General features: G+C 56.5%; 52 protein-coding genes and 2 pseudogenes (2 of these 54 cut by a window edge). 28 read left to right on the top strand and 26 right to left on the bottom strand.

Features of this window, described 5'->3' with window-relative positions; all coding sequences use genetic code 11:
* Both KB892_RS05495 and KB892_RS05500 read left to right on the top strand, forming a co-directional pair.
* On the top strand, positions 1-1,418 hold the 3' portion of the coding sequence (locus tag KB892_RS05495) for a hypothetical protein (RefSeq protein ID WP_094923800.1). The gene continues 1,057 nt to the left of window position 1, outside the view; only the last 1,418 of its 2,475 coding nucleotides appear in the window; its start codon lies off the left edge, out of view; it ends in the stop codon at positions 1,416-1,418.
* 195 nt (positions 1,419-1,613) lie between these two features.
* Positions 1,614-1,910, top strand: coding sequence for a hypothetical protein (locus KB892_RS05500; RefSeq protein ID WP_032457415.1), 297 nt, complete (start codon positions 1,614-1,616; stop codon positions 1,908-1,910).
* Positions 1,911-1,953: 43 nt separating this feature from the next.
* Here KB892_RS05500 and KB892_RS05505 read toward each other — a convergent pair whose 3' ends face one another.
* The 5 genes from KB892_RS05505 to ltrA form a co-directional block, all read right to left on the bottom strand.
* Positions 1,954-2,151: a type II toxin-antitoxin system HicA family toxin gene (locus KB892_RS05505; RefSeq protein ID WP_074195329.1), complete on the bottom strand. Its 198-nt coding sequence runs from the start codon at positions 2,149-2,151 to the stop codon at positions 1,954-1,956.
* 3 nt (positions 2,152-2,154) lie between these two features.
* On the bottom strand, positions 2,155-2,412 hold the full coding sequence (locus KB892_RS05510) for a DUF1902 domain-containing protein (protein ID WP_064189924.1): 258 nt from the start codon (positions 2,410-2,412) through the stop codon (positions 2,155-2,157).
* A 92-nt stretch (positions 2,413-2,504) separates the two neighbouring features.
* Positions 2,505-3,194 (bottom strand): BRO-N domain-containing protein, encoded by a 690-nt coding sequence (locus tag KB892_RS05515; RefSeq protein WP_064152944.1) that lies wholly within the window; start codon positions 3,192-3,194, stop codon positions 2,505-2,507.
* A 314-nt stretch (positions 3,195-3,508) separates the two neighbouring features.
* Positions 3,509-3,769: a hypothetical protein gene (locus KB892_RS05520; protein WP_085320215.1), complete on the bottom strand. Its 261-nt coding sequence runs from the start codon at positions 3,767-3,769 to the stop codon at positions 3,509-3,511.
* Positions 3,770-3,846: 77 nt separating this feature from the next.
* Positions 3,847-5,334 carry a group II intron reverse transcriptase/maturase gene (gene ltrA / locus KB892_RS05525; RefSeq protein ID WP_004178082.1) on the bottom strand — a complete coding sequence of 496 codons (1,488 nt, stop codon included), beginning with the start codon at positions 5,332-5,334 and terminating at the stop codon, positions 3,847-3,849.
* A 538-nt stretch (positions 5,335-5,872) separates the two neighbouring features.
* On the opposite strand from ltrA, the gene KB892_RS31075 reads away from it, so the two are divergent.
* The 6 genes from KB892_RS31075 (at position 5,873) to KB892_RS05555 (ending at position 10,805) form a co-directional block, all read left to right on the top strand.
* The gene (locus tag KB892_RS31075; protein WP_223174993.1) at positions 5,873-8,593 is read left to right on the top strand and encodes a hypothetical protein; all 2,721 of its coding nucleotides are present in this window, start codon (positions 5,873-5,875) and stop codon (positions 8,591-8,593) included.
* 12 nt (positions 8,594-8,605) lie between these two features.
* Positions 8,606-8,800, top strand: a complete 195-nt coding sequence (locus KB892_RS05535) for a hypothetical protein (protein ID WP_094923797.1) — start codon at positions 8,606-8,608, stop codon at positions 8,798-8,800.
* A 192-nt stretch (positions 8,801-8,992) separates the two neighbouring features.
* Positions 8,993-9,397 (top strand): putative holin, encoded by a 405-nt coding sequence (locus tag KB892_RS05540; protein WP_004146394.1) that lies wholly within the window; start codon positions 8,993-8,995, stop codon positions 9,395-9,397.
* The gene (locus KB892_RS05545; RefSeq protein WP_023339240.1) at positions 9,384-9,689 is read left to right on the top strand and encodes a phage holin family protein; all 306 of its coding nucleotides are present in this window, start codon (positions 9,384-9,386) and stop codon (positions 9,687-9,689) included. Before KB892_RS05540 ends, KB892_RS05545 begins: the two co-directional genes overlap by 14 nt.
* Entirely contained in the window at positions 9,679-10,308 is a 630-nt protein-coding gene (locus KB892_RS05550; RefSeq protein WP_071182157.1) for a glycoside hydrolase family 19 protein, read from the top strand. Before KB892_RS05545 ends, KB892_RS05550 begins: the two co-directional genes overlap by 11 nt.
* Entirely contained in the window at positions 10,305-10,805 is a 501-nt protein-coding gene (locus KB892_RS05555) for a DUF2514 domain-containing protein (RefSeq protein WP_071182156.1), read from the top strand. Before KB892_RS05550 ends, KB892_RS05555 begins: the two co-directional genes overlap by 4 nt.
* 186 nt (positions 10,806-10,991) lie before the next feature.
* On the opposite strand, the gene KB892_RS05560 is transcribed toward KB892_RS05555, so the two are convergent.
* The 3 genes from KB892_RS05560 to KB892_RS05570 form a co-directional block, all read right to left on the bottom strand.
* Positions 10,992-12,860, bottom strand: a complete 1,869-nt coding sequence (locus KB892_RS05560; RefSeq protein WP_004152009.1) for a sulfatase-like hydrolase/transferase — start codon at positions 12,858-12,860, stop codon at positions 10,992-10,994.
* Positions 12,844-14,022 (bottom strand): anaerobic sulfatase maturase, encoded by a 1,179-nt coding sequence (locus KB892_RS05565; RefSeq protein ID WP_004162150.1) that lies wholly within the window; start codon positions 14,020-14,022, stop codon positions 12,844-12,846. Before KB892_RS05565 ends, KB892_RS05560 begins: the two co-directional genes overlap by 17 nt.
* A gap of 293 nt (positions 14,023-14,315) precedes the next feature.
* Positions 14,316-15,548: an MFS transporter gene (locus tag KB892_RS05570; protein WP_002913847.1), complete on the bottom strand. Its 1,233-nt coding sequence runs from the start codon at positions 15,546-15,548 to the stop codon at positions 14,316-14,318.
* 73 nt (positions 15,549-15,621) lie between these two features.
* Here KB892_RS05570 and KB892_RS05575 point away from each other — a divergent pair, with 73 nt between their 5' ends.
* The gene (locus KB892_RS05575) at positions 15,622-16,533 is read left to right on the top strand and encodes a LysR family transcriptional regulator (protein WP_004221278.1); all 912 of its coding nucleotides are present in this window, start codon (positions 15,622-15,624) and stop codon (positions 16,531-16,533) included.
* A 96-nt stretch (positions 16,534-16,629) separates the two neighbouring features.
* Here KB892_RS05575 and KB892_RS05580 read toward each other — a convergent pair.
* The 3 genes and pseudogenes from KB892_RS05580 to KB892_RS05590 all read right to left on the bottom strand — a co-directional run.
* A pseudogene (locus KB892_RS05580) lies at positions 16,630-16,752 on the bottom strand (YfgG family protein); the annotation flags it as partial.
* A 14-nt stretch (positions 16,753-16,766) separates the two neighbouring features.
* Positions 16,767-17,464, bottom strand: a protein-coding gene (locus KB892_RS05585) for an IS1 family transposase (protein WP_223174630.1) whose coding sequence is annotated in 2 segments (ribosomal slippage) — positions 16,767-17,215 and positions 17,215-17,464 — 699 coding nt in all. Because the reading frame shifts where the segments join, the coding sequence is not laid out codon by codon here.
* A gap of 56 nt (positions 17,465-17,520) precedes the next feature.
* Positions 17,521-17,598: pseudogene (locus KB892_RS05590) on the bottom strand (DUF2633 family protein); the annotation flags it as partial.
* Between the two features lie 352 nt (positions 17,599-17,950).
* Between KB892_RS05590 and KB892_RS05595 the strand changes: the two are divergent.
* Positions 17,951-20,179, top strand: coding sequence for a sensor domain-containing phosphodiesterase (locus KB892_RS05595; protein ID WP_002913841.1), 2,229 nt, complete (start codon positions 17,951-17,953; stop codon positions 20,177-20,179).
* Positions 20,180-20,232: 53 nt separating this feature from the next.
* On the opposite strand, the gene ppx is transcribed toward KB892_RS05595, so the two are convergent.
* The 4 genes from ppx to purM form a co-directional block, all read right to left on the bottom strand.
* Complete coding sequence (ppx, locus tag KB892_RS05600; protein ID WP_002913839.1) at positions 20,233-21,765, bottom strand: exopolyphosphatase; 1,533 nt, start codon at positions 21,763-21,765, stop codon at positions 20,233-20,235.
* Positions 21,766-21,768: 3 nt separating this feature from the next.
* Complete coding sequence (gene ppk1, locus KB892_RS05605) at positions 21,769-23,829, bottom strand: polyphosphate kinase 1 (protein ID WP_002913838.1); 2,061 nt, start codon at positions 23,827-23,829, stop codon at positions 21,769-21,771.
* A 180-nt stretch (positions 23,830-24,009) separates the two neighbouring features.
* Positions 24,010-24,651, bottom strand: a complete 642-nt coding sequence (purN, locus tag KB892_RS05610; RefSeq protein ID WP_004152007.1) for a phosphoribosylglycinamide formyltransferase — start codon at positions 24,649-24,651, stop codon at positions 24,010-24,012.
* Entirely contained in the window at positions 24,648-25,685 is a 1,038-nt protein-coding gene (purM, locus tag KB892_RS05615; protein ID WP_002913836.1) for a phosphoribosylformylglycinamidine cyclo-ligase, read from the bottom strand. Before purM ends, purN begins: the two co-directional genes overlap by 4 nt.
* A 263-nt stretch (positions 25,686-25,948) precedes the next feature.
* Between purM and bglK the strand changes: the two genes are divergently transcribed.
* From bglK to KB892_RS05640, 5 genes are all read left to right on the top strand, one after another.
* Positions 25,949-26,842, top strand: coding sequence for a beta-glucoside kinase BglK (bglK, locus tag KB892_RS05620; protein WP_002913833.1), 894 nt, complete (start codon positions 25,949-25,951; stop codon positions 26,840-26,842).
* 9 nt (positions 26,843-26,851) lie between these two features.
* Entirely contained in the window at positions 26,852-28,285 is a 1,434-nt protein-coding gene (locus KB892_RS05625) for a 6-phospho-beta-glucosidase (protein ID WP_002913829.1), read from the top strand.
* Between the two features lie 217 nt (positions 28,286-28,502).
* The gene (gene upp / locus KB892_RS05630; protein ID WP_002913827.1) at positions 28,503-29,129 is read left to right on the top strand and encodes a uracil phosphoribosyltransferase; all 627 of its coding nucleotides are present in this window, start codon (positions 28,503-28,505) and stop codon (positions 29,127-29,129) included.
* Positions 29,130-29,224: 95 nt separating this feature from the next.
* Positions 29,225-30,511 (top strand): uracil permease, encoded by a 1,287-nt coding sequence (uraA, locus tag KB892_RS05635; RefSeq protein WP_002913824.1) that lies wholly within the window; start codon positions 29,225-29,227, stop codon positions 30,509-30,511.
* Positions 30,512-30,609: 98 nt separating this feature from the next.
* Complete coding sequence (locus tag KB892_RS05640) at positions 30,610-31,311, top strand: DnaA inactivator Hda (RefSeq protein ID WP_020947395.1); 702 nt, start codon at positions 30,610-30,612, stop codon at positions 31,309-31,311.
* Here KB892_RS05640 and KB892_RS05645 read toward each other — a convergent pair.
* The 3 genes from KB892_RS05645 to bepA all read right to left on the bottom strand — a co-directional run bounded on the left by KB892_RS05645 (position 31,308) and on the right by bepA (position 34,179).
* Positions 31,308-32,219 (bottom strand): Rpn family recombination-promoting nuclease/putative transposase, encoded by a 912-nt coding sequence (locus KB892_RS05645; RefSeq protein ID WP_002913812.1) that lies wholly within the window; start codon positions 32,217-32,219, stop codon positions 31,308-31,310. The genes KB892_RS05640 and KB892_RS05645 overlap by 4 nt on opposite strands.
* A 127-nt stretch (positions 32,220-32,346) precedes the next feature.
* The gene (gene arsC, locus KB892_RS05650; protein ID WP_002913810.1) at positions 32,347-32,706 is read right to left on the bottom strand and encodes an arsenate reductase (glutaredoxin); all 360 of its coding nucleotides are present in this window, start codon (positions 32,704-32,706) and stop codon (positions 32,347-32,349) included.
* Positions 32,707-32,715: 9 nt separating this feature from the next.
* Entirely contained in the window at positions 32,716-34,179 is a 1,464-nt protein-coding gene (gene bepA / locus KB892_RS05655) for a beta-barrel assembly-enhancing protease (RefSeq protein ID WP_002913807.1), read from the bottom strand.
* Positions 34,180-34,230: 51 nt separating this feature from the next.
* On the opposite strand from bepA, the gene KB892_RS05660 reads away from it, so the two are divergent.
* Together KB892_RS05660 and KB892_RS05665 are read left to right on the top strand one after the other, a co-directional pair.
* Positions 34,231-34,347 carry a hypothetical protein gene (locus KB892_RS05660; RefSeq protein ID WP_004221267.1) on the top strand — a complete coding sequence of 39 codons (117 nt, stop codon included), beginning with the start codon at positions 34,231-34,233 and terminating at the stop codon, positions 34,345-34,347.
* 54 nt (positions 34,348-34,401) lie between these two features.
* The gene (locus tag KB892_RS05665) at positions 34,402-35,463 is read left to right on the top strand and encodes an AI-2E family transporter (protein WP_002913806.1); all 1,062 of its coding nucleotides are present in this window, start codon (positions 34,402-34,404) and stop codon (positions 35,461-35,463) included.
* A 61-nt stretch (positions 35,464-35,524) separates the two neighbouring features.
* Here the strand turns inward: KB892_RS05665 and bcp are convergent, their stop codons facing one another.
* Both bcp and KB892_RS05675 read right to left on the bottom strand, forming a co-directional pair.
* Positions 35,525-35,995, bottom strand: a complete 471-nt coding sequence (gene bcp / locus KB892_RS05670; RefSeq protein WP_002913805.1) for a thioredoxin-dependent thiol peroxidase — start codon at positions 35,993-35,995, stop codon at positions 35,525-35,527.
* Between the two features lie 3 nt (positions 35,996-35,998).
* Positions 35,999-36,565, bottom strand: coding sequence for a glycine cleavage system transcriptional repressor (locus tag KB892_RS05675; protein WP_002913804.1), 567 nt, complete (start codon positions 36,563-36,565; stop codon positions 35,999-36,001).
* A gap of 153 nt (positions 36,566-36,718) precedes the next feature.
* Here KB892_RS05675 and dapA point away from each other — a divergent pair, with 153 nt between their 5' ends.
* The 6 genes from dapA to ypfH all read left to right on the top strand — a co-directional run bounded on the left by dapA (position 36,719) and on the right by ypfH (position 43,357).
* Positions 36,719-37,597, top strand: coding sequence for a 4-hydroxy-tetrahydrodipicolinate synthase (gene dapA, locus KB892_RS05680; protein WP_002913803.1), 879 nt, complete (start codon positions 36,719-36,721; stop codon positions 37,595-37,597).
* Between the two features lie 16 nt (positions 37,598-37,613).
* Positions 37,614-38,648 (top strand): outer membrane protein assembly factor BamC, encoded by a 1,035-nt coding sequence (gene bamC / locus KB892_RS05685; RefSeq protein WP_002913802.1) that lies wholly within the window; start codon positions 37,614-37,616, stop codon positions 38,646-38,648.
* Between the two features lie 215 nt (positions 38,649-38,863).
* Complete coding sequence (gene purC / locus KB892_RS05690; RefSeq protein ID WP_002913801.1) at positions 38,864-39,577, top strand: phosphoribosylaminoimidazolesuccinocarboxamide synthase; 714 nt, start codon at positions 38,864-38,866, stop codon at positions 39,575-39,577.
* 119 nt (positions 39,578-39,696) lie between these two features.
* Positions 39,697-40,572: a KPN_02809 family neutral zinc metallopeptidase gene (locus KB892_RS05695; protein WP_002913800.1), complete on the top strand. Its 876-nt coding sequence runs from the start codon at positions 39,697-39,699 to the stop codon at positions 40,570-40,572.
* A 9-nt stretch (positions 40,573-40,581) separates the two neighbouring features.
* Positions 40,582-42,585, top strand: a complete 2,004-nt coding sequence (locus tag KB892_RS05700) for a tRNA(Met) cytidine acetyltransferase TmcA (protein WP_004152006.1) — start codon at positions 40,582-40,584, stop codon at positions 42,583-42,585.
* Between the two features lie 76 nt (positions 42,586-42,661).
* Complete coding sequence (ypfH, locus tag KB892_RS05705) at positions 42,662-43,357, top strand: esterase (RefSeq protein WP_002913770.1); 696 nt, start codon at positions 42,662-42,664, stop codon at positions 43,355-43,357.
* A gap of 48 nt (positions 43,358-43,405) precedes the next feature.
* On the opposite strand, the gene KB892_RS05710 is transcribed toward ypfH, so the two are convergent.
* The 3 genes from KB892_RS05710 to KB892_RS05720 are packed head-to-tail and all read right to left on the bottom strand — an operon-like array spanning position 43,406 to position 45,120.
* On the bottom strand, positions 43,406-43,609 hold the full coding sequence (locus KB892_RS05710) for a YpfN family protein (RefSeq protein ID WP_002913768.1): 204 nt from the start codon (positions 43,607-43,609) through the stop codon (positions 43,406-43,408).
* A gap of 26 nt (positions 43,610-43,635) precedes the next feature.
* A complete protein-coding gene (dapE, locus tag KB892_RS05715) occupies positions 43,636-44,763 on the bottom strand; it encodes a succinyl-diaminopimelate desuccinylase (RefSeq protein ID WP_002913766.1) in 1,128 nt (375 codons plus the stop codon).
* A 3-nt stretch (positions 44,764-44,766) separates the two neighbouring features.
* Positions 44,767-45,120: an ArsC family reductase gene (locus tag KB892_RS05720; RefSeq protein ID WP_002913764.1), complete on the bottom strand. Its 354-nt coding sequence runs from the start codon at positions 45,118-45,120 to the stop codon at positions 44,767-44,769.
* A 365-nt stretch (positions 45,121-45,485) separates the two neighbouring features.
* On the opposite strand from KB892_RS05720, the gene ypfM reads away from it, so the two are divergent.
* Positions 45,486-45,545, top strand: coding sequence for a protein YpfM (gene ypfM, locus KB892_RS05725; RefSeq protein WP_100181659.1), 60 nt, complete (start codon positions 45,486-45,488; stop codon positions 45,543-45,545).
* A gap of 127 nt (positions 45,546-45,672) precedes the next feature.
* On the opposite strand, the gene acrD is transcribed toward ypfM, so the two are convergent.
* The gene (acrD, locus tag KB892_RS05730; protein WP_002913761.1) at positions 45,673-48,786 is read right to left on the bottom strand and encodes a multidrug efflux RND transporter permease AcrD; all 3,114 of its coding nucleotides are present in this window, start codon (positions 48,784-48,786) and stop codon (positions 45,673-45,675) included.
* Between the two features lie 372 nt (positions 48,787-49,158).
* Here acrD and aegA point away from each other — a divergent pair, with 372 nt between their 5' ends.
* From aegA to KB892_RS05745, 3 genes are all read left to right on the top strand, one after another.
* The gene (aegA, locus tag KB892_RS05735) at positions 49,159-51,141 is read left to right on the top strand and encodes a formate-dependent uric acid utilization protein AegA (RefSeq protein WP_004152005.1); all 1,983 of its coding nucleotides are present in this window, start codon (positions 49,159-49,161) and stop codon (positions 51,139-51,141) included.
* Between the two features lie 58 nt (positions 51,142-51,199).
* Positions 51,200-51,796, top strand: a complete 597-nt coding sequence (gene nudK / locus KB892_RS05740; RefSeq protein ID WP_002913754.1) for a GDP-mannose pyrophosphatase NudK — start codon at positions 51,200-51,202, stop codon at positions 51,794-51,796.
* 63 nt (positions 51,797-51,859) lie between these two features.
* The gene (locus KB892_RS05745; RefSeq protein ID WP_004152004.1) at positions 51,860-52,906 is read left to right on the top strand and encodes a DUF1176 domain-containing protein; all 1,047 of its coding nucleotides are present in this window, start codon (positions 51,860-51,862) and stop codon (positions 52,904-52,906) included.
* Here the strand turns inward: KB892_RS05745 and tkt are convergent.
* Together tkt and tal are read right to left on the bottom strand one after the other, a co-directional pair.
* Positions 52,896-54,890: a transketolase gene (gene tkt, locus KB892_RS05750; protein ID WP_002913734.1), complete on the bottom strand. Its 1,995-nt coding sequence runs from the start codon at positions 54,888-54,890 to the stop codon at positions 52,896-52,898. The two genes, KB892_RS05745 and tkt, sit on opposite strands and share 11 nt — an antisense overlap.
* A gap of 16 nt (positions 54,891-54,906) precedes the next feature.
* Entirely contained in the window at positions 54,907-55,863 is a 957-nt protein-coding gene (gene tal / locus KB892_RS05755) for a transaldolase (protein WP_002913732.1), read from the bottom strand.
* Between the two features lie 294 nt (positions 55,864-56,157).
* Here tal and maeB point away from each other — a divergent pair, with 294 nt between their 5' ends.
* On the top strand, positions 56,158-57,671 hold the 5' portion of the coding sequence (gene maeB / locus KB892_RS05760) for an NADP-dependent oxaloacetate-decarboxylating malate dehydrogenase (RefSeq protein ID WP_002913731.1). The gene runs 766 nt beyond the window's last position; only the first 1,514 of its 2,280 coding nucleotides appear in the window; its start codon is at positions 56,158-56,160; its stop codon lies off the right edge, out of view.

The following is a 57,671-nucleotide window of genomic DNA, read 5'->3' on the forward strand; positions in this document are numbered from 1 at the left end:
CGAGTAAAACCGGAAGCGTGGAGCGCCAGGCGAACAGCACAGAGAACCTTTACAACTTCATCTCTGGGAAAACTCAGCCGGTAGCTAACCCGCATATTGCGAGATGGTCGGATAACATTCGCAACTGGATGGTGGCCAGCCGCCTTGGTTCAGCGTTGCTCGCTTCTTTCTCTGACCTTGGCACCATGTACTTATCGGCTAAGGTTACCAACCTGCCAATGAACCAGCTATTTCGTAACCAGTTAGAGGCAATGAACCCAGCTAACCGCACGGAGCTTGCCAGGGCTCGCCGCGCCGGGCTGGCAATGGAGTCTCTGCTGGGTAGTGTTAACCGCTGGGCGATGGATAATATGGGCCCGTCGGTATCCAGATGGGCAGCTACAGCTGTTATGCGCGCCAGCGGACTTACGGCCTGGTCAGATGCGCATAAGCGCGCTTATGGCGTAACTATGATGGGTAGTCTTGGTGATGTCGTCACCAGAACGCCTGATCTGCGCAGCCTCGATGATGCTGATTTTCGCATTCTGAAAAGCAAAGGGATCACCGAGACCGACTGGAGCGTGTGGAAACTGGCACAGCAGGAGGACTGGGGTAAAGGCAATAATACGATGCTGACCCCGGAAAGTATCATGCGCATTCCTGATTCCGCCGTACAGCACCTTGGATCGCCAGAGCGTGTAAAATTCGAGGCTATGCGTAAGCTGCTTGGGGCTGTCACCGAAGAAGTTGATATGGCAGTTATAACTCCTGGTGCACGCGAACAGATGCTGACCGGCTCTGGTATTCAGCGCGGAACATGGAAAGGGGAATTAACCCGCAGCGTATTCCTCTTCAAGTCATTCCCGATATCAGTCGTCATGCGCCACTGGTCACGAGCTATGGGAATGCCATCAGCTGGGGGGCGAGCAGCTTACATTGCGACATTTATTGCCAGCACGACAATCCTTGGCGCGCTATCTCAGCAACTCAACGATATGGCTTCAGGTCGTAACCCGAGAGATATGGCTGGTAAAGATGCCGCTAAATTTTGGCTTGGCGCATTGCTGAAAGGCGGTGGTCTTGGCCTGTACGGTGATTTCCTGTTGTCTGATCACACGCGTTACGGAAGCGGTGCGCTGGCGTCAATGCTCGGACCGGTAGCTGGTCTTGTTGATGATGTCATTAAGATCGGACAGGGTATACCCCTCAATGCTGTGGAAGGAAAAAATGAGCAAACTGGAGGTGATCTGGTTAAGCTTGGCAAAGGCCTGACGCCTGGTGCTAATATCTGGTATCTGAAAGCGGCTGTAGACCATATGATTTTCAACCAGATGCAGGAGTATTTTTCACCCGGCTATCTGCGTAAGATGGAGCAGCGGTCAAAGAAAGAATTCAATCAAACATACTGGTGGCGACCGCAGGACGTAACGCCGGAATAAGGGGGATCCTTGTTTTTAATTATTTTGTCTGTGATAGTTTCTGGTGGGTTGTTATTCGCTGACCGGTACAAATATTTTCTTAGTCCCCCAGCGCAGGCTATCTGCTGGTTTATTTTTGTTGTGCAGGGAATAATTCTTGTGGCGAGCCTTATTCAAGGTAAACCTCTAATTTTTTCTGAATAAATAGGTGACTACATGCAAGCTATTGGTTTTATCGTTTACATCGTGGTGGGGCTTTTCCAGTTGGCGGCTATCATGGCTGGACTAGAATCGTGGTGGGGGTTGCACTGGATAATAGCTGCGCCAATAGCATTCATCATTAGCTATATACCACTAGTTGGGTCTATCGTGGGAATGGTAGGAGCTATGGATGTTTGGCGGTGGGAGTGGTGGCAGGCTGGCCTTCTTTTCTTTGGCGGCCTGGTTTTTGCTATTGCCTGCGGAGGGATGTCTTCGTTCTTCGAATGGCTATCCTTCAGGAAAAGAGCGTGACATGTCACAACGCCACCCATCAAATAGCCCGCTATGCGGGCTATTAAAAATACTTATCTAAACCAGCGTCTTTCAATATGTTATTTGCGGTGTGTTTCGATTTCACAGTAAACGGAACAGAAAAATTTCTTGATGACAATGGACTATACCATATCTCATGACTGCCTTTTCCTTGCCTTACAAAATAACATTTCGCAGACTTAAGGATATCAACGAGCTTGGGGTATAGTCCTGTTCCCATACACTACAGTGCCATTCTGTCAGTGAAGTTCTGTTCCTGAATGAAGGATAAATGCAGCCGTTTGAGGTTGCCTTTGTATCCGTTCATTTCATATAGCTCAGGAGCTATCTCCCACACTCTTTCGGTCAGATCTTCGTAAGAGTCAGCTTCAGTGGAGAGCCCAAGATCTTCACAGTATGCCACCCATACATTCTCTTCTGTATCGTGACACACGTTTACTTTGAAAAGGCTCGAGAATTTCAACACATCATCAGTTCTCATAGTCGCCTCCTGTTTTACCTTATTGGTAATACTAAGCCACTCATGCAATCCGTCAAGAATTATTTTAAAGGCGCTTCACTGCGCCAGCAGCCTCAGTAACCCTTGGCCTTAGCCATCACGTACTGAGCATGCGTCTCTATGTCGCGCAGTACGGCGCCGATACCAACAATGTAGCTGAGCATGGCCGTGACCTCCGCCGCCGCGCCGGATACGTCATGCCCGTCAGCATCGAGTTCGCGGAGCAGTTTCATCACCATTGAGCTTTTCGCCAGTTCACGCAGGCCATCAGGTGAATGGATGTGATCCTGATAGCGTCGGTTAAGAGGAAAGGTGTAGTGCTTCTGCTCGACCTGCAATGCATCCATGATCGCCGGCAACATGCTGCTGGTCATCTCCTGTGCCAGCATGCGGGCTTTATCAGCCTGGGAGAGTTCTTCCCGAACGTAGCGGCCAGTCTTGCGGATCTGCGGCAGCACCTCGCTGGTTACCCATTTGCGGAAGCGGTAGGGGATGGTGCCCGGCGTCACCGCATCGCGGCAGCGGAGGATAAGAGTGTAGAGGCCAGACTCGGAGATGATAACTGATTCTTGCTCACCACCAAGGGTGTCGGTTGAGCCGACGCCCTTCTCGTCATCATCAAGTTTGCGAACTGCATCACGATGGTTTGCGATGCCAATCGCGCGGCAAACATCGGATGCAAAAAACCAAGGATTGCCATCGATCATAATGGCGCGAATAGCTGAGTCTGATTCGAAATTGAAAATAGAAGGTTTGGTGTTCATTGTGATACCCCGCTTAGTAGAGTTATCACCACCGCAACGCCAATTACTGGTGGTGAACTGAACGGAGTTGGCGTACCGGCCTAAACGGATACCGGCGTCCTTTCGGACCCCCGCCCAGCCCACCATTGGAAAGGTGCGTCAGAGCGCGTGCACAAAAAAACACGCAGTGCGCGTGTTGTGCGCCGTTTAGTTATCCGGGACGCCAATCCCGGCACCGGATTTTGCCGATGCCCGATCACTATGGCACAAGGAAAATGGGTTGTAAATTTACCATTTTGGTAATAATAAACCCATCGTTATTTTGATTTCAATCACTATCTGAGTTGCTGTCTGATCTGCATTGCGCAGAAGTCCAGGTGTGTTTGCAGCTCCCGCATTGACAACTGCGAGCTTGTCACATAGTTAACCAGTGCCACCAGTTCCGCCGCCGCACCGCTGACATCGTGGCCGTCTCGCTCCATCTCCCTGAGCAACTCCATCAGCTGTGATTTTACAACCAGGGATCTGACCCCTTCCGGGGTGTGAATACGATCCGCAAAACCTTCGTCGACAGGATACTGGTACCGCTCTGGCATTAGGAATACTCCCATAAATGTCGCGGTAGGGATACCCGTTACCGGATACCCCCCGCACAGATCCCGGCGTGCGCGATTTACGCACCGGGCTCCTGCCTCGGGTGTCTGGCGGTGAACCGCTCCACAGGCCATGGATGAAGAACCCGAACCCTTGGTAGCCATGCGGCTGCCAGTTTGTTTGCTTTCGTCCAGGTCGTATCATCCTTCTGGCTCCTGCGCCTGAGCGCCCGGCGCCAGAGGTTTGTTACGTGTGTCCTGAACTTCTGCATGGTGGGGAAGTTGCCCGGTACCGAGTGATAGTTCAGGTATCCCTGAACCACTCTCCTGAGCCATTTTCCCTGTTCGGGGATTGAGTAATGCCAGCGCCTTCGCAGACCGTCTTTGATGGCTTTCAGAGTTGCCGTCATCCGATCCCGGCGGGTCTTTCGTATCAGCATGAACCTGCCGTTGCGATCTTTCCCGCTGATGTGCGTGAACCCGAGGAAGTTGAACGTTTCTGGTTTGCCTTTTCCCCTGATGGCACGGTTTTCGGCAGCGAAGCGGCCGAACTCCATCAGACGGGTTTTCTCCGGGTGAACCGTGAGTCCGAACTCCCTCAGTCTGCGCTGCATGGCTATACGGAAGCGCCGGGCATCGTATCGTTTGTCGAACCCGATGACGATGTCATCGGCGTATCTGACCATTACCACATTGCCTGTGGCATAGCGACGTCGCCACTGATGCGCCCACAGATCGAAGACGTAGTGGAGGTATATGTTTGCCAGCAGCGGTGAGATGACCGCACCCTGTGGGGTGCCTTCCTCCGTTGCTCGCCATTGACCCTCCTCCGACGTCCCGGCTGTGAGCCACTTACGTATGAGCCTGATTACCCTCCGGTCGCCGATCCGATGCTCTGTGAACCTGATCAGCCATTCGTGGCTCACCCTGTCGAAGAACTGACTGATGTCGGCATCCAGTACCCAGTTTACGTTAGTGCGTACCAGCCCTGTGGCCAGTGCGTCCAGTGCATCGTGCTGGCTTCGCCCGGGTCTGAACCCGTATGAGAACCCCATAAAGTCGTTTTCATAGACTGCGTTCAGGATTTTCACCAGCGCATACTGGACGATCTTGTCCTCCAGCGAGGCGATGCCGAGCGGGCGTTGTTTTCCATCCGCTTTTGGGATGTAGTGACGCCTGCCGGGCTGCGCCCTGTAGCTGCCCTGATGTAGCCTCCGGTGCAGATCTGTTATGTTGTTCTTCATGTTTCCGGCGTAGTCCATCCACCTGATGCCATCCACTCCGGCGGCCGCTTTCCTGCTCAGGGAGAGGAATGCGGCTTCCAGTGCTTCGACTGTCAGCAGGTGGAACAATGCTGTAAACCGTTCTTTCTTCCGCTGCTTCGCAGCTTCCCGCACGCGTGACAGCCTCTGTGACATGCTTTCCCGGCTCTGTGTCCGGCGCATGTGTGGCTGTTCCGCGTTCCCCTTGGCCCCGCTCCTTCGCTCCACTGACTCCGCTCCTTTCGGGTTGTTCGCCTGCTTCGCCGCTACTATGAGCGAGTCCGACTTCTCCTCTCCGTACATCACCGGCTATGACTCCTCGTCTTCCCGGTGCGGGCCATCTCCGACACTGGCAGATGGTCAGAGGGGAGATCTCCCGGTTCCCGCGTAGAGATCGTATTGACATGCCAGGGTCTCAGACCCCGCCGGGTCCATGTGGCACTCGCAGTATCGCACCCTATGATGTTGCCTTCCGTTAACAGTACAACGTCGGCACCCGGTAATTTAATATACATTTCGTGGCTCAATGGCTGGCCTGTCAACACCCCTGTCAACGCTTCGCCCCATACCTCGCGGTATGCAACGCATGACTCGGGGACCTTGTGGATTGCTGGTCCTTCAATGGTCGGGGACTTTCACCCCTTGATCTCTAACCGGTCTCCCGGCGCACACTGTATATATATACATATATCAAAAGGTAACAAAGTTTTCCAGAGCTCTTTTGTTTACCTTAATGGTAATGTTTTTGCTCGTTTCGATCTGTTTTATTCATATGTGGTTCGATGGGTAATAGAATGATCTGCAGTGTGGCGCGCCGGGCGCTGCGACATCCGGAGATTTCTATATGACGGTCTCAACCGAAGTCGATCATAACGACTACACAGGGAACGGCGTTACCACATCTTTCCCGTACACGTTCCGCATCTTCAAGAAGTCAGATCTCACCGTCCAGCTTGCTGACCTTAACGAAAATATTACGGTGCTGACGCTGGATACCGATTACACAGTGACAGGTGCAGGCACCTATTCTGGCGGGAATGTCGTGCTGATGTCTCCCCTGGCCAGCGGATGGCAAATATCTATCTCGCGAGATCTTCCTGTTACCCAGGAGACTGATCTGCGTAACCAGGGGAAATTTTTCGCAGAGGTGCATGAGGATGCGTTCGACAAGCTGACCATGCTTATCCAGCAGTGCTTCAGCTTTCTCCGACTGGCGCTGCGCAAGCCGTCGTTCATCGCTAACTATTACGATGCACTCAACAACCGTATTCGTAACCTTCGTGATCCGTCACAGGCGCAGGATGCTGCCACGAAGAATTATGTTGATGGGCAGATCGTTGACAACACCAATGCCTGGAAAGCTGGTGATGCTGTTTTAGATAATAAAATTGATGCGAATTTTGCCAGAACTTTGCGCGTTCCAGACGTTAGTGTTGATATGCTGCCTTCGGCTATGTACAGGAAGGGAAAGGTACATACCTATGATGCAGCTACCGGTCAGCCTTTACTTATCGATGCTGGTCAATTATCAGTCGGTGATATATTAAATCTATCAAGTAGCGATGGATTTAAATATATAGGTAAATGTAAGAGCGTTGCATCTCTAAGGACTATTGAGCCAACGATTTCAGGGCAAAGTATTATTCTGGAGCGCGCTGTTATCGGTGGTCCATTATTAAACGAAATCATTACGCATAACCCGGCTGCATCGGATGCAGTCGACGATGGCTATAGTCGTTTCGTTACCGCTGGCGGTGCCGTATGGGATGCGGATATTTCATTTGGCCATAACGTGTTTCTGGCAGGGTATTCTGACGAGCTAAATAATCTTGCTGACTGCCTGAATATGATTATTCAGGATAAGGTGAATAAAGTTATTTCCCGTGGCTACGTTGCAGGCGGCGTGGATGCTGAGATAAGAATTCCACCAAACCCCAATGCTGAAGGCATGACGGATTTTTACATGAATAAAAAATCCGTCAAAATCCCGTCGTTTTTGAGGGTTTATTCCGCGCCGGCGGCAATTTATGATTACAGCGACTTCACCACGGGGGTCGGCATTATTGGCAGTAATGAGTTTGACGGTCTCACCAATGACATGATGTACCGGAATAACGGTGGTGGATGGGGGGCCGGAGCCGGTGCCTCTAACAGCCATAATTCGGGCGGATTTATTGGGAATGGCTGTTTAATAAAAGGCCCGAACACAACCTCAAACCCCAACGCGACCACCTATCCTGGCGTGCGCTGGGGTAACGTCACGTACCCCGGCGGCGACCAGGCCCATTTCAGGGATTCCACCTTCTCTGATGCGCGCGTATCTGGATGGGGATCAGGATTCCGACCTGGCTCTGTTAATACCTATCTGATGGATGTGGTTGCCTGTCATTTTACAAACAACACATACGGCATTGATACCTATACAGCATGGAGCGGTAGCACTCCGCAATGGGCTAACAGTGGCGAGAAAATGTCATTCCGCGGGTGCCTGATAGGTAACAACCGAAGCCATGCTGTTTATCTGGATAATCGCGGAGATTTCTTCTACTTCGATATGTGTAGCATTGACTACAACGGCGGGGATGTATTCCATTGCAGCCCGACCAACCTCGGGGAAGTGAATTACATTAACGGCCACATCGAGGGTAACAGCGGATTAATCCTTAACTGTCCGACGCGAACAACGAATGACGGGGAAAATAACGTCAAAATTCGCGGGGCGAAAATCTACCCCAATAAATCCACCAACGATAAATATGGTGGCGTCAGGGATATTGTGTTCGGGACAACCATCAGGACGATTCTGGAGCTGGACAGCTGCAATATCTTCTGCCGCGCACCGTATGTTAACGGCGCATACCCGACCTGGAAAAGTTACAACCCAGCCAACCTGGCACGTATCATCATTAAATATCCAGGCAGCGGCCAGACGTACCGCTTCCTGCCGTCCTATGACGGGGCATACGGTTATCGAATCAATGATAAGCTGCTGTTTTCCGGCACTGAAAATGAGAACGTCCCCACATCAAGAACGGGGGATTTCTGGTGCATAAAATCAGGCGGCGCATCATGTGTGTACGGCGGCGCTGGTGACGCAGACAGTGACGGGGTCATCCCAATTAAAATCACGCTGAACTCTCCGACCGATACGGTGCAGTTGCTGTTCAGCCGACAAATAACACCGGAGCGGGGAACGCAGCATATTCATGGTTTTTGCTCGATAAAAGCGGCGGCGTTTGCCGGGGCACTGAACGTATCGGCTATCGCCAGAACCATTGCCAGCGTCACCAGAACGGTAACTGCAGCACCTGGACCTGTAACGGAAACGGAGAATCTGTACGGGGTAAACCAGAGTATTTCTCAGGACATTCTGACTTCGCTGGCAAACCCCACAATTTCCATCACCAAAGATGACTACATGGGTACCCGGCCTCTGGCTGTTCAGCTAATCGGCGGTAATTACTCTTATCTCGGTTTTCTGTTCACCGGTGGCGTCGGCACCTTCTACGTCAAGTTACCGGTATGGGCAAACCTCGATTCGCATCCAACTATCGGCTACCAGTAAGGAAAATCTGACATGACCGTGTATTACATCAGTAAAGAGGAGGACGGCGTTTACGCCGTCTCCACAACCGATATTAACAGCATCATTTCTGGCGACTGGCCTGACGCTGAGTATTTTGAATACGCGATGGCAGCACTGGTTTCTTATCTGTCGTCTCAGCCAGAAGGTGAGGGGTATGTGCTGATCGATAAAAAATATGAAGAGTAAACCATTTAATTAAAATAAAGTGATGTCGTTAATATTTCGGTTTTTGTTGTGCTTATTTTCCAAAAATTTATATTCATATTTAATTTTTGATAGCGACGCTTGATGGTTACCATTTATCCATAAACGGTTTATTGTGTATGATGAGCTTACCAAACTAAGGAGGTTCATCATGCATAGTAAACGGTGGTCATCATGTCCGCATCGCTAACCGCTGATACAATAAATCAGGGGCTTAGCTACGGTGCACTGGCGGCAGTTATCGCCGGTGTACCCCCTGAAGTGGCGCTAGGATCGCTGGCCGGGGCGGTAATTTTTGTTACCTCTGCAGTTGAGTATCCGGTCAAGCGCCGTGTTCTCCTGGCGCTGCTCAGCTTTCTCTGCGGCCTTCTCTTCTACAAACCCACAGCATCAATCCTTATCGGCGTTGCCAGCATGATCCCCACCATCACACAGGACTCGTTCGAGCGGGGTATTGTCTACTCCGCCGGCGCGTTCGTTGCGGCAATTGTCGCGGTGCGGGTCGGGATATGGCTGTATCACCGTTCTGACAATCCGCGCGATTTAATCCCGGGAGGAAAAGACGATGACAGGCCATGATCTGCTGCTTATCGCTAATTCCATCATCTGCGGCGGGATAGCGCTGCGGGTGATGTTCTTCCAGCGCAACGGATCGCGCCACCGCCGCTGGGGAGGGTGGATAGCCTATTTCCTCATAGTGGCAGCGGCCAGCATCCCGCTGCGTACCGCGTACTCATACCTGTACCACTTCCCCATGACCGCAGATCTTTCTGAGGTCGTTATCAATGCTGTGATGTTCGCCGCGGTGCTGAAGACGCGCGGCAACGTCGTGCAAATCTTCAAGATATCGAGGTCGCAACATGGACATTAACGAGTTTCAGAAAGCTGCCGGCGTTAGCCTGGCGCTGGCCACACGCTGGCATCCGCACATCGTGGCGGCCATGAAAGAGTTTGGCATCATCAAGCCACTGGATCAGGCGATGTTTATTGCCCAGGCCGGGCATGAAAGCACTGGCTTTATCCAGCTCGTTGAGAGCTTCAATTACAGCGTGGCAGGGCTGGCTGGTTTCGTCCGTGCCGGGCGGATGACGCAGGGTCAGGCTAATTCGCTCGGCCGCCGTCAGGGTGAGCCCTCTTTGCCACTGGAGAGGCAGCGGGCCATTGCCAATCTGGTGTACAGCAAACGCATGGGGAATAACGGGCCGACCGACGGCTGGTTTTACCGCGGGCGCGGGCTTATCCAGATCACCGGGCTGAACAACTATCGCGACTGCGGCAACGGCCTGAAGGTGGATCTGGTTAAGCAGCCGGAACTGCTGGCGCAGGACGAGTATGCAGCGCGGAGCGCGGCCTGGTACTTCGTGAAATATGGATGCCTGAAGTACACCGACGACCTGATGCGCGTCACGCAGATCATCAATGGCGGCCAGAATGGTATCGACGATCGCCGTGTGCGTTACCTGTCGGCCAAGAAGGTACTGGCATCATGATCACGGAATTCGTGAAAGCGTACTGGAAACAGTTGCTTATCGTGTCGATGCTTGCTGGTCTGGTGGCCGGAGGCGTTGTAGCCTGGAATATTAACGGTGACAGACAGTACGACGCCGGGTATGCGCAGGCGAAGGCAGACCGTAAAGCAGAAGATGATAAAGCCCGTCAACATGACGAACAGGAGAAAGCAACCAATGAACGAGAAGCGCAGCAGAGGATCGACCAGGCGCGCAATGATGCTCTTGATGCTGCCGCTCGCGCTGGCCGGCTGCAGCAGCAGCTCGTTGCCATCCGTGAGCAGCTCAGGCAGTATAACGCCACTGTCGGCGCTGGGTCGTCAGCCGCAGACACCGGAATTTTGCTTACCGACGTGTTCGAAAAATCTCTCGAACGAAACCGACAACTGGCAGAATACGCTGACCGGGCAGCCGAAGCCGGAAGGGTCTGCGAAAGGCAGTACGATGAACTGACGAAGCGGGGCACAATTTCCCGGTGACGGTATATAAAACGGTACGCAGAATTTATCGTTTAATAAACTTGTTTTCAGTCAATTGGTTACGAGTTCTGTAAATAATTGAGTGGGAGTAATCCCCGGCGTTAGCTGAATGAAACGAAACCCTCTGTGTTTACAGAGGGTTTTTTTATAGCTGCTACATTAAGGTCTCCCACCTGACGGCAAGCGCTAATCGCGCATATATTGATGCATCTGGGCCGCCGACATGTCCCACTGGCTTCCTTCAAACGGGGGCATATAGCTGCCATCATCTTCGCCAATCTCAGCGGCAGTGAGCTGATTGAGTTTATCGTTCATTGTCATTAACAGATCCCGGTATTTCTCTGGCTCCCGGGCGAGGTTATGATTTTCTTCGGGGTCGTTAACCAGATCGAAAAGTTCAACATCATTATTCTCCAGCAGCTCGGCCAGGGTAGCAGGAATATGATGCTGCTTGAGCGAAAAGTAGCGGGCAAATTTATAGTGTCCATCGTTGATCATACGGATCCCTGAGCGATGGGAAAAATCAGGATGGAGTGACGCGATCGCTTTTTTAAATTGATCGTGCGGGAGTTTTTCTCCAGCCAGCTTTCTGAATTTTGCCGTGTATTGCGCATCCATATACAGGATCATGCCGTAACAATAAAGCGAACCCGGACGCAGCGCATTTAAGCCCGCTTGCTCAGGATGCGCCAGTAATGGGCTCATATCCCGGCCTTTTCTGCCCTCCAGGACTTTCTCTCGCAGCGAGCGATCGCGTCCAGTCAGACCAATCAGGGTCGGTACTAAATCCAGATGATTAGTCAAACTGTTGCAGCGGATGTTTCCCGGATACGCCGGATGGCGAATGATCATCGGCACATGGATCTGCTCTTTGTACACCGAGGAACCTTTACCATGCATCTGGTGGGAGCCTCCGAGTTCCCCATGGTCGGCGGTAAAGACGATAATCGTATTTTGCGTCAGCTGCAGGTTATCCAGCTCATTGAGAATCGCCTCAAGATGCTGGTCATTATCGCGAATACAGTTGAAATAATAATCCAGTAATTTGCGCCAGCGCCGGTCTTCATCGGGGAACTGTCCCTCCATCACCGCCCTGGCATTCTGGTACTCTTTATGGGCGGCAGGTCTGCCAGGCTCATCGAGCGGCTGGTGGCGGTTTGCAGGCAGCGGATAGTCTGGCCAGCTTTGCTGATAGATTTGGTTGTGCGGGGGTTGGGTTGGCAGCAGGGTGTGGTTTTCTTTATCCATTGGCCCTTTCCACTGCACCTGCTCACCATGCTCATCGGTGTCGATAAACATGACATCGTGGGGGTTAACCAGGTTTACTGCCGCGAACCAGGGCTTATTTTCATCATTCAGCGGGCGGCCGGTGTTACGTAGCCAACTAATGGTCTGCCCCGTGGTGACTGAATCAAAGAAATAGCCGCCCTTACTTTTCCCGATGACATCGCCAATGCCGTGATAATCAGAGAAACCATACTTTTCCATAATTTCATGCAGTCGCGGCGTCGGGATCTCGCCCAGGTCCATTTCTTCTACCGATTTACCAGCGACCGGCTGATCGATCTCCCGGGTAAGATGCCATTTACCTTTATACGCCGTGTAATAACCCAGTTCACGCATCATATGGCCCACGGTACGTAATTCCGGGTCCAGATCGTAATTCATCCAGGGGAAGCCAAGATTATCAAACATCCGGGTGTGCGGCATATGGAGCCCGGTGTACATGACAGAGCGCGATGGCGTACAAACGTTGGCCGTGTTCTGATGATTGGTAAAAGTGATACCCGTTTTCATCAGGCGTTCCCGGCCCGGCACCGGAAAGGGATACCGCTCGAAATAACGTTCCTGATCGCAGGTTATTAGTAAAATATTGTAGCCTTCGGGCAGTGTGTCAGGGATTTCGCCGGTGAAAGGAATATCCCATGCCGCTTTCGGGGCGGCATTATTTTGCGCGGCGTTTCCCGTCTCTGGTAACAGGCTCACGACAGCGGCAATCCCCAGACCTTTGAGGAGATGGCGGCGATTTCCATCTATTTTATTTGGTTCTTTCATCTTCAGACTCCGTTAATTGTAATATATTTTGCCGAATCTCCGGGATAAGACTCATAATGAGCGCGGGCGGCTGGCAATTTAATAAAAGCCTTCGCATGACGTTCATATAGGGCGTGATATGGCCGAAAAAGGCTAAATAGCCGCTGCACAGGTAATTCTGTGCTTCGTCGTCATGGATGGTAAAACGGTGTTTAGGGCATCCCCCATGGCAGGCAAAGCGCCAGTGGCAGCTCTGACAGCGGGCAGAGAGTTGGCCCTTTTGCTTCCCGAACTGTTGCTGAAATGGCGAGCTCGCCATCGCTGCCATAGCATCTTGCTTCAGATTACCCAGTTTATATTCCGCTGAGACAAAGTGATCGCAGCTGTAGACATCGCCGTTTTGCTCCACCAGTAAACTCTGCCCACAGACAGGCTGCATGGTGCAGAGCGTGGCGGGCTGGCCGGCCCATACGCCGAGCAGATTATCAAAGTACTGGATAAACACCCTGCCAACATCGTTTTCCAGCCAGTCGTCGAAAACACTGCACAAAAATTTGCCCCAGCCCTCAGGGGTAACTGACCAGGGAGCAGGGGAGTCAACGAGAGGAATAAACTGGAGATGGTGAAGGTTTAGCTCGCGGCTCAGGCAGCGATAGAGACTTTTCCCCTGGCTTGCAGACTGGCGGCTGACCACCACCATGGCATTTACCGGAACGTCATGCTGCTGCAGGCAGCGTATGGCCTGCACAACTTTTTCCCAGGTGGGTTTTCCGCAGCCCGTCGTACGCCAGGTGTCGTGGAGTGACGCAGGGCCATCAATGGATAATCCGACCAGAAATCCATGACGACGCAAAAAACGAGCCCATTTATCGTTCAGCAAGATGCCGTTGGTTTGCAGGCTGTTGGCGATGATTTTGTTACCACGGTAACGCTGCTGGAGCTCGACCACCTTTGCAAAAAAATCCAGCCCGCATAAGGTAGGCTCACCGCCCTGCCAGCAAAACTCGACGTTTTGCGAGGGGGTCGATGAAATGGTGTTGTGAATGTACGCTTCCAGCGTGAGGTCGTCCATGGTGGCATACCCTGGACGCGGAACCTCGTTTTCCAGATAAAAGCAATACCGACAGGCCAGATTGCATCGATTGCCGCCGGGTTTTGCTACGGTATTAAAATTAGCGCTCATTCTTTGCTATGCTCGAACGTTTTCGATGAGGAAGAGAGTAAAGCTAATTGTGTTACCGGAGGTGTGGCTAATGTTACCGATGGCGACTGGCTTTATTTTTTGGATCATTATGCAAGCGAAAAATACAGGCGGTATCGTTATTTTTCGCAGGTGACAGCATGCCCTGCTATTCTCTTAAAAATTTCATTATTGATTTGGTGAATGTATTTTCATTAAAAATTTATAGTATGAATAATGCCTGCCATATGGCTATAAGCGCAGGCGTAAATTATCAAGGGCGTAGTGATCCACGTTTACTCTTCAGCAAGGTTGTTTTTGGCTATCGGTTGGTCAACGGCCGCTGCCGGATATTCTACATTACGTTCATCCTGCGCCTTACCCGCCTCGCGCACCATCGCCAGCGCCAGTCCGGCAACGATCAACGTTAACCCGGTGGACACCCACATTCCGCCGATAATGCCCAGCCGGTGGTTCAGCCATGCGTAGGCAAAGGGTGAAACAGCTGCCATCAGTTGCCCGGGGATCAGCAGGAGACCCGTGCGGCTGGCGTAGCTTTCTGCGCTAAACAGCGCCAGCGGCAGCGTCGCTTTGACAATCGTCACCAGCCCGTTAATCGCGCCATAGCCCAGCACAAACCCGGCTGCGCATCCGGCAAAGGTCGTGCTGCTCAATCCAAGGAGAAAACAGAGCGGCATGGCGAGCGCAGTAAAACGCGTTAGCGTGAGTGAGGTGACCCGGGGACCGGCCAGCACTTCCCCCAGCCGGGCGCCGGTCTGGCCGAATCCCCACAGCATACCGACGGCAACCGGCAGACCAAAGTGGCTGATAAACTCCGGCAGATGGGTAGAGGTACCGTTAGAGATGAAGGTGATCAGCGCAATAAAGATCGCGTAACGCGCCCCGTTACGCCGGTCGCCCTCTGCTGTCGCTGGCGAGGCTGGTGATTTCGCCGCTGAACTGAGCCGCTGGCGAGGCAGTTGATAACTCAGCCATGCGCTCAGCAGGCCAAACAGCGCATAGATCCGCAGGGCATTCTGCCAGGGCATGATGGTTAATAACGCCTCGCCCAGCGGCCAGAAGAGGGCAGAGGCCAGACCGCCAGCGAGAGTGATATGAGAGATAGTTTTCCGCGCCTGCTGACCGTACAGATTCACCACTGCGGCGAACAGCGCATCATACAGTGAGAGCCGCATGCCGATGCCGGTCAGCAGCCAGGCGCCGTACCAGCCGGCCAGCGAAGGGCGCCAGGCCATCATGGCGCAGCTGGCGGCTATCAGTAAGGTACCGCTGGTGACCACCAGTCTTCCGCCAAAGCGAGCCAGCAGCCTGGCAACGAACGGGGAGACAGCGGCCATCATCAGCATCGCAAGCGTCAGGCCGAGATAGATCTGCGGCAAGGACCATCCTTTGTCGGCGGCGATAGCCCCGGCAAAGGTGCCGGGCATATAAAAAGAGATCCCCCAGTTGATGAGTTGCTGACCGCCCGCGGTGAAGGCAAGGCGTCGGGGAATAGCGTTTATTTCCATGGTTTTTCATTCCGTTAAGACAGTTGTCCTGAGCATACCCGGCAGGCTATTGTTCTGGCAGAGCGGCCACCTTATGCGCGGTATAAGAGAAACTTTTATGACAACACTGAACCTGGGAAATCTGGCGACCTTCCGGCTGGTCGTACAGCGCGGCAGCTTTTCTGCCGCCGCCGACGCGCTGGGGATCTCCCAACCTGCCGTCAGCCTGCAGGTACGTCAGCTGGAGCAGTTTTTACAGACCAGGCTGCTGGAGCGAACCGGACGTGGGATCAAGGCGACGGCGGCAGGAATGGCATTGCTGGCCCACAGCGAGCAGATCGATCGGGCGGTGAATAGCGCGGTGCAGTCGGTCAGCGCATTCAGTCAGGAGGTTAATGGATCGTTGACGCTGGGGACAGGCGCGACGGCCTGCATTCATCTTCTTCCACCGCTGCTGCAGCATCTTCGTCAGCAGCACCCGCTGCTGACGGTGGGGGTGACCACCGGCAACACGCTGGATATCGTCCGCGCGGTGGAAGAAAACCGGCTCGATCTCGGGCTGGTCACGCTGCCCGTGCAGGGGCGCAGTCTGGCGGTGACTGCGATGTTAGATGAGGAGTTCGTGACCATCTATGCCAGCCGCGAGACGGAGATGCCGGCGGTTTATACTCCCGCCGAGCTGCAGGCGCAGCCGCTCATTGCCTTCGAGGCGGGTAGCGGCACGCGGGATCTGATTGACCGCTGGTTCCGCTCGGCGGGACTGGCGGTGACGCCGGTAATGCAGTTGGGGAGCATCGAGGCGATTAAGCGCATGGTGCGGGCAGGGCTGGGCTACAGCATCGTGCCCCGCATGGCGGTGGAGCGGGTGGAGGATCGCGACGGATTACGCGTACACTCGCTGGCGCCGCGGCTATACCGACAGCTGGCGGTAGTCATGCGTCAGGACAAAATTGTGACAAAAGGTATCGCTGAAATGCTGCGCCTGCTGCATACCGTGCGCTTATAAATCGCCGACGGCAAAATTACCGCATCAAAGACAGTACTTCAGCAGCGAGCGGCTCTGCCTGCGGAGTGTGGCGCTTGCAGTATTAGAATCAAAGGATTACTCGCGGGGGGAGGGCTCGACGGTGAGCGATGACTCCTGCGACGCTTTTTTATCCTGATGATGGTACCAGGCGCCGATGGAGGAGTAGACAAAGCGTCCAAAGAAGAAGAGAAAGCTGAGGTAATGACTCCAATTTACTGATAGTGTTTTATGTTCAGATAGTGCCCGATGACTTTGTCATGCAGCTCCACCGATTTTGAGAACGACAGGGACTTCCTGCCCAGCCTTGCCAGATGCTGTCTCAGATTCAGGTTGTGTCGCTCAATTCGCTGCGTGTAACGCTTACTGATGACGTGCAGTTTTCCCTTCAGACGTGACTCATACATCGGCCAGCCGTCCGTCATCCATACCACCACGTCAAAAACTGACAGCAGGCTCAGAAGACGCTCCAGTGTGGCCATAGTGCGTTCACCGAAAACGTGGGCTACCACCGCCCTGCGTATCCTGTCATACGCGTAAAACAGCCAGCGCTGACGTGATTTTGCACCGACGTAGCCCCATTGCTCGTCCATCTCCGCACAGACAATGACATCACTGCCCGGCTGTATCCGGGAGGTTACTGACTGCGGCCTGAGTTTTTTAAATGGCGCAAAATGGTGTTGAGGCCCACGCCCATTAGTCGTGCGGTGGCACGGCAACCGACGCCGTTCATAGCCATATCAATGATTTTCTGGTGTGTACCGGGCTGAGAAGCGGCATAAGTGAAGGTGAGCTGCCATGTTTTACGGCAGTGAGAGCAGAGATAACGTTGATGCCCGGCAGTACTTTTGCCATTACGCATCACGCCTTCAGTAGCGGAACAGGAGGGACAGCAGACGGAGACTGAAGCCACGGGAGCACCTCAAAAACACCATTATACACTAAATCAGCAAGTTGGTAGCATCACCGAAAGCTGATAAGCAGTACGATACGGGTCATGCGACGGTTAAATCGATGTCGTTTACGCATACTGGGTGCCTGACTCACAAAAGGATCCTTGAAGTATACCCGAAGATGGGCGATGGGGGTATTAAGGCACAGGAACGAGATGGGGTCAATTGATGCAGATGTAAAAGTGCGGCAGTGAAAACATTAATTAATGTTATATAAGATAATCGTCGTATTTACATGCTCACTTTATTAGCCGTGAAATGTCGGGAAAAATAAGATTTATTAATGTTGGCGTCAGCATTTGTTGATTTATATCAATAGTCTCCTTCTCTTGGCCACTAAAATCAGCGGACGTTACCGTGTCGTTATTATTTACGCGGTCAGCATGGGTGGTTGGATGCCTGCCTGAATATGCCTCGCGGGAGCAGAGGCACTCTGTAGAGCACCTATGAATTTATTAAAATACTATCAACAATATCGCGACAAGTGGTGGGCTTTACCGCTCGTTCTGCCTGCGCTGTTATTACCGGTCGCCAGATGGGCGAATACCTACACCATGCTCAATGGTCATATGGTATTTTTGTATTATCTTCCCCTGGCGCTGGTGCTCAGCCTGATGATGTTTTTTGGCTGGGCGGCGATCCCTGGCATTATTATTGGCCTGCTGTTAACTCTGGCCCACGGCATGATGTTTGAGCAGTCCATCGGTGTACTGTTCCATTTCCTTATCCCCTGCGTGCTCTGCTGGGGCGGCTACCGCATTTTTGTCCCCCAGCGTCAGCAGGTCTCACACGGCAACGTCCGACTGATGCCGCATCGTCTGTTCTGGCAAATGCTGCTCCCCTCGGTCATTTTTCTGATTTTGTCACAGATTGCCGAATATCTTGGACTCCATCCGCGCACAACGGAAATGACCGGCGTTACGCCATTTAGTTTACGTTCATTAATCACCTTTCAGGCGCTAATGGTAGGGTGCCTGACCGGCATGCCGCTGTGTTATTTTGTGTTACGGGTCATTCGTAATCCTTTTCATTTACGCGGCTTTATTTCTCAGGTTCGCTTACAAATTGATCCAAAAATAAAAAAAATTGAAATTATTTGCTGGGCGACGGTATTAATTCTGCTACTGTGGCTATTATTGATGCCGCTTAATGATAGCAGCACCATATTTAGTACGAATTATACGTTGTCATTGCTGATGCCGGTGATGCTCTGGGGTGCCATGCGTTTTGGCTATCGCTTTATCTCACTGATCTGGACGCCGGTGCTGATTGCCGTGATCCATTTTCATTACCGTTACTTACCAATTTACCCAAGCTATAACACCCAGTTGGCGATCACGTCATCAAGCTATCTGGTATTCTCGTTTATTGTCGCCTATACGGCGATGCTGGCGACACAGCAGCGGCTGATCTACGCTCGCGTCCGGCAGATGGCCTTCCTCGACCCGGTGGTTCATATGCCGAACTTGCGGGCGCTGAGCCGGGCGCTCAACGGCACGAGCTGGTCGACGCTCTGTTTTCTGCGCATTCCTGAGCTTGAATTGCTGGGGCGCCACTATGGGGTACTTTTGCGAATCCAGTATAAGCAAATGCTGGCGAACCACCTGAGAACGCTGCTGCAGCCCAACGAAGCGGTATATCATCTTGCCGGTCACGATTTAGTGTTCCGTCTCAATAGCGAAGGGCACCAGGCGCGCATTCACTTAATTGACCGCTCCCTGCGACAGTTCCGTTTCCACTGGGACGGGGTCCCCCTGCAGCCGCGGATCGGCATGAGCTATTGCAACGTTCGCTCGCCGGTCAAGCATCTGTATTTACTGCTTGGCGAGTTGAACACCATTGCCGACATGTCGTTAGCCAGCGGCCATCCGGAAAATTTACAGCGCCGCGGCGCGGGCCATGTTCAGCAGGATCTGAAAGATAAAGTCGTGATGATGAACCGCATTCTCAAAGCGCTGGAACATGACCATTTTGTCCTGATGGCGCAGCCTATCCAGGGCATTCGCGGCGATCGCTATCATGAAGTGCTGGTGAGGATGGAAGGGGAGTCGGGTGAGCTAACGGGGCCAAACGAGTTCTTGCCGGTGGCGCACGAGTTTGGGCTGTCCACGCGGGTGGACCAGTGGGTTATTGAGCATACGCTGGCCTTTATGGACGCCAACCGGCGGGCGCTGCCTGGTCTGCGGCTGGCGATCAATCTTTCTCCGGTGTCGCTGAGCCGCAGCCAGTTTCCTCAGGAGGTCGAAGCGCTGCTGCAGGCCTACAACATTGAGCCATGGCAGATTATTTTCGAGCTGACCGAGAACTACGCGCTCAGCAATCCCGAGCTGGTCTGCCAGACTTTAGAACATCTGCGGGCGCTGGGCTGCCGGGTGGCGATCGATGATTTTGGTACCGGCTACGCCAGCTACGCCCGGTTAAAAACAATGAACGTCGACATTCTTAAAATCGACGGCAGTTTTATTCGCAATCTGCTTGCCAGCAGTCTTGATTACCAGGTCGTGGACTCTATTTGTCGTCTGGCGCGTATGAAGAACATGCAGGTGGTGGCCGAATATGTGGAGTCGCCGGAAATACGTCAGGCGGTCATCACGCTGGGGATCGATTATATGCAGGGCTATGATATCGGGGTACCGGTACCTCTGACGCAGTTGGCGGAGGAGATGACCGGCTGAGCAGCAAAAAGCCGGGCGTAAGCGCCCGGCTCGGTTGATAGCCAGAGATACGATCAGGCGTCTGGCTCTTCTTCAGCAATCTTCAGCATCCATTCCGGCACGCCTTCCCAGTACTGTTGCTCTTTTTCCAGATCCAGCAGCACCAGCGCATTCTGGCTAAACCAGTTGTGCGGAAACGTCAGCGTCCAGTGGTGAGCTTCCGTCTGCAGGCGCAGCGTCGGCGGCGTAGTGGTAGCCTGACGCTGATTATTCAGCAGTACGCCCAGGCGCAGTAGCTGAATTAGCGGCAGAAACTGCTTTTTCCTGAATAGCGTAAAGCGCGGCAGATCGTCGAGCTTGATCGCTTTGCGATGATAGCGTACGAGGGTGGCCATCAGCATCTGCTGCTCCTGATTGAAGCCCGGCAGGTCGCTATTTTGGAGAATGTAGGCCGAGTGACGATGCATGCCGCTGTGGTTGATATTCAGCCCTACCTCATGGAGCATCACCGCCCATTTCAACAGCGCCGCGAGGTGCGGATTGGCCAGCTTGGGATTCTGCTCCTGCCACTGCTCCAGCATCTGGGTGGTAGTTTCCAGTACCCGGCGCGCCTGTTCGCGATCGATGTTGTACTGATTTGCCAGACTCTGTGCCGTGCGGCTACGAATATCCTGGTGGCGGAAGCGGCCTTCCATCTCGTACAGGACACCTTCGCGCAGCGCGCCATCGGACAGACGAAGTTCTTTGATGGCCAGCGCGTCAAACACACCGCAGAGGATCGCCAGCCCAGGCGCAAAGACCGCTTTACGGTCTTCTGAGAGACCGGGCAGACTGAGCGCGTCGAAGTTTTTATGCTTCAACAGCTCATTTACCAGCATCTCGAGGCGCTCCGGCGTAATAAATCCGTCCTTCTCGCCCATCGCCACCAGCACTTCCTGGGCGGCTTTAATGGTGCCGGAGGCGCCCAGCGCCACGGTCCATCCCTGAATACGGAACTGCCAGGCCAGCGTCTCCAGCTTCTGCACCGCCGCCAGGCGCGCGCGCTGGAAGTTTTCTTTATTGATAACGCCGCCAGGGAAATAGGCCTGCGAGAAGCTCACGCAGCCCATGCGGCGGCTTTCCACCAGGCGGGGCTCAAAATCTTCGCCAATGACCAGCTCGGTTGAACCACCGCCGATATCAATCACCAGCTTGCGGCCGCGCTCCGGCTGCGTGTGCTCAACGCCCATAAAAATCAGGCGCGCTTCTTCATTACCGGAGATGATCTCGATCGGGTAGGGGATCACTTTTTCCGCGCGTTTAAGAAACTCCGCCGCGTTGGTCGCCTGACGCAGCGTATGCGTCCCGACGATACAGACGCTGGAGGGGGAGAACCCCTGCAGGCGTTCGGCAAACAGCGACAGGCAGTTCAGCCCACGGGTCATGGCTTCTTCGCTCAACACCGAGTTTTCATCGAGGCCATCGGCCAGATGTACGCGCTGTTTCAGGCGTCCGATGATCTGCATGGCGCCGTCGACGACACGGGCGATCACCATATGAAAACTGTTCGAACCAAGGTCAACCGCAGCGAACTCCTGCGGCCGAGGGGTGTTATCGTTTATTGGCATAGGTTAGTCGGGTTGTTCGAGTGATTTGAGATAATCGTAAATCGCCATTTGCGCGCGCACTTTACGGCGATTGCCGCGCGGCACATAGCGGTTACTCAGTTCTTTATCAAGATAGCGCGCTTTTACCGTATCGTTGAACAGGATATCAAAAATATCCAGCACCCGCTGCTTCAGACGCGGATCGAGCAGCGGAGCGGCAACTTCGATGCGATAATCGATGTTACGCGTCATCCAGTCGGCAGAGGAGAGCCAGACCTGTTTATCGCCACCGTTTTCAAAACAGTAGACCCGGTCGTGCTCGAGGAAACGGTCCACAATACTGATGACGCGGATATTTTCGCTGATACCTTCCAGACCCGGGATCAGCGAGCACATGCCGCGGATCAGCAGATTAACCGGCACGCCGGAGCTGGAGGCGGCATACAGTCGGTCCACCAGACCTTTATCCACCAGGTTGTTCAGCTTCAGCGTAATCCCGGACGGTTGCCCGTTTTGCGCATTGGCGATCTCGCGATCGATCATCTCATACAGCAGACGACGCGAGTTCTGCGGCGACACCAACAGGTAGTCGAAGCTAACCGGACGATAGGGGTTCTCGATAAAGTTAAACACCCGGCGGACTTCATTGGTAATGCGCGCATCGGCGGTTAACAGCGAATAGTCGGTGTAGATCCGCGCCGTCTTCTCGTTAAAGTTACCGGTGCCGATGTGGGCGTAGCGCACCACCTCATCGCCTTCTTTACGCGAGATAAGGAACAGCTTGGCGTGGATCTTCAGACCTGGCGCAGAGAAGATAACGTGGACTCCGGCTTCCGTCAGGCGTTTCGCCCAGTGAATGTTAGCCTCTTCATCGAAGCGCGCCTGCAGCTCCACCACTACGGTGACTTTCTTACCGTTGTGGGCGGCGTGGATCATCGCGTCAATAATGCGCGAATCCTTGGCCACGCGGTAAATGTTGATTTTGATCGCCAATACGCTGGGGTCGAAGGAGGCCTGACGCAGCAGCTCCAGCACGTGCTCAAAGGTGTGATAGGGATAGTAGAGCAGCACGTCGCGTTCGCGAATGGCGTCGAAGCCGTTGCGGAATTTATCAAACCACAGATGACGCAGGCGCGGCATAGGCTTATTGACCAGATTGGCCTTACCCACATTCGGGAAGCCGATAAAGTCTTTAAAGTTGTGGTAGCGGCCGCCCGGCAGCATCGAGTCGTAGTTGGAGATGGAGAGCTTATCGCGCAGCATTTCGACCATCGCATCCGGCATATCGCGCTGGTAGACGAAGCGAACCGGCTCGGCGGTCAGGCGCTGCTTGAGGCTGGAGGACATCAGCTCCATCAGGCTCGACTCCATCTCATGCACCAGATCGTACTCGGCGTCACGGGTCATCTTCATCGAGTAGGCGTTCAGCGCATCGTAATCAAAGAAGCCTTTAAAAATATCGTCCAGGCAATAGCGCAGGATGTTATCCAGGAGGATCATTGGCTTGCGGCGACGCGGCGCTTCCGGCGGCAGGTTCACGAAGCGCGGCACTTTATCCGACGGTATTTCCAGCAGAGCATAGTTGATGTTTTCCCCGCGGATAATCTCCACCGCCAGATAGGTGTAATCATCTTTCAGGAACTGCACGAGGTCCGTTTCGCGGTTGATCAGGATCGGCGAGATATGCTGGCGTAAATACTGCTTGAAGTAGTTGCGCAGCCAGGCCTGCTGATTGACGGACAGCTGGCGCTCGTTGATCAGGAAGATCTGGTTACGCGCCATCTCCAGCAACAGTTCATTATACAGACTATCGAATTCCTGATCGGCCTTCAGAACGCGGGCCTGAATTTTGCCTAACAGGTGGCGAGAATGGGCGGTACTGCCTTGTTCTTCACTGATAATAATCCGGCGCTTCAGCTCAGCGAAGCGCACTTTGTAAAACTCATCCAGGTTGTTGGAGTAAATCCCTAAGAAGCGCATGCGCTCAATCAGCGGGTTACTCTTGTCCGCCGCTTCCTGCAGCACGCGTTCGTTAAAAGACAACCAGCTGAGTTCTTTTTCGATGTATAGCTTTTCCTGGCCCATTACCGCTCACACTCCGTTTTACTCACAGGACGTAGACTATTATGACGAATTTTTCTGCGTAGCGATTTACTGTGTCACAACAATATGACAGTAAGAAGAATTATTTCTGTGAGATGTTTGATTAGTAAACACTTTTAATTAAAAAAAAGCCCCGCGATGTGCTCATGCGGGGCTGGTTGTTCATTCGTCGGCGGCATAGCCCTGCGGGGGAAGCTGTCGCTCATCCAGCCAGGCGTGGTTGCCTGCCATGCGCAGACGTCCATCGACGAACCAGCTGATGACCAGCGGATAAATGGCATGTTCCTGGGCCTGAACCCGCGCCGTGATTTCCTCCTCGCTGTCGCCAACGAAGACCGGCACCTTGGCCTGCAGGATAACCGGCCCACCGTCCAGCTCATCGGTGACGAAGTGCACCGAGGTACCGTGCTCCTCGTCACCGTTCTCCAGCACCTGACGATGAGTATGCAGGCCAGGATACTTCGGCAGTAGCGAGGGATGGATGTTCAGCAGACGTCCCTGATAGTGGCTGACGAACGCCGGGCTAAGGATACGCATATAGCCTGCCAGCACCACCAGATCCGGGGCGTAGGCGTCGATTTCATGCATCAGCTGACGATCGAACGCTTCCCGGTCGGCAAACTGACTTTGCGCCAGCGCATGGGCCGGGATGCCGGCCAGGCGCGCGCGCTCAAGGCCGAACGCATCAGCCTTGTTACTGAATACCGCACGCAGGGTGCCGTTTATCTGTTTCCGGCCGCAGGCGTCGATGATCGCCTGCAAATTGCTGCCGCTACCGGAAATCAGCACCACGATGTTTTTCATGCAATGACCACACGCTGTTCGGAATCGGAGGCTTTGATATACCCGATTTTCCACGCGTTTTCACCTTTGTCATTCAGCAGGGCAATCGCTTTGTCCGCTTCCGCTGCCGGCAGGGCGATAATCATCCCTACGCCGCAGTTAAAGGTACGGTACATTTCATGCTGGCTGACGTTACCGGCGGTTTGCAGCCAGTTGAAGACGGATGGCCACTGCCAGGAGGACTCATCGATGATCGCCTGGGTGTTATCCGGCAGCACGCGCGGAATGTTTTCCCAGAAGCCGCCGCCGGTCAGGTGGGCAATAGCGTGGACGTCAACGCTGGCGATCAGATCAAGCACCGATTTCACATAGATGCGGGTTGGCGCCAGCAGATGGTCGGCCAGCGGTTTACCGTCAAGGTCGGTAGTTTGTGGGTCAACGCCGCTAACCTCAATGATCTTACGCACCAGCGAATAGCCGTTAGAGTGCGGGCCGCTGGACGCCAGCGCCACCAGCACGTCGCCATCGGTCACTTTGCTGCCGTCGATGATTTCTGATTTTTCCACTACCCCGACGCAGAAACCCGCCACGTCGTAATCTTCGCCGTGGTACATCCCGGGCATCTCTGCGGTTTCACCACCGACCAGCGCGCAACCGGACTGCAGGCAGCCTTCGGCGATGCCGTTGATGACGCTGGCTGCGGTATCGACGTCCAGTTTACCGGTGGCGTAATAATCCAGGAAAAACAGCGGCTCAGCGCCCTGAACCACCAGGTCGTTCACGCACATGGCGACCAGGTCGATACCGATGGTGTCGTGACGCTTCAGATCCATTGCCAGACGCAGCTTGGTACCGACGCCGTCGGTGCCGGAGACCAGTACCGGCTCGCGGTATTTCTGCGGCAGTGCGCACAGCGCGCCGAATCCGCCCAGTCCCCCCATCACTTCCGGGCGACGGGTTTTCTTCACCACGCCCTTAATACGGTCGACGAGAGCGTTGCCTGCATCAATATCCACGCCGGCATCTTTATAGCTGAGAGAGGTTTTATCGGTCACTGCGAAGTCTCCACGCGTTTGCGGTAAGCAAGAAAAATCGGCGCAATTCTAACAGGGAAAGCAAACGTTTGCGAGCCTGCTTTACAGTTGGCGTAAAACCGCTGATGAATGGTTAAATTTGATACTGCTCACGAAAATGAAACCGGGTACAGTCTGGTGCTTGCCTCTACGTAAAGGAATCCTCATTATACGACTGAAACCGGTTTCCGTGTTGGTTTGCCACGCATTTTGTCGGTGATTGACGCGGGTCAGGAGAGGGATGAATGAAGATTGCGGCATTTGATATCGGTGGCACCGCGTTAAAGATGGGCGTGATGGCCCGCGACGGCAGGCTGCTGGAAACCGCCAGGCAGTCAATCAATGACAGCGATGGCGATCGGATCTTACAGGCAATGCTGTCGTGGCTGGCGGCCCATCCGTCGTGTGAAGGAATAGCCATCAGCGCGCCGGGCTATATCGATCCGCACAGCGGTCTTATCACCATGGGCGGCGCTATCCGTCGATTTGATAACTTCGCCATGAAATCGTGGCTCGAGACGCGAACCGGGCTGCCGGTCTCGGTGGAAAACGACGCCAACTGTGTGCTGCTGGCCGAGCGCTGGCAGGGCAAAGCGGCGGAGATGGCCAATTTTCTGGTGCTCACTATCGGTACTGGCATCGGTGGGGCGATTTTCTGCCAACACCAGCTGATCAACGGGGCGCGTTTTCGTGCCGGCGAATTCGGCTATATGCTTACCGACCGTCCCGGCGGACGCGATCCTCGTCGCTATTCAATGAATGAGAACTGCACTCTGCGGGTGCTGCGCCATCGCTATGCGCAACATATTGGCGCGCCGCTGGATAGCGTGACAGGCGAACTGATTTTCGACCGCTATGACGCCGGCGACCCGGTTTGTCAGCGTCTGGTCGCCGAGTTCTTCAATGGCCTGGGCCATGGCCTTTATAACCTCGTCCATATCTTCGATCCGCAGACCATTTTTATCGGTGGCGGCGTTGTGGAACGCCCAGGATTTCTGACGCTACTGCGCCAGCATCTGGCCTGGTTCGGCATTGCCGACTATCTCGATACCGTCAGTCACGGTAACGATGCCGGCCTGATTGGTGCGGTTTACCATTTTAATCAGCTGTATCGTTCGCCAGACGACGATCGACATTAGGGAGAGACTATGTCCGGATTTAAAGCAGGTTTTCTGTGGGGCGGCGCGGTCGCAGCGCATCAGTTAGAGGGCGGCTGGCAGGAGGGCGGCAAGGGGATCAGCGTGGCGGATGTGATGACCGCCGGCGCCCACGGCGTGCCGCGGGAAATTACCGACGGCGTGGTGGCCGGGAAAAACTACCCGAACCATGAGGCGATCGATTTTTATCATCGTTATCCACAGGACCTGGCGCTGTTTGCCGAGATGGGCTTCAAATGTTTTCGCACCTCGATTGCCTGGACGCGTATTTTCCCGCAGGGCGATGAGCTGGAGCCCAACGAGGCTGGCCTGCAGTTTTATGATGATCTGTTCGACGAATGCCTGAAACACGGCATTGAGCCAGTCATTACGCTGTCGCATTTTGAAATGCCTTATCACCTGGTCACCGAGTACGGCGGCTGGCGCAACCGCAAGCTAATCGACTTTTTCGTGCGCTTTGCCAGGGTCGTCTTCACCCGCTATCAACATAAAGTGAAGTACTGGATGACCTTTAACGAGATCAACAACCAGGCCAACTTCCATGAGGACTTTGCCCCCTTCACCAACTCCGGTTTGAAATATTTGCCGGATGAAGACCGGGAACCGGTGATGTACCAGGCCGCGCACTATGAGCTGGTGGCCAGCGCCCTGGCGGTGAAAGCGGCGCGCGAGATCAACCCGGCGCTGCAGATTGGCTGCATGATCGCTATGTGCCCCATCTATCCGCTGACCTGCGCCCCGGACGATATGATGATGGCGATGAACGCCATGCACCGCCGTTACTGGTTTACCGACGTCCACGTGCGCGGTCGCTATCCGCAGCATCTGCTCAACTATTTTGCCCGCCGCGGCTTTACTCTGGATATCACCGAAGCCGATCGTCAGGCGTTAACCGAGGGCTGTGTCGACTACATTGGCTTTAGCTACTATATGTCGTTCGCTACCAAAGCCACCGAAGACAACCCCTTGCTTGATTATGATGAAACCACCAGCCTGGTCTCCAACCCGTACGTCAAAAAGTCGGACTGGGGCTGGCAGATTGACCCGGTCGGCCTGCGCTATTCGCTGAACTGGTTCTGGGATCACTACCAGCTGCCGCTGTTTATTGTCGAAAACGGCTTTGGCGCGATTGATGTCCGCGAAGCGGACGGCAGCGTCAATGACCAGTATCGTATCGATTATCTCTCCGCCCATATCGCGGAGATGAAAAAGGCGGTGGTCGAGGATGGCGTCGATCTGATGGGCTACACCCCCTGGGGCTGTATCGATCTGGTTTCCGCCGGCACGGGGGAAATGAAAAAACGCTACGGCTTTATTTATGTCGATAAAGATAATGAAGGCAATGGCACGTTGGCACGCAGCCGGAAAAAGTCCTTTGCCTGGTATCAGCAGGTAATTGCCAGCAACGGGGAGAAGCTGTCGTAGTCGGGTGGCGCTAACGCTTAACCGACCTACAATACACGTAGGCCCGCGTAAGCGTATGGACTGCACCCCGCACCCAAGCCGGAGCCTCGCCTCCGGTTTTTTTGTCTCTAAATCACTTTGCTTGATATACGTCAAGCAAGATGGGTATGGCACAATCCGCAAAAAGCGGTATAATCCCGCGATTTTTTTTGTGGCTGCCCCTCAGAGGAGAAAGAGAATGAAGATTGTGGAAGTCAAACACCCACTCGTCAAACACAAGCTGGGCCTGATGCGCGAGCACGACATCAGCACCAAACGCTTCCGTGAACTCGCCTCAGAAGTGGGCAGCTTACTGACTTATGAAGCCACCGCCGATCTGGAGACTGAGAAAGTCACTATTGAAGGCTGGAACGGTCCGGTGGAAGTCGAGCAGATCAAGGGCAAGAAAATTACCGTTGTGCCTATCCTGCGCGCTGGCCTCGGCATGATGGAAGGGGTGCTGGAGCACGTGCCAAGCGCGCGTATCAGCGTAGTCGGTATCTATCGCAATGAAGAAACCCTCGAGCCGGTGCCTTACTTCCAGAAACTGGTGTCTAACATCGATGAACGTATGGCGCTGGTCGTTGACCCGATGCTGGCCACCGGTGGGTCGATGATCGCCACTATCGATCTGCTGAAAAACGCCGGCTGCACCAGCATCAAGGTGCTGGTGCTGGTGGCGGCACCGGAAGGGATTGCCGCGCTGGAGAAAGCCCACCCGGACGTTGAGCTGTACACCGCCTCTGTCGATAAGGGACTGAACGAGCACGGGTATATCATTCCCGGTCTCGGCGATGCCGGCGACAAGATTTTTGGAACGAAATAAAATATACCGCGAAAAAAGCCGACTTTGAGAGTCGGCTTTTTTTTGAATAAAAGTAATCCACAGCAAATAACAGACGACTCTCAGAGGAATACACTATGACGCGCCGTGCCATCGGGGTGAGTGAAAGACCGCCGCTTTTACAGACAATCCCGCTTAGTTTGCAACATCTGTTCGCCATGTTTGGCGCAACGGTACTGGTGCCTATTCTGTTCCACATTAACCCGGCCACCGTCCTGCTGTTCAACGGCATCGGTACGCTGTTGTACCTCTTTATCTGTAAAGGCAAAATTCCCGCTTATCTGGGATCAAGCTTCGCTTTTATCTCCCCGGTGCTGCTGCTGTTGCCGCTGGGCTACGAAGTGGCGCTGGGCGGCTTTATTATGTGCGGCGTGCTGTTCTGCCTCGTCTCCTTTATTGTCAAAAAAGCCGGTACCGGCTGGCTGGATGTGATGTTCCCGCCGGCGGCGATGGGCGCCATCGTGGCGGTTATCGGCCTCGAACTGGCGGGCGTGGCGGCTAATATGGCCGGGCTGCTGCCGGCCGACGGCCAGTCACCGGACAGTAAAACCATTATTATCTCGATGGTGACCCTGGCGGTGACGGTGTTCGGATCCGTGCTGTTCCGCGGCTTCCTGGCGATTATTCCGATCCTGATCGGCGTGCTGGTGGGCTATGCGCTGTCGTTTGTGATGGGCGTGGTCGATACCACCCCGATCGCCGAGGCGCACTGGTTCGCGCTGCCGACTTTCTACACTCCGCGCTTTGAGTGGTTTGCTATCTTCACCATACTGCCCGCCGCGCTGGTGGTGATTGCCGAGCACGTGGGGCATCTGGTGGTGACCGCCAATATCGTTAAGCGCGATCTGATCCGCGACCCGGGCCTGCATCGTTCGATGTTTGCCAACGGCCTGTCGACGATCGTTTCCGGCTTCTTCGGTTCGACGCCCAACACTACCTACGGTGAAAATATCGGCGTGATGGCGATTACCCGGGTCTACAGCACCTGGGTAATCGGCGGCGCGGCGATCATTGCGATTCTGCTCTCCTGCGTCGGCAAACTGGCGGCGGCTATCCAGATCATCCCGGTGCCGGTGATGGGCGGCGTTTCCCTGCTGCTGTACGGGGTGATCGGCGCCTCGGGGATCCGCGTACTGATTGAATCGAAGGTGGATTACAGTAAAGCGCAGAATCTGATCCTCACCTCCGTGATCCTGATCATCGGCGTTAGCGGCGCTAAAGTGCACATTGGCGCCGCCGAGCTGAAAGGGATGGCGCTGGCGACTATCGTGGGCATCGCCCTCAGCCTGATTTTCAAGCTTATCAGCGTCCTGCGTCCGGAAGAGGTGGTCCTCGACGCGGCGGATAGCGAAGAGTTTAAATAACGATCGCCTGACCGGGCGGCGATCCCGCCCGGTTCTCTCCTGACCTAAATCTGTGGTAAACTCTTCGCGTTTTTCTGTAAGCCTATGTTGAGGTCCATCTGAACGCACCGGCACAGCTCTCTTTGCCACTGTATCTTCCTGACGACGAAACCTTCGCGAGTTTCTGGCCGGGTGATAATCCTTCCCTACTTGCCGCCCTCCAGAACGTACTGCGCCAGGAACACAGCGGGTACATTTATATCTGGTCACGTGAAGGGGCAGGTCGTAGCCACCTGTTACACGCCGCCTGCGCGGAGCTTTCCCAGCGCGGGGATGCGGTAGGCTACGTGCCGCTGGATAAACGGACGTGGTTTGTGCCCGAGGTGCTGGAGGGGATGGAACAGCTGGCGCTGGTGTGCATCGATAACATCGAGTGCGTCGCCGGCGATGAGCCCTGGGAGATGGCCATCTTTAATCTCTATAACCGGATCCTGGAATCAGGCAAAACCCGGCTGCTGATCACCGGCGATCGGCCGCCGCGGCAGCTGAATCTTGGCCTGCCGGATCTGGCCTCACGGCTGGACTGGGGGCAGATCTATAAGCTGCAGCCGCTGTCGGATGAAGACAAACTGCAGGCGCTGCAGCTGCGCGCCAGACTGCGCGGCTTCGAGATGCCTGAAGATGTGTGCCGCTTCCTGCTGAAGCGGCTGGATCGCGAGATGCGTTCGCTGTTTATGACCCTCGATCAGCTGGATCATGCCTCGATTACCGCTCAGCGCAAGCTGACGATCCCCTTCGTGAAAGAGATCCTTAAGCTTTAGTCCGCCAGGGGAGTCAGCTCCTGCTCCGTCAGCCCGGTCAACCGGGCGACCAGGTCGCGCGGAAGGCCGCTGTGCAGCATAGCGACAGCGATGCGCTGCGCCTCTTCTTTCCGTCCTTCCTGACGGCCTTGCGCCAGGCCCCGCTCCAGCCCCTGTTGTTCCAGATATTCCGCAATCGTCATCAACGTCTCCTTATGCTGCGGCGTACGTAACGCCAGCTCGCGAATGAATTTAATCGGCTCGCGCGTGTTGCCTGCCTGTACCAGATAGTGCATCAGGGCTTGTACCTGCGATTCCGTCGCCAGTCCAGTCAATAATAATTCGCTCAGCTTGTCGAGGAGCTGCGCCAGATCGCGTTGTCGAATATGTTTTTGCAGTAACTCCAGCGTTGCCATGCGCTGGTGGGTGGCAATCTCGTCATCCGGAATGACGGTTATGTCCGCCAGCGGAAACGCCCCGTGATAAAGGTGGCCGGCCAGCTCCGGAGCGACGAATTCATCGAGCCAGCGCAGAGAGAACGGATAGGGGCTCACCAGACCGTGGTAGAAGAGAACAGGGATCACCAGCGGCAGGCGATCGTGGCCGGCATCGAGATGGCGCTGCATGGCGGCGATGGCGTAGCGCATCAGACGAAAGGCCATATGCCGGTCGGGCGTGCTCTGGTGTTCGATAAGCGCATAAATATAACCGTCGCCCGCCGTGGTTTTCAGGGAATACAAAATGTCGGCGTAAAAGGGACGCAGATCGTCTTCGACAAAATGCCCGGACTCGAGATGCAGTGTACGCAGATCGCACACTTTAAGCAGCGTCTCGGGCAGATACAGCTGCAGGAAATCACGGGCGGTATCGGGATGGGAGAGGTAGGTCTTAAACACGGCGTCATGGGGCGTGGAGGTCGGCTTTTTCATGTTCATCCGTCCAGTGGATTGAGCGATGGATGAACAGTAGCACCGTCCGGCGGGCGGGAGATATTGGCGTGAAAGATCTGGAATCGCCCACGTAAAAAAAGCGCCGCGCAAGCGCGGCGCGGGTGAGTTAGCTTACGATCTCAAGAACCTGTTCCGGCGGGCGGCCAATACGCGCCTGGCCGCGGCTGACGACGATAGGGCGCTCGATGAGTTTCGGATTGTCGACCATCGCCTGTATCAGCGCCGCGTTGCTGAGAGCCGGGTCGGCCAGATTGAGCGATTTATACAGATCCTCTTTCTGGCGCATGAGCTCGCGGGGGCTCTCCATACCCAGCAGCTGCAGCAGCTGGCGCAGCGTCCCGGCATCCGGTGGCGTCTCAAGATAAAGCACCACCTCAGGATCGATGCCGCGGCTCTGCAGCAGGCTCAGCGTTTCGCGGCTCTTGGAGCAGCGTGGGTTATGGTAAATTTTTACCGCGTCGGTCATGGGGTCTCCTTACATTTTTTGATAGGGACGGAAGCGAGCCTGCAGATCGCGTAGCTGATCGATACGGGCATCGTAACGTGCCTGCTGCAGGCTACCGAGTTTCACCTGCGAGCTGGCGCTGCTGAGCAGGGAAATCGCCTGCTCCAGCTGGCCGACCAGCGCCATGCTTTCAGCCCGCGCCGCCAGCTCCTGATCGCGATTGCCCAGCGCGCCTTCCGCCTGGGCCAGCAGGTCCCAGCCGTTGCCATCCTCTTTATAGGTAAAGGTATACCGGTTCAGAATGGTCGCCGCTTCCCCGGGCTGCCCGCCCTGCAGCAGGGCGTTGGCCAGGTTCAGCTGCAGCACCGGATTAGTACGCAGCTCGCGGGCGTTTTTAAGGCGATTGATGGCGTCGCTGGTTTTCTTCTGTCCGAGGTCGATATCGGTGGCCAGATCGAGATACCAGGCATTTTGCGGGTCGGCGTTGAGCAGCGGCTGCAGCGTTTTGCGTGCCTGGTCAAAGTTATTGCTTTCCATCGCCAGCAGAGCGCGACCATACTGGGCGGCATGCTGTTGGCGGATATTGCCTTTATCCCAGGCGTTCAGCAGATCGGTGCCCAGCTTGTTGTCGCCGTTGGTGTACATCCCGAGGGTACGCGCCTTCGCCAGATAGAAGTCCGCCGAGGACTGTACCACCACCGGGCGCATCTGGTTGGCGCGGTTACGGGCATCGGCCAGTCGGCTTTCCGGCAGGGGGTGGGTGAGCAACATTTCCGGCGGTCGCGTCGAGTAGCGCGACTCGTCAAGCAGTTTACCCATAAACATCGGCATAGCCTGCGGGTCGAAACCCGAGCGCTGCAGAACCTGAATGCCAATCCGGTCGGCTTCTTCTTCGTTCTGGCGGGTGAAGCTGATCATACCCTGCTGAGTACCGGCCAGCGTCCCGGTCAGGGCCGCCATTCCGGCCTGCGGGCTGGCCATCGCCAGCAAAATTGAACCCAGCGCGCCGACCCAGGTCAGCGGCGCGTTGCGCTTCTGATCTTCCATCGCGCGGGCGAGATGCCGCTGCGTCACGTGGGAGATTTCGTGCGCCATGACAGAGGCCAGTTCGCTCTCGTTATCAGAGTAGCGGAACAGGGCGGAGTGGAGGACCACATTGCCGCCGAAGAAGGCGAAGGCGTTGATCTGGTCGTTATTAATCAAATAGAAGTGGAACGGGGTACGCACCGAGTTGGCGTGAGCCACCAGACGCATACCCAGCCCGTTGATATATTGCACCAGCAGAGGGTCGTTGATCAGCGGCGCGCTACCGCGCAGTTGGCGGACGTAGTAATCCCCCATCTGCATTTCCTGACCGATTGACAGCGTGCTTCCTGCGGAGGTTCCCATGTCCGGCAGGGTATCTGCGGAGTCAGCAAAAGCAGGACCTATCGAACCCAGCGTCAGCGACGCGATCGCGGTCGCCACCAGCGTTTTCTTCAACTGCCTGAACATAACCTCTGTCCTGTAATGTGGGTGTGCCAGTTTGACCGATTGTGCGGCGTAATGTTCCCTGGCCGCATCCCAGCGAGTTTAGCTGGCGTTGGCCGCCTTGAAAATATGTTCTTCATGGCGGAGAACGGTTTGACTGCGGCGCATCAAAAAGCGAAGTCTTTTTTGTGACATTTCGATACAATTCCCCGGATTGTCGCCGCTTGGCCCTTCAGGGAAGGTTTTATGCTTGAGATGTTAATGCAGTGGTACCGCCGTCGATTCAGCGACCCTGAGGCGATAGCGCTGCTGGTTATTTTGCTTGCCGGTTTCGGCATTATGTTCTTTTTCAGCGGCCTGCTGGCCCCGTTGCTGGTGGCTATCGTGCTGGCCTATCTGCTGGAGTGGCCGACCGTTCGTCTGGAGCGCATCGGTCTGTCGCGCACCTGGGCCACCTCGCTGGTGCTGATCCTCTTTGTGGGCATCCTGCTGTTGCTGGCCTTTGTGGTGCTGCCGGTAGCCTGGCAGCAAGGGATCTACCTCATCCGCGATATGCCGGGCATGCTAAATAAGCTCTCTGATTTCGCCGCCACGCTGCCGCGGCGCTATCCGGCGTTAATGGATGCCGGCATTATCGATGCGATGGCGGAAAATATGCGCACCCGGATGCTGACGGTGGGCGACTCGGTGGTTAAGTACTCTCTGGCCTCGCTGGTGGGGTTACTCACCCTGGCGGTCTATCTGGTGCTGGTGCCGCTGATGGTCTTCTTCCTGCTGAAGGATAAAGAGCAGATGCTCAACGCGGTGCGCCGCGTTCTGCCGCGCAATCGCGGGCTTGCCGGGCAGGTGTGGAAAGAGATGAACCAGCAGATCACCAACTACATTCGCGGCAAGGTGCTGGAGATGATTGTCGTCAGCGTCGCCACCTGGATAGGCTTTATTCTCTTTGGCCTCAACTACTCGTTGCTGCTGGCGGTGCTGGTGGGCTTCTCGGTGCTGATCCCCTATATCGGCGCGTTTGTGGTGACCATTCCGGTGGTGGGGGTGGCGCTGTTTCAGTTTGGCGCTGGCACCGAGTTCTGGAGCCTGTTTGCGGTCTATCTGATTATTCAGGGGCTGGACGGTAACCTGCTGGTTCCGGTGCTATTCTCGGAAGCGGTCAATTTACACCCGCTGGTAATTATCCTGTCGGTGGTGATCTTTGGCGGACTGTGGGGATTCTGGGGCGTCTTCTTCGCCATTCCGCTGGCCACGCTGATTAAAGCAGTGGTGCATGCCTGGCCGGATGGTTTGGCGGTCGACGACTAAGGCAATGAGAATAAAAAAAGACGCCGGGCGAGGGCTTCCTCTCCCGGCGTCTTGCTTTGCATCAGGCGTTTTCTTTCAGCCAGTTCAGCACCACGTCGTGGTGATTGCTGGTTTTAAAATCATCAAAGACGTGTTCGATTTTGCCATCGGCATCAATGAGGAAACTAATCCGGTGGATCCCGTCGTAGGTTTTCCCCATAAAGGATTTTTCGCCCCAGACGCCAAACTGCTCGCAAACCTGATGGTTTTCATCAGACAGCAGCGTAAAGTTCAGCAGCTCTTTTTCGGCGAAACGGGAGAGTTTTTCCGGTTTATCAGTGCTGATGCCCAGCACTTCAACGCCGGCTTTTTTCAGGTCGTCCATATTATCGCGCAAGCCGCACGCCTGGACGGTGCAGCCCGGGGTCATGGCTTTCGGGTAAAAATAAACCAGGACACGTTGTCCCTGGAAGTCGGTTAAATTTACTTCCTCGCCGTCCTGGTCCGGTAAGCTAAATTTCGGTGCGATATCACCGGCTTTCAGTGGGGTCATGGGTTAAACTCCATCCTGTTCATCATGCTGTGAATAATTAACGATGTTAATACTGCCTTGTGCGTTCAGTTCTGTACATAGGGCTTTGAACGCTTGTTCGATATTTGCTGCATTTTGCGTCGCAGGACTGTGGGCAGTTATCTGGATAAAAAGCTGCGCGGAATCGCCGTCTCCCGGCTGCGTGCGGGACACCAGCTCCGCAATATTCATATTCCATGTATCGCACAGGGCAGTAAAGCGCTCGATGATATGCGGTGAGTCCGGCACCTCAACCTGGACCCAAACGGTGTTTGGCATGGCCTGCGGCGGGCGCGCAGTGGTGCGTTTCATCACGATCAACAGCTCCAGCTCCGCGCCTTTCAGCGGCAGAGTTGATTCGATCAGGTTAATCGCATTCCACGACCCGGAAAGCAGCATGATAAACGTAAACTCATCACCGAGCATGGCCAGCCGGCTGTCTTCGATATTACAACCGCAGCTGCTGACGTGGCGAGTGATCGTATTCACGATGCCGGGACGGTCAGCCCCCAGGGCGGTAATAACCAGATAGTGTTGTAATGAGGCTGTCAAACCTGTTCTTCCTTTAAAAAGGTGAGGTAACATTAGGAAAGCATAAAAAAAACCGCCATACAACATCCCTGATGGCGTCGGGTCTCTTGCTTTTATTACAGCTCCAAACGTAACATTGAGAATCTTGTCGCACTTCTGCTCTGAGGATGGCCCATGTTCACGGGAAGTATTGTAGCGCTTGTCACGCCGATGGATGAAAACGGTAATGTCTGCCGGACAAGCCTGAAAAAACTGATTGATTACCATGTCGCCAACGGAACCTCGGCGATCGTTTCGGTAGGGACTACCGGTGAATCCGCAACGCTGAGCCATGAAGAGCATGGCGACGTGGTGATGATGACGCTGGAGCTGGCCGACGGGCGTATTCCGGTTATCGCTGGAACGGGAGCCAATGCAACCGCAGAGGCGATTAGCCTGACCAAACGTTTTAACGATAGCGGTGTTGTTGGCTGCCTGACGGTCACTCCTTATTATAACCGTCCGACCCAGGAAGGCCTGTTCCAGCACTTTAAAGCTATCGCCGAACATACTGACCTGCCGCAAATTCTGTATAATGTGCCGTCCCGTACCGGTTGCGATATGTTGCCGGAAACCGTTGGCCGTCTGGCGGAAATTAAAAATATTGTCGGTATTAAGGAAGCAACAGGGAACTTAAGTCGCGTTCACCAGATCAAAGAGCTGGTTTCAGACGACTTTATTCTGCTGAGCGGTGACGATGCGACCGGTATGGACTTCATGCAGCTCGGCGGCGTAGGCGTGATTTCTGTCACGGCCAACGTGGCGGCGCGCGAAATGGCCGACATGTGCCGTCTGGCGCTGGCGGGTCAATTTGCCGAAGCTCGTGCGATTAACCAGCGTCTGATGCCACTGCATACAAAATTATTTGTCGAACCCAATCCTATCCCGGTGAAATGGGGATGCAAGGCGTTGGGTCTTGTGGCGACCGATACGCTGCGCTTGCCGATGACGCCTATCACCGATCATGGTCGTGAAGCCGTCACTGCCGCGCTGAAGCATGCCGGTTTGCTGTAAAGTTTAGGGAGATTTGATGGCTTACTCAGTACAGAAGTCGCGCCTGGCGAAGGTTGCGGGTGTTTCGCTGGTTCTACTCCTCGCGGCCTGTAGTTCTGACTCGCGCTATAAGCGTCAGGTGAGCGGTGATGAGGCCTATTTACAGGCATCACCGTTGAGCGAACTTCATGCGCCGGCGGGGATGATCCTGCCGATTCAGGTGGGTGATTACAATATTCCGGTGGCTAACAGCACCGGCGCGGTCGGTAAAGCGCTGGACATTCGTCCGCCGGCGCAGCCGCTGGCGCTGGTGAGCGGTGCGCGGACCCAGTTTAACGGCGATACCGCGACGCTGATGGTCGAGAACGGCCGCAGCGGTTCGCTGTGGGCACAGGTCACCAGTATTCTTCAGTCGAAGAACTACGTTATCGCCAAGCGCGATGATGCGAGCCAGACGCTGAACACCGACTGGGTTGAGTGGAACCGTCTTGATGAAGATCAGCAGTATCGCGGTCGTTATCAAATCTCCGTCAAACCGCAGGGTTATCAGCAAGCGGTGGTCGTTAAGCTGGTGAATCTGGAGCAGGCGGGTAAACCGGTTGCCGATCCGGCGTCTCTGCAGCGCTACAGCACCGCTATGCTGAACGTCATTTCGGAAGGCCTTGACATGAATGCCACCAGCGCCCAGAACGCCGCCCAGCGCAGCGCGGGGGCCACCTTCGACGTGCAGAGCGCCGCCGACGATACCGGCCTGCCGATGCTCGTAGTTCGCGCGCCGTTTAACCTGGTGTGGCAGCGTCTGCCTGGCGCCCTCGAGAAAGTGGGGATGAAAGTGACCGACAGCACGCGCTCTCAGGGCAGCATGGCGCTGACCTATAAGCCGCTGTCTGACAGCAGCTGGCAGGAGCTGGGCGCACGTGACCCGCAGCTGGTCTCCGGCGACTACAAACTGCAGGTCGGCGACCTCGATAACCGCAGTAGCCTGCAGTTTATCGACCCGAAAGGCCACACCCTGACGCAGTCGCAAAATGACGCCCTGGTAGCCGTATTCCAGGCCGCATTTAACAAGTAATCAAAAGGGCTGGAGCAATCCGGCCCTTTTAATATATAGTGACGCAAACGTGTGCGTGGCCATATAATCCTGTAAATCGCCGCGTTAAGGCTGCTCCAGTCGCCTGACTGCAGTTCGCCCCGCAAGCGTACAGCATCCGCTCCAACGCCCGTTGCAGGATGTTATGTAAGACCGACACGTCATTTTTTGGCTCAATATCACTGGAGTAGTGAAAGATGAAAAAGCAAGCTGAGTTGTATCGTGGTAAGGCGAAGACAGTATACAGCACCGATAATCCGGACCTGCTGGTACTGGAATTCCGTAACGATACGTCAGCAGGTGATGGCGCGCGCATCGAGCAGTTCGATCGTAAAGGCATGGTGAACAACAAATTCAACCATTTCATTATGAGTAAACTGGCAGAAGCGGGCATCCCTACCCAGATGGAAGCGCTGCTCTCCGATACCGAATGTCTGGTGAAAAAACTGGATATGGTGCCGGTAGAGTGCGTGGTGCGTAACCGTGCGGCAGGCTCGCTGGTAAAACGTTTAGGCATTGAAGAAGGTATCGAGCTGAATCCGCCGCTGTTCGACCTGTTCCTGAAAAACGATGCTATGCACGATCCGATGGTCAACGACTCCTACTGCGAAACCTTCGGCTGGGTGAGTAAAGAGAATCTGGCGCGGATGCGCGAGCTGACCTACAAAGCCAACGACGTGCTGAAAAAACTGTTCGATGACGCCGGTCTGATTCTGGTGGACTTTAAGCTGGAGTTTGGTCTGTTCAAAGGCGAAGTGGTGCTGGGCGACGAGTTTTCGCCGGACGGCAGCCGCCTGTGGGATAAAAACACCCTCGATAAAATGGACAAAGACCGCTTCCGCCAGAGCCTTGGCGGCCTGATCGAAGCCTACGAAGAAGTGGCTCACCGCCTGGGCGTTAAGCTCGACTAACCCGCCCGCCGCCAGAAGATGGCCTCATCTTCTGGCGTCTCTTGCTGTTTCCTGTGGTAATCCTGCGCTGAACCGCCTACGATCTCTGCTATTGATACATAACAGGGAATGAGGTGCTTATGCGCTGGCAAGGGCGTCGCGAAAGCGACAATGTTGAAGATCGACGTGGACAATCAGGCTCGCCGTTTGGCGGCGGCGGGGGCGGCGGCTTCCGTCTGCCGAGCGGGAAGGGCGGCATTGTACTGCTGATTATTGTGCTGGTGGCGGGCTACTACGGCGTGGATTTGACCGGCATGTTGACCGGCGAACCGATGCCGCAGCAGCAGACCTCCACGCAGCGCTCCATCAGTCCGAAAGACGATGAAGCGGCGAAGTTTACTTCCGTCATTCTGGCTACCACCGAAGATACCTGGGGGCCGATCTTTGAAAAGATGGGCCGCCAGTACCCGCAGCCAAAGCTGGTGCTCTACCGCGGCGCGACCCGTACCGGCTGCGGCACCGGTCAGTCGGTGATGGGCCCCTTCTATTGTCCTGCCGACAGTACGGTCTATATTGACCTGTCATTCTACGATGAGATGAAAAATAAACTGGGCGCCGACGGCGACTTTGCCCAGGGGTACGTCATTGCTCATGAAGTGGGTCATCACGTACAAAAACTGCTGGGCATTGAGCCGAAGGTCCGCCAGCAACAGCAGCATGCCACGCAGGCCGAAGCCAACCGCCTGTCGGTTAAGATGGAGCTGCAGGCAGACTGCTTCGCCGGCGTCTGGGGTCATAATATGCAGCAGCAGGATATTCTGGAAACTGGCGATCTGCAGGAGGCGCTGAACGCCGCCGAGGCCATCGGCGACGATCGTCTACAGCAGCAGAGCCAGGGACGCGTGGTGCCGGACAGTTTTACCCACGGCACCTCGAAACAGCGCTACACCTGGTTCAAACGCGGTTTCGATAGCGGCGATCCGGCGCAGTGCAATACCTTCGGCAGCGCGCTGTAATCGTCCCCCATGATGGACGCGCTGCTTAACCTCACCGCGCAAATGGCGCGGGAGGGGATCCGTCGCCTGCTGGTGCTCAGCGGCGATGAGAGCTGGACGCTGCAGCAGGCGCAGGCGCTACGGGAGAGGCTCGGCGGCGATGGCCTGTGGGTTGGCCCCGAGCCGGGTTCTGCGCCCTGCGTGGCGCCCGGCGCGCTGAAAACGCTGCTGGGGCGGGAAGTGATGCACGCCTTTTTCGATGCCCGGCGCGGGTTTGATGTGGCCGCCATGGCGGCCCTGAGCGGCACGCTGCGGGCGGGAAGCTGGCTGGTGCTGCTGACGCCCCCCTTCGCCGACTGGCCGACCCGGGCGGATGAGGACTCTCTGCGCTGGAGCGATACGCCTGACCCTATCGTTACCCCTAACTTTGTTCACCGCTGCTGTCGGCAGTTTATCGCCGATCCGGAGGTGTTGCTCTGGCGGCAGTCGGACCGGCCACGTTTCCCGCTGGCCGCCCCGCGTCCAGACTGGCATCCCGCCGATGGCCGCCCGCAGGCCGAGCAGGCGGCAATCCTTGAGCAACTGATACGCCTGCCGCCCGGTATCGCGGCGGTGACGGCGGAGCGTGGACGGGGGAAGTCCGCGCTGGCGGGCATGCTCTTGCGCCAGCTTGGGGGCGAGGCCATCGTCACCGCCCCAACGCGTAGCGCTGTCGAGGTGCTGGCCAGCTTTGCCGGGGAGACGTTGCGCTTTATGGCGCCCGATGCGCTGCTGGCGTCGAAAGAAAAGGCGGCGTGGCTGATAGTCGATGAGGCCGCGGCTATCCCGGCTCCGCTTCTCCGGCAGCTGGTGAGCCGTTTTCCCCGCACGCTACTCACCACGACGGTGCAAGGGTACGAGGGCACCGGTCGCGGGTTCCTGCTGAAATTTTGCGCCAGTCTGCCCCATCTGCAATCGTTCACCCTGAGCGCCCCGATCCGCTGGGCGGCGGGCTGTCCGCTGGAGTCAGCCATCAGTCAGTTGCTTATCTTTAACGATGAGGCATTTCGCGACGCGCCGATGGGGGAGATAGCCCTGGAGGCGGTCAATCAGTCCTGCTGGCAAACGCAGCCAGCGCTACCGGAGGCGATGTACCAGCTATTGTCCGGGGCGCATTACCGAACTTCCCCGCTCGATCTGCGGCGCATGATGGATGCTCCGGGCCAGGCTTTCCGCTGCGCTCGCGCCGGCGGCGCGGTGGCGGGCGCCCTGTGGCTGGTGGCCGAGGGGGGACTTTCTCCCGAACTTAGCCGGGCGGTATGGGCGGGTTTTCGCCGGCCGCGCGGGAATCTGGTCGCCCAGTCGCTGGCGGCGCACGGCGGCAGTCCCCTGGCGGCGACGCTGCGCGGGCTGCGGGTCAGTCGGATCGCTGTCCATCCCACCCGCCAGCGGGAAGGCCTCGGGCGGAAGATGATCGCCGATATCGCCGCCGATGCCGCTGGCTATGACTATCTCTCCGTCAGCTTCGGCTATACCGCTGAGCTGTGGCGCTTCTGGCAACGCTGCGGGTTTACCCTCGTACGGCTGGGTACCCATCGCGAGGCCAGCAGCGGCTGCTATACGGCGATGGCCCTCTATCCGTTGACCGCGGCAGGGCGCCAGCTGGCGCAGCGGGAGGCGCAGCGGCTGCAGCGCGATGAATACTGGCTTCGCCCGTGGCGAGAGGAATCCGCGCCGCTGCCGGCCGTCGCAGACGCTATGCTTAGTGATGAGGACTGGCTGGAAGCGGCGAGCTTTGCCTTCGCCCACCGCCCGCTGGCTGCGGCGCTGGGCTGCCTCAACCGCCTGCTGATGCAGGCCGACATGCCGTTGCCGGCCCTGCGGGGACGACTGCAGGGCAAAGAGGAGGCCGCACTCTGCGCCGTGCTGCAGCTGACGGGGCGAAAAGCCTTGCAGGCGAGATGGCGTCGGGAGGCCGCTGACGCCTTGCGCTCCCTTGATGCAGCGCGCGCTGATGCGCTGCGTCAGCAGGTGGCGCATCTGCAATTTTTTTAACTAACTCATTCAGTTAAATGGCATGGTCATATCTGGCGAGCGGCGTACACTGCCCGCAAACACTAAGGAGACAGCCATGAAACACGATCATTTTATTGTTCAAAGTCCTGCGACGCCTGCGCAACAGCTGTTGCTGCTGTTTCATGGCGTAGGGGATAACCCGGTCTCCATGGGGCAAATCGGCAGCTGGTTCGCACCGCAGTTTCCTGATGCGCTGATCGTCAGCATTGGCGGGGTGGAACCTTGCGGCCCCAACGGTCGGCAGTGGTTTTCGCTGCAGGGGGTGACGGAAGAGAATCGTCAGCAGCGCATCGACGCCATTATGCCGACCTTTATTGAAATTGTACGCTACTGGCAGGAAAAGAGCGGCGTCAGTCCACTGGCCACCGCGCTGATCGGTTTCTCTCAGGGGGCGATTATGTCGCTGGAGAGTATCAAAGCGGCGCCGGATCTGGCTTCGCGGGTCATCGCCTTTAATGGCCGCTATGCGACGCTGCCGGAGACGGCAACGACGGCCACTACCATTCACCTGATCCACGGGGGTGAAGATCGGGTTATCGACCTGGCGTGGGCGGTGTCGGCCGAGGAGGCGTTACAGCAGGCGGGCGGCGACGTGACCTTAGATATTGTCGACGATCTCGGGCATGCCATTGACGATCGCAGTATGCAGTTGGCGATCGAGCGTCTGCGTTATACCGTGCCGAAGCACTATTTTGATGAGGCGCTGAGCGGCAGTACGCCAAAAGGGGATGATATCATCGAAATGCTGTAACCCCGGAGAGCGGGGTTACAGGCGGGCGGTACCGCGATAAAGGCAAACTTACGGTTTCTTCGACTGGTCGTGCTTCGGCCAGTCGTCGTCATCGTCCCATTTATCGTTAAAATCACGGTGCGGCGGCAGATCGGGTTTGTTGTTGAGGAATTTTTTGTGGTCAACGCGATTCAGATCTTTAATCACGTTGATAATTACCCCCACCAAAAAGACCAGCACCAGAATCCACCAGTGTTTAATAAGCCATTCCATGCGCGCTTCCTCTTTACGTCAATTCGTCAGGCGACCAGCTGTTCCATGACGCGTTGATACATCCGCGCCAGCAGCTGCAGGTCGGCGGCGTTCACACATTCATTAATTTTGTGAATCGTTGCATTTACGGGGCCCAGCTCAACCACCTGCGCCCCCATGCGCGCGATAAACCGTCCGTCTGAGGTGCCGCCGTTGGTTAACAGCTGCGGTTTGATCTCATTATAGTGCTCAATCGCGTTGACGACCGCATCCACCAGCTTGCCCCGTCCGGTGAGGAACGGCTGGCCGGAGAGCCACCACTCCACGCTGTAACGCAGCTGGTATTTTTCCAGCAGGGCGATCACCCGGGATTTGATCATCTCGTCCGTCAGCTCCGTACTGAAGCGGAAGTTGAACTGGACGAACATATCGCCGGGGATCACGTTATTGCTGCCGGTGCCGGACTGCACGTTGGCGATCTGCATGCTGGTCGGCGGGAAGAACTCATTGCCTTTATCCCACTCGATATTGACCAGTTCCGCCAGCATCGGCGCCGCGCGGTGGACAGGGTTATCGGCAAGGTGCGGATAGGCGACATGGCCCTGCACGCCGTGAATAGTCAGGTTGCAGGTCAGCGAGCCGCGGCGGCCGTTTTTCACCACATCGCCGACCACTTCGGTACTGGAAGGTTCGCCGACCAGACAATAGTCCAGACGCTCGTTACGCGCCATCAGCGTCTCCACCACTTTGACGGTGCCGTTTTTGGCGCTGGCCTCTTCATCAGAGGTGATCAAAAACGCCAGTCGGCCCCTGTGGTTCGGGTACTGCGCGACAAAACGCTCTGCGGCAACCACCATCGCCGCCAGCGAGCCTTTCATATCCGCCGCTCCGCGGCCAAACAGCATCCCGTCGCGGATGGTCGGTTCGAACGGGGGATTGATCCAGCGGTCGGCGTCGCCTGCCGGGACTACGTCGGTGTGGCCGGCGAAGGCCAGCGTCTCGCCGTGGCCGCGCCAGGCCCAGAAATTCTGCGTATCGCCGAAATCCATCGGTTCAACGGTAAAGCCGATCGCACGCAGGCGTTCAATCATTAACGCCTGGCATCCCGCATCATCGGGGCTAAGGGAAGGGCGGCGAATAAGCTGCTGAGCCAGCTCAATGACCGGGCAAGACATAGACTATACCTCGTTAAACTGCTGATAACTTGCTTCACTAAAACCCAGCAGCATAGGACGACCGGGCGCGCAGAGCAATGGGCGTTTGATAATTGCCGGCATTTCCAGCATCAATGCGGCAGCGGCGTCGGCATTATCGATGCTATTGCGCAGCGACTCGTCGAGTTTGCGCCAGGTGGTGCCACGGGTGTTCAGCAGCGCCTGCCAGCCCAGCTCGGCAATAAAGGTATCCAGTTGCGCGCGCTCAAGGCCATCGGCGCGGTAATCATGGAAGCGATACTCAATCTGATGCGCTTCCAGCCAGCGGCGGGCTTTTTTAATGGTATCGCAGTTTTTAATTCCGTACATGGTGAGCATAGATAAACCTTTTACATTCAATTAAGCGGTTAACTCAGATATTTCCGAATATATAAGTCTTACTGAAATAATACGTGATTCAGATGAATAAATATAACTTTTTACCGGGGATCTCATTCGATATATCGGGTGGTTAAATGTTGGCCACCTGTGGGCATGATGTGAGGGCTTTAACATTATTGCAAAAATGTTGTCTGAGGTTGCTCTACGTCACATTATGTTTACATACGAAGCGGCATAGTAGCGACAACCAGAGGTTTTATCTCTGTCAGCGGTCCATAAGACAATCAGAGCAATAGGGGAGCACAACTTCCCATCGGTAATGAAGTTATATAGAATCGACCATAATAATAAGAGAGGCTATTATGATTGAACATGAACTGGGGAACTGGAAAGACTTTATTGAAGGCATGCTTCGTAAATAAATTTCCGCAATGTGAGCAGGGGAATAACGCGAAGTAAATAAGCGCGCTAGGGTTCTGAACACATAAAGAAGGCGACCACCGTGGTCGCCTTTTCTGTTATTACGCCTCGCCGCCGAAGCTCGTCGGTTTATTGCGGACGCTCCTTTAGCGGAAAACGGCGACGCACCAGCACAAAGAACAGCGGCACGAAAAAGATCGCCAGCACGGTGGCGGAGATCATCCCGCCCATCACTCCGGTGCCGACCGCATGCTGGCTGCCGGAACCGGCGCCGGTGCTGGTCGCCATCGGCAGCACGCCGAAGATGAACGCCAGCGAGGTCATCAGGATGGGGCGCAGGCGCTGACGGCAAGCCGACAGCGTGGCGCTGAGCAGATCCTGGCCCTTCTCGTTGAGCTCATTGGCGAACTCGACGATCAGAATGGCGTTTTTCGCCGACAGGCCGATCACCGTCAACAGACCCACCTGGAAGTACACGTCATTCTCCAGCCCGCGCATCCAGGTCGCCAGCAGGGCGCCAATCACCCCCAGCGGCACCACCAGCATCACCGAGAACGGCACTGACCAGCTCTCGTACAGCGCCGCCAGGCACAGGAACACCACCAGCAGAGAAATCGCGTACAGGGCCGGCGCCTGAGCGCCAGAGAGGCGTTCCTGGTAGGACATGGCGGTCCATTCGAGGCCAAAGCCGGTGGGTAACTGCGCGGCCAGCTTCTCCATCATGTCCATCGCGGTACCGGTACTGATACCCGGCGCCGCCTCACCGACGATCTCCACCGCTGAGTAGCCATTGTAGCGCTCCAGCCGCGGCGAGCCGGTCTCCCAGCGCGAGGTGGCGAAGGCCGAGAATGGCACCATCGTGCCGCTGCTGTTGCGCACGTACCAAAGATTGATATCGTCAGGCAGCATCCGGTATTTCGCCGCCGCCTGGACGTAGACTTTCTTTACCCGGCCGCGATCCATAAAGTCGTTGACGTAGCTCGACCCCCACGCGGTTTGCAGCGTATCGTTGATGTCGTCAATGGAGACGCCCAGCGCCTGCGCTTTACGCTGATCGATATCGACCTGCAGCTGCGGACTGTCATCGAGCCCGTTATGCCGGACGCGGGTCAACAGCGGATTTTTCCCGGCCAGCTCAAGTAGCGTATCGCGCGCCGCCATCAGCGCATCGTGCCCCTTCCCGGCATGATCCTCCAGCTCCATATCGAAGCCTGCCGAACTGCCGAGGCCGCTGATCGCCGGCGGGCTGCTGGCGATAACCCGCGCTTCGTTAATCTGATTAAACGCTTTGGTGGCGCGTTCAATAATGGCAAAGGAGGTGCCGGTTTGCGGGTCGCGCTGGTCCCAGTCTTTGAGACGAACGAACATGCGGGCCACGTTCTGCCCATTGCCGCCGGGGCCGGAGCCAACGGTAGCGAACACCGACTCGACGTTCTGCTTCTCGTTATTGAGGAAGTAATCTTCCGCCTTCTGCACCACCTTCAGCGTCTGCTGCTGGGTGCTGCCGCTCGGCAACTGGACCGAGGTGGTGAACATCCCGCGATCCTCCAGCGGCAGGAACGAGGTCGGCAAATGCAGAAACAGGAACACCATCCCGCCGAGCAGGAGGACGTAGATCAGCATCCAGCGCAGCGAGCGGTGCAGTATTTTGCCGACGAAGGTTTCGTAGCGGCTGGCGCTGCGGTTGAAGGTGCGGTTGAACCAGCCGAAGAAGCCTGTTCTTTCATGGGATTCACCTGGCTTAACAGGCTTAAGCAGCGTGGCGCAAAGGGCAGGGGTGAGGATCATGGCCACCAGCACCGAGAGGACCATCGCCGCGACGATAGTGATTGAGAACTGGCGATAGATGGCGCCGGTGGTGCCGCCGAAGAAGGCCATCGGCACAAATACCGCCGACAGCACCATCGCGATCCCCACCAGCGCGCCCTGAATTTGTCCCATCGATTTGCGGGTCGCCTCGCGTGGCGACAGGCCCTCCTCGCTCATGATGCGCTCGACGTTCTCCACCACCACGATGGCGTCATCCACCAGCAGGCCGATCGCCAACACCATCGCGAACATCGTCAGGGTGTTGATGCTGTAGCCACAGGCATACAGCACCGCGAAAGTGCCCATCAGCACCACCGGCACGGCGATGGTCGGGATCAGGGTGGCGCGGAAGTTCTGCAGGAACAGATACATCACGAGGAAGACCAGCAGGATCGCCTCCAGCAGGGTTTTCACCACGTCGGTGATGGAAGCCTTCACGAAGGAGGTGGTCTCGTAGGCGACCTTATATTCCAGACCGTGGGGGAAAAACTGCGCCAGCTCATTGAGGCGATTGATCACGCGCTCCGCGGTGGCCATTTCGTTGGCGCCGGAAGCCAGCTTGATCCCGAGGCCTGAGGCCGGCTGGCGGTTGTAGCGGCTAAGATAGTCGTACTTCTCCGCCCCCATCTCGACGGTGGCGACATCGCCCAGCGTCACCTCTGAACCATCCTGATTGACGCGCAGAGTGATATTGCGGAACTGCTCCGGGGTTTGCAGCAGAGATTGCGAGTTGATGGTGGCGTTCAGCGCTTGCTTATCGACCGAAGGCGTCCCGCCAAGCTGGCCGACGGCAATCTGGGCGTTCTGCGAACTGATGGCGTCGGTAACATCCTTGGTGGTCATCTGGTAGCTGTTGAGCTTCGCCGGGTCGAGCCAGATGCGCATTGAGTATTGCGAACCGTAGGCGTCGATATCCCCCACGCCGTTGACGCGGCTGAGCGGGTCCTGGATGTTACTGGCGACGTAGTCGGCGATATCTTGTTTATCCATACTGCCGTCAGTGGAGACGAAGGCGAGCGTCAGGATATTGGTATCACCGGTCTTGCGCACCGTCACCCCCTGGTTTTGCACCGCCTGCGGCAGCTTACGCATCGCCGACTGTAGCTGGTTCTGAACCTGCTGCACGGCTTCATCCGGGTCGGTACCGGCGGTAAAGCTGAGGGTGATCGTCGCCTGGCCGGTGGCGCTGCTCTGGGAGGACATATACATCAGGTTATCGAGGCCGGTCATATTCTGTTCGATAACCTGAGTGACGGTATTCTCCAGGGTTTGCGCGGAAGCGCCGGGATAGTTGGCGGTGATCCGCACATTCGGCGGGGCGAGGTCGGGATACTGTTCAACCGGCAGCGACAAAATGGCAAGGGCGCCCGTCAGGCATAACAGGATTGCCAGCACCCATGCAAAAATGGGGCGATCGATAAAGAAATTCGCCATCAGAATAAAAACCTCATATGCACATTTTCTTGTTATTGCACAGCCTGTGCCACTTTAGCGCCAGCCTCTCCGGCAATCGTGGAGAAATTAAGGAGATAGTGTAATTTATCATGTTGCTTTTGCCGTATCGTAAAGAAACCTCGAGCTTTCCTGCCAGCAGGTAGCGAGTCTGCTTCGTCACCGCAGACCGGCGCATTATCCCTTGCCGGTGTGAAACCTCATTTCATTTAAGTCAAAAAAATTGATCCAAAACGGATTCTCTCCAGAAAAAGTTCATCCTGGGCAATTGGACATTGTTCCGGCGTCATCTTGTCGGGTAATAAATAGGCATGCGCATTGAGGGGTTATTCACCAAGAAGACAAAAGGAAGCCATGAACCACTTTATTTTGAGCGATAGCCGAAAGTGCATCGGCTGCCAGGCCTGCGAAGTGGCCTGCGTGATGGCGCATAACGAGGAGCAACACGTGCTGACCCCGCAGCGCTTTTTGCCACGTATCACCGTGATCAAAGCGGAGGGCCAGCGTAACGCCATCACCTGCCGCCACTGCGAGGACGCCCCCTGCGTCCGCAGTTGTCCCAACGACGCCATCGCCCAGTCCGGCGACAGCGTTCAGGTCCGTCAGGAGAAATGCATTGGCTGTAAATCCTGCATGGTGGCCTGCCCGTTCGGGGTGATGCAGGTGGTGGTGACGCCGCAGGCCGCAGGCCTGGTGAAAGCCAGCGCGCACAAGTGCGATCTATGCCAGGGCCGCGAGGCGGGGCCGGCCTGTGTGGAAAACTGTCCCGCGCAGGCGCTGACTCTCGCCGACGATGAGACGTTGATCACCCTGGCGAAGCAGCGGCGACTGCGCTCGGCATGCCAGGAGGTGCAGCCGTGGCAGCGCGCTACGCCGCTCTGCAGCCAGCCCAATGCTGGCGCGAAGGTCAGGCAAATGGCGATGACGCCCCCGCGCGGGGAGCCGGATAAGCTGGCGGCGGAGGTGCGTAAGAGCCACTTTGAGGAGATCTATCAGCCGTTCACCCCGCAGCAGGCGCAGCAGCAGGCCGCCCGCTGTCTCACGTGTGGGGAGCACAGTATTTGCGAATGGACCTGCCCGCTGCATAACCATATCCCGCAGTGGATCGAGCTGGTTAAAGCGGGGAATATCGCCGCCGCGGTCGCGCTTTCCCATCAGACCAACTGCCTGCCGGAGATCACCGGCCGCGTCTGTCCCCAGGACCGGCTGTGTGAAGGCGCCTGCACCCTGCGCGATGAAAGCGGGGCAGTCACCATCGGCAATATTGAGCGCTATATTTCCGACCAGGCGCTGGCCAGCGGCTGGCGTCCGGACCTTTCGCAGGTTAAGCCGAGCGGCAAGCGGGTGGCGATTATCGGCGCCGGGCCGGCCGGGCTGGCCTGCGCCGATATGCTGGTGCGCCACGGCGTCCAGCCGGTGGTCTTCGACCGTCATCCGGAGATTGGCGGTCTGCTGACCTTCGGCATTCCGGCGTTCAAGCTGGATAAATCGCTATTGGCCCGGCGGCGGGCGATCTTCAGCGAGATGGGTATCCGCTTTGAGCTCAATTGCGAGGTGGGGAAAGATATCTCCATGGCGACACTGCTGGCCGAGTATGACGCGGTGTTCGTCGGCGCCGGAACCTATCGCTCCATGAAGGCGGGGCTGCCGAACGAAGAGGCCCCCGGGGTCTACGATGCGCTGCCGTTCCTCATCGCCAACACCAAACAGGTGATGGGGCTGGCGGCATCGGCGCAAGAGCCTTATGTCAACACCGCCGGGCTGAACGTGGTGGTGCTGGGCGGCGGCGATACGGCGATGGACTGCGTGCGCACCGCGCTGCGCCACGGCGCCCGCCAGGTGACCTGCGCCTATCGGCGAGATGAAGCCAACATGCCGGGCTCGAAAAAAGAGGTCAAAAACGCCCGCGAAGAGGGGGCGCTCTTTGAGTTTAACGTCCAGCCGGTGACGCTTGAGCTGGACGAGAACGGGCGGGTTAACGGGGTACGCTTTTTGCGCACCGAGCTGGGCGCTCCGGACGCCGGGGGAAGACGCCGTCCGACGCCGATCCCCGGCAGCGAGTTTGTTATGCCGGCAGATGCGGTGATCATGGCCTTTGGCTTCCACCCGCACCGCATGCCCTGGCTGGAAGCGGCGGGGGTGGCGCTGGACAGTCAGGGGCGTATTAAAGCCGGAGTGGAGAGTCGTTACCGTTATCAGACCAGTCAGGAGAAGATCTTTGCCGGCGGCGATGCCGTGCGCGGCGCAGACCTTGTAGTGACGGCGATGGCGGAAGGCCGTCACGCGGCGCAGGGGATCCTGGACTATCTGGCGCGGAAAACGACGCCGCTTCACTGACGACAAACCCGGCTCCGCAGCGTAGTATGAGGGCGTCCTTTTACGCTGTGGGGTCGGTATGTCACTCAATATTCACGTCATTAAAGATAAAATCCTCTCTGAGAACTGGTTCGTACTACGCAACATGACCTATGAGCTGACGCGGGCGGACGGCAGCGTCGTGCGCCACAAGCGCGAGGTCTACGATCGCGGCAATGGCGCCACCGTGCTGCTGTATAACCGCCATAAGCAGACGGTGGTCCTGGTGCGTCAGTTCCGTGTCGCCACCTGGGTCAATGGCAATCATGACGGCATGCTGATTGAAACCTGCGCCGGGCTGCTGGACAACGACGAGCCGGAAGCCTGCATTCGTAAAGAGGCGGTGGAAGAGACCGGCTACGAAGTGGGCGAGGTGAGAAAGCTGTTTGAGCTGTTTATGTCGCCAGGGGGCGTCACCGAGGTAGTGCATTTCTTTATCGCCGAGTACAGCGACGCGCAGCGAACCACCAGCGGCGGCGGGGTGGATGATGAAGCCATCGAGGTGCTGGAGCTGCCTTTTAGCCAGGCGCTGCAGATGGTCGCTGACGGGGAGATCCGCGACGGTAAGGCGGTCATTCTGCTGCAATATCTGCAAACCTCCGGCCTGATGTCGGGGAACTCTGACAAATCCGATTGAGTAACCCGCTGCCGTTGTCCAGGATAGGCGCCGTGGTCGGGTTTATCTGGGGTCGGGCGGTTCATGCTTTTTCGCGTCATCTTTTTCCTTTTTCTGGCGGTGCTGCCTTGCTCGCAGGCATGGTCGGCACCGACGCAGCAGCGCTTCAACGACTGGCTGGTCACCTGTAACAACCAAAATTTCTGCGTCACCCGTAACGTGGGGCTGCATCATGGCCTGGTGATGACCCTCAGCCGCAGCGCTGGGGCAGTCACTGACGCCAGTCTGCGTATCGAGCTGGGCGGCACCGGCAATCCAGTGGCGACGCTCGCGCCGATAGCGCCGCGCCTGCTGCTGGATGGTAAACCGCTGTCCCTGACCGACAAGCGCTGGCACATTGAAGATAAACTCATTAAAACCGCCGACAGCGTGACGATCGATGCGTTTCTCCAGCAGGTTCAGGAGGGTAAAGCGCTCTCGCTGGCCAATGGCCTGCAGACCATCTCCCTGCAGGGGTTGAAAGCGGCTCTGTTTTTTATCGACGATCGGCAAAAGCGGGTAGGTAGCGAAACGGCCTGGGTCGGCAAAGGGGAAGAGCCGCCGCTCAGCGTACCGCCGGCGCCGGCGCTGCGCGCGGTGGCGAGCGCGGAAACGGCGCAGTCGCCGCTGGGGCGTGAGGAGCTCAACGATCTGATGGACTATGGTAATGAGCGGATGACCAACAGCCACTGCTCCCTCGATCCCTTCCGCCGCGAAATTCGCGTTACAGCGCTGACGGATGACAAAGTGCTGCTGATGACCAGCTGCGAATCCGGCGCCTACAACACCGTCTGGCTGGCCTGGCTGGTCTCCCGCCAGCGCCCCTATGTCGCCCATCAGGTGCGGCTAACGTTGCCATTTCAGCCGCCGGGCGAGGCGCCGCGGGAGATTGAGCTGATCAACGCCAGCTATGATGACCGCCGCCATGAGCTGGTGACCCTGGATAAAGGCCGCGGGGCCGGCGATTGCGGGATCCAAACCCGCTGGCGTTTTGACGGCCAGCGGTTCAGCCTCTCCCGCTACGCGCAGCAGCCGACGTGCGACAACTGGCAGGGGCCAGATGCCTGGCCCACGCTGTGGATCACCCGTTAAGCACCTGTTCGGCGGTGGCGACGATATGGTCGACCGTAAAGCCAAAGAACGGGAACAACTGCTCTGCCGGGGCGGATTCGCCATAGCCGGTCATGCCGACGATCTTGCCTTTTAAGCCGACATATTTATACCAGTAGTCCGCTATCCCGGCTTCGACCGCCACCCGGGCGCTGACGTCCGACGGCAGCACGGATTCGCGCCAGGCCTCATCCTGGGCGTCAAACACATCAGTGGAAGGGAGCGAGACGACCCGCACATTTACCCCTTTGGCCAACAGTTTTTCCGCGGCCAGGACGGTGATCTCCACTTCCGAGCCGGTGGCGATGAGGATCAGGTCGGGCTTGCCGCCGGCATCCTTAAGCACGTAGCCACCCCGGGCGATATCCTGCACCTGTTCCGGGGTACGCGGCATCTGCGCCAGGTTTTGTCGCGACAGGATCAGCGCCGTCGGCCCGCCCTGTCGCGCGATAGCCGCCTGCCAGGCGACGGCGGTCTCCACCTGGTCGCAGGGGCGCCAGGTGCTGAAGTTGGGCGTCAGCCGCAGACTGGCCAGCTGTTCCACCGCCTGGTGCGTCGGCCCGTCTTCCCCAAGACCGATCGAGTCATGGGTATAGACCATGATCTGCCGGGCCTTCATCAGGGCTGCCATGCGCGCGGCGTTGCGGGCGTACTCCACAAACATCAGGAAGGTCGAGGTATAAGGAATAAAGCCCCCGTGCAGGGCAATGCCGTTGGCCACCGCGGTCATGCCAAACTCGCGCACGCCGTAGTGGATATAATTGCCCGCAGGATCTTCTTTAATCGATGTCGATCCAGACCAGATGGTCAGGTTACTCGGCGCAAGATCCGCAGAACCGCCCAGCAGTTCCGGGAGGTGCGGGCCGTAGGCGTTCAGCGCGTTTTGCGAAGCCTTGCGGCTGGCGATTTTCGCCGGCTCGGCCTGCAGTTTCGCCACGTAGTCGCGGGCGATCGCGGCAAAGTCTTCCGGCAGGGCGCCATTCATACGTCGGGTCAGCTCAGCGGCCAGCTCCGGGAACTGCTGCTGGTAGGCGGCGAATTTCTCGTTCCAGGCGTGCTCCGCTTTTTCCCCGCGCGGACGCGCATCCCAGCCCGCGTAGATCTCTTTCGGGATCTCGAACGGAGGATATTTCCAGCCAAGCTGCTGGCGGGCCAGCGCTACCTCTTTTTCGCCAAGCGCCGCCCCGTGAGACTCCTCTGAGCCGGCTTTGTTGGGCGAACCGAAACCGATGATGGTCCGGCAGATAATCAGTGACGGTTTATCTTTCACCGCCTGCGCTTCCGTTATCGCCTGTTTGATAGCCTGCGGATCGTGGCCGTCGATATCGCCTATGACGTGCCAGTGATAGGCGCGGAAGCGTTCCGCCGTATCATCGGAAAACCAGCCTTCGGTTTTGCCGTCGATGGAGATGCCGTTGTGATCGTAAAAACCGATCAGCTTGCCCAGTCCGAGCGTGCCGGCCAGCGAACAGGCCTCATGGGAGATCCCCTCCATCAAACAGCCATCGCCCATGAACACCCAGGTGTGATGGTCAATGATCTCATGGCCGGGGCGATTAAATTGCGCCGCCAGCGTCCGTTCGGCGATGGCCATCCCGACGGCGTTCGCCAGCCCCTGGCCCAGCGGACCGGTGGTGGTTTCCACCCCAGGGGTATAGCCATGCTCCGGGTGGCCGGGCGTTTTAGAGTGCAGCTGACGGAACTGCTTCAGTTCAGACAGCGGCAGATCGTAGCCGGTCAGGTGCAGCAGACTGTAGAGCAGCATCGACGCGTGGCCGTTGGACAAGATGAAACGGTCGCGGTCCACCCAGTCAGGGTTCTGCGGATTGTGCTTGAGAAAATCGTTCCACAGCACTTCGGCAATATCAGCCATCCCCATCGGCGCACCGGGATGGCCGGAGTTGGCTTTCTGCACGGCGTCCATACTCAGGGCGCGGATGGCGTTGGCAAGCTCTCTTCGGGACATATTTTTCTCCGTGAGACTAAAGTGACAGTTTGGCGGCAAGCAGATCTTCCAGTTTGCGCTGATCGACGGCGAACAGGCGGATCCCCTCCGCTAGCTTTTCGACCGCCATCGGATCCTGATTATGTTCCCAGCGGAACTCCGCTTCACTGAGCGGCACCGGACGCGGCAGGATCTGGCTGGCAGGGATCAGTTTGCGCACCACCGGGGTATCGCTGGCCTGCAGCTCTTTTAATAAAGGCGGGGCGATGGTCAACCGGTCGCAACCGACCAGCGCCAGGATCTGCTCGGTGCGGCGGAAGCTGGCGCCCATCACGATGGTGTTGTATTTATGCTGTTTGAAATAGTCATAGATATTGCGCACCGATTTCACCCCCGGATCTTCCTCCACCACGTAAGGCTCCAGCGGTTTGCGCGCCTGATACCAGTCATAAATACGCCCAACGAACGGGGAGATGAGATAAACCCCGGCCTCGGCGCAGGCCCGGGCCTGGGCGAAGGAAAACAGCAGCGTCAGGTTGCAGTGGATCCCCTCTTTCTCCAGCACCTCCGCGGCGCGGATCCCCTCCCAGGTGGATGCCAGCTTGATCAGGATCCGCGACTTATCAATGCCCATCTCCTGATACAGCGCCACCAGATGGCGAGCCTTCTCGATACTTTTCTCGCGGTTGAAGGAGAGCCGGGCGTCCACCTCGGTGGAGACCCGTCCGGGAATGCTTTTGAGGATCTCCGCGCCAAAATTGACCGCCAGCTTATCGCAGGCGTGAGTCACCTGCGCTTCGCGGCCGCCACCCTGTTTTTTGGCCCAGGCGATAGCGTCGTCGATGAGGCCGCTATAGGACGCCAGGCCGGCGGCCTTCAGCAGCAGAGAGGGGTTGGTGGTGGCGTCTTCCGGATGGTAGTGGCGGATGGATTCGATGTCTCCGCTGTCGGCGACCACCGTGGTGAACTGCTTGATGCTGTCTAACTGATTCATGGATAAGTCCTCCTGGAACAAGGTGTTACATGAGTGCTTGCCGGTATACGGTATAAACATTGATGAGGTACATAACCAAAAAGCATAGCAGACAGGGCTATTATTGGCGGCGAATCCGGGTAACATAACCGCTATAAATTGATAACAACAAAATCATAACGATGGCCAGAGTTTGGCGGTGTTCAAAGTTTATCGCCCCGCCAGGAGGGATACTGTCTGCCACTGAAAGGTGAACGACAGGATGGTCATCACGCTTTTCCCCTACGAACGATACGTGAAAGAAAGGAATAGAAAATGGATGAGCAGTTAAAACAGAGCGCCCTCGATTTCCACGAATTTCCGGTTCCCGGAAAAATCCAGGTCTCGCCGACCAAACCTCTCGCCACCCAGCGCGATCTGGCGCTGGCCTACTCGCCGGGCGTCGCAGCCCCCTGCCTGGAAATCGAAAAAGATCCGCTGGCCGCCTACAAATACACTGCCCGCGGCAACCTGGTGGCGGTCGTCTCCAACGGCACCGCGGTGCTGGGGCTCGGCAACATCGGCGCGCTGGCCGGTAAGCCGGTAATGGAGGGCAAAGGCGTCCTGTTTAAGAAATTTGCCGGTATCGATGTGTTTGATATCGAAGTCGATGAGCTGGATCCGGACAAATTCATTAACGTCGTCGCCGCCCTCGAACCAACCTTCGGCGGTATCAACCTGGAAGATATTAAAGCGCCGGAGTGTTTCTACATCGAGCAGCAGCTGCGCGAGCGGATGAATATCCCGGTCTTCCATGACGATCAGCACGGCACGGCGATCATCAGCACCGCGGCGATCCTCAACGGTCTGCGCGTCGTCGAGAAGAATCTGTCCGACGTGCGGATGGTGGTCTCTGGCGCGGGCGCGGCGGCGATCGCCTGTATGAATCTGCTGGTGGCGCTGGGGATGCAAAAGCACAACATCGTGGTCTGCGATTCGAAAGGCGTTATCTATAAAGACCGTGAGCCGAACATGGCGGAAACCAAAGCCGCCTATGCGGTGGAAGACGATGGCAAACGCACCCTCGATGACGTGATCGACGGCGCCGACATTTTCCTCGGCTGCTCTGGCCCGAAAGTGCTGACTCAGGAGATGGTGAAGAAGATGGCGCGCGCGCCGCTGATCCTCGCCCTGGCCAACCCGGAGCCGGAAATTCTGCCGCCGCTGGCGAAGCAGGTCCGCGATGACGCCATCATCTGTACCGGCCGCTCCGACTACCCTAACCAGGTCAACAACGTACTTTGCTTCCCGTTCATCTTCCGCGGCGCGCTGGACGTCGGCGCGACGGCGATCAACGAAGAGATGAAGCTGGCGGCGGTGCATGCGATTGCCGAGCTGGCCCATGCCGAGCAGAGCGAAGTGGTGGCCTCCGCCTACGGCGATCAGGATTTAAGCTTTGGTCCGGAGTACATCATTCCGAAACCATTCGACCCGCGGCTGATCGTCAAGATCGCCCCCGCGGTGGCGAAGGCGGCGATGGACTCCGGTGTGGCGACGCGCCCGATCGCTGATTTTGACGCCTATATCGAGAAACTGAGCGAGTTCGTCTATAAAACCAACCTGTTTATGAAGCCTATCTTCTCTCAGGCGCGCAAAGAGCCGAAGCGCGTGGTGCTGGCGGAAGGGGAGGAGACTCGGGTGCTGCACGCCACCCAGGAGCTGGTGTCTCTGGGACTGGCCAAACCGATTCTGGTGGGGCGCCCGAGCGTGATTGAAATGCGCATCCAGAAGCTGGGCCTGCAGATCAAGGCCGGCGTTGACTTTGAGATCGTCAATAATGAATCCGACCC

Source organism: Klebsiella sp. P1927, from assembly GCF_018204675.1.
In the GTDB taxonomy this organism is placed as follows: Bacteria; Pseudomonadota; Gammaproteobacteria; order Enterobacterales; family Enterobacteriaceae; genus Klebsiella; species Klebsiella pneumoniae.

Excerpts from the sequence above, each read along its gene's own strand:
- KB892_RS05500 (WP_032457415.1), top strand. The coding sequence starts at position 1,614 with ATGCAAGCTATTGGTTTTATCGTTTACATCGTGGTGGGGCTTTTCCAG.
- KB892_RS05505 (WP_074195329.1), bottom strand. The coding sequence starts at position 2,151 with ATGGGAACAGGACTATACCCCAAGCTCGTTGATATCCTTAAGTCTGCG.
- KB892_RS05510 (WP_064189924.1), bottom strand. The coding sequence starts at position 2,412 with ATGAGAACTGATGATGTGTTGAAATTCTCGAGCCTTTTCAAAGTAAAC.
- KB892_RS05515 (WP_064152944.1), bottom strand. The coding sequence starts at position 3,194 with ATGAACACCAAACCTTCTATTTTCAATTTCGAATCAGACTCAGCTATT.
- KB892_RS05520 (WP_085320215.1), bottom strand. The coding sequence starts at position 3,769 with ATGCCAGAGCGGTACCAGTATCCTGTCGACGAAGGTTTTGCGGATCGT.
- KB892_RS31075 (WP_223174993.1), top strand. The coding sequence starts at position 5,873 with ATGACGGTCTCAACCGAAGTCGATCATAACGACTACACAGGGAACGGC.
- KB892_RS05535 (WP_094923797.1), top strand. The coding sequence starts at position 8,606 with ATGACCGTGTATTACATCAGTAAAGAGGAGGACGGCGTTTACGCCGTC.
- KB892_RS05540 (WP_004146394.1), top strand. The coding sequence starts at position 8,993 with ATGTCCGCATCGCTAACCGCTGATACAATAAATCAGGGGCTTAGCTAC.
- KB892_RS05545 (WP_023339240.1), top strand. The coding sequence starts at position 9,384 with ATGACAGGCCATGATCTGCTGCTTATCGCTAATTCCATCATCTGCGGC.
- KB892_RS05550 (WP_071182157.1), top strand. The coding sequence starts at position 9,679 with ATGGACATTAACGAGTTTCAGAAAGCTGCCGGCGTTAGCCTGGCGCTG.
- KB892_RS05555 (WP_071182156.1), top strand. The coding sequence starts at position 10,305 with ATGATCACGGAATTCGTGAAAGCGTACTGGAAACAGTTGCTTATCGTG.
- KB892_RS05560 (WP_004152009.1), bottom strand. The coding sequence starts at position 12,860 with ATGAAAGAACCAAATAAAATAGATGGAAATCGCCGCCATCTCCTCAAA.
- KB892_RS05565 (WP_004162150.1), bottom strand. The coding sequence starts at position 14,022 with ATGAGCGCTAATTTTAATACCGTAGCAAAACCCGGCGGCAATCGATGC.
- KB892_RS05570 (WP_002913847.1), bottom strand. The coding sequence starts at position 15,548 with ATGGAAATAAACGCTATTCCCCGACGCCTTGCCTTCACCGCGGGCGGT.
- KB892_RS05575 (WP_004221278.1), top strand. The coding sequence starts at position 15,622 with ATGCGCGGTATAAGAGAAACTTTTATGACAACACTGAACCTGGGAAAT.
- KB892_RS05595 (WP_002913841.1), top strand. The coding sequence starts at position 17,951 with ATGAATTTATTAAAATACTATCAACAATATCGCGACAAGTGGTGGGCT.
- ppx (WP_002913839.1), bottom strand. The coding sequence starts at position 21,765 with ATGCCAATAAACGATAACACCCCTCGGCCGCAGGAGTTCGCTGCGGTT.
- ppk1 (WP_002913838.1), bottom strand. The coding sequence starts at position 23,829 with ATGGGCCAGGAAAAGCTATACATCGAAAAAGAACTCAGCTGGTTGTCT.
- purN (WP_004152007.1), bottom strand. The coding sequence starts at position 24,651 with ATGAAAAACATCGTGGTGCTGATTTCCGGTAGCGGCAGCAATTTGCAG.
- bglK (WP_002913833.1), top strand. The coding sequence starts at position 25,949 with ATGAAGATTGCGGCATTTGATATCGGTGGCACCGCGTTAAAGATGGGC.
- KB892_RS05625 (WP_002913829.1), top strand. The coding sequence starts at position 26,852 with ATGTCCGGATTTAAAGCAGGTTTTCTGTGGGGCGGCGCGGTCGCAGCG.
- upp (WP_002913827.1), top strand. The coding sequence starts at position 28,503 with ATGAAGATTGTGGAAGTCAAACACCCACTCGTCAAACACAAGCTGGGC.
- uraA (WP_002913824.1), top strand. The coding sequence starts at position 29,225 with ATGACGCGCCGTGCCATCGGGGTGAGTGAAAGACCGCCGCTTTTACAG.
- KB892_RS05645 (WP_002913812.1), bottom strand. The coding sequence starts at position 32,219 with ATGAAAAAGCCGACCTCCACGCCCCATGACGCCGTGTTTAAGACCTAC.
- arsC (WP_002913810.1), bottom strand. The coding sequence starts at position 32,706 with ATGACCGACGCGGTAAAAATTTACCATAACCCACGCTGCTCCAAGAGC.
- bepA (WP_002913807.1), bottom strand. The coding sequence starts at position 34,179 with ATGTTCAGGCAGTTGAAGAAAACGCTGGTGGCGACCGCGATCGCGTCG.
- KB892_RS05660 (WP_004221267.1), top strand. The coding sequence starts at position 34,231 with ATGTTCCCTGGCCGCATCCCAGCGAGTTTAGCTGGCGTTGGCCGCCTT.
- KB892_RS05665 (WP_002913806.1), top strand. The coding sequence starts at position 34,402 with ATGCTTGAGATGTTAATGCAGTGGTACCGCCGTCGATTCAGCGACCCT.
- bcp (WP_002913805.1), bottom strand. The coding sequence starts at position 35,995 with ATGACCCCACTGAAAGCCGGTGATATCGCACCGAAATTTAGCTTACCG.
- dapA (WP_002913803.1), top strand. The coding sequence starts at position 36,719 with ATGTTCACGGGAAGTATTGTAGCGCTTGTCACGCCGATGGATGAAAAC.
- bamC (WP_002913802.1), top strand. The coding sequence starts at position 37,614 with ATGGCTTACTCAGTACAGAAGTCGCGCCTGGCGAAGGTTGCGGGTGTT.
- purC (WP_002913801.1), top strand. The coding sequence starts at position 38,864 with ATGAAAAAGCAAGCTGAGTTGTATCGTGGTAAGGCGAAGACAGTATAC.
- KB892_RS05695 (WP_002913800.1), top strand. The coding sequence starts at position 39,697 with ATGCGCTGGCAAGGGCGTCGCGAAAGCGACAATGTTGAAGATCGACGT.
- KB892_RS05700 (WP_004152006.1), top strand. The coding sequence starts at position 40,582 with ATGATGGACGCGCTGCTTAACCTCACCGCGCAAATGGCGCGGGAGGGG.
- ypfH (WP_002913770.1), top strand. The coding sequence starts at position 42,662 with ATGAAACACGATCATTTTATTGTTCAAAGTCCTGCGACGCCTGCGCAA.
- KB892_RS05710 (WP_002913768.1), bottom strand. The coding sequence starts at position 43,609 with ATGGAATGGCTTATTAAACACTGGTGGATTCTGGTGCTGGTCTTTTTG.
- dapE (WP_002913766.1), bottom strand. The coding sequence starts at position 44,763 with ATGTCTTGCCCGGTCATTGAGCTGGCTCAGCAGCTTATTCGCCGCCCT.
- KB892_RS05720 (WP_002913764.1), bottom strand. The coding sequence starts at position 45,120 with ATGCTCACCATGTACGGAATTAAAAACTGCGATACCATTAAAAAAGCC.
- acrD (WP_002913761.1), bottom strand. The coding sequence starts at position 48,786 with ATGGCGAATTTCTTTATCGATCGCCCCATTTTTGCATGGGTGCTGGCA.
- aegA (WP_004152005.1), top strand. The coding sequence starts at position 49,159 with ATGAACCACTTTATTTTGAGCGATAGCCGAAAGTGCATCGGCTGCCAG.
- nudK (WP_002913754.1), top strand. The coding sequence starts at position 51,200 with ATGTCACTCAATATTCACGTCATTAAAGATAAAATCCTCTCTGAGAAC.
- KB892_RS05745 (WP_004152004.1), top strand. The coding sequence starts at position 51,860 with ATGCTTTTTCGCGTCATCTTTTTCCTTTTTCTGGCGGTGCTGCCTTGC.
- tkt (WP_002913734.1), bottom strand. The coding sequence starts at position 54,890 with ATGTCCCGAAGAGAGCTTGCCAACGCCATCCGCGCCCTGAGTATGGAC.
- tal (WP_002913732.1), bottom strand. The coding sequence starts at position 55,863 with ATGAATCAGTTAGACAGCATCAAGCAGTTCACCACGGTGGTCGCCGAC.